Annotated in this window: 56 protein-coding genes and 1 riboswitch (1 of these 57 only partly in view); of the genes, 39 read left to right on the top strand and 17 right to left on the bottom strand. The window is 60.7% G+C overall.

From position 1 onward, the window contains the following. The 3 genes from thiO to thiC form a co-directional block, all read right to left on the bottom strand. On the bottom strand, window positions 1-19 hold the beginning of the coding sequence (gene thiO, locus HMPREF2978_RS07760; RefSeq protein WP_070744875.1) for a glycine oxidase ThiO. 1,127 nt of this gene lie to the left of the window's left edge; 19 of the gene's 1,146 nt are visible here — the first part of the coding sequence; its start codon is at window positions 17-19; the stop codon falls past the left edge of the window. After that, complete coding sequence (locus tag HMPREF2978_RS07755) at window positions 16-666, bottom strand: thiamine phosphate synthase (protein ID WP_070744873.1); 651 nt, start codon at window positions 664-666, stop codon at window positions 16-18. Before HMPREF2978_RS07755 ends, thiO begins: the two co-directional genes overlap by 4 nt. Then, window positions 659-2,461 carry a phosphomethylpyrimidine synthase ThiC gene (gene thiC, locus HMPREF2978_RS07750; protein WP_070744871.1) on the bottom strand — a complete coding sequence of 601 codons (1,803 nt, stop codon included), beginning with the start codon at window positions 2,459-2,461 and terminating at the stop codon, window positions 659-661. Before thiC ends, HMPREF2978_RS07755 begins: the two co-directional genes overlap by 8 nt. Then, a riboswitch (TPP riboswitch) is annotated at window positions 2,457-2,571 on the bottom strand. It overlaps the preceding gene by 5 nt. Before the next feature lie 173 nt (window positions 2,572-2,744). On the opposite strand from thiC, the gene rplS reads away from it, so the two are divergent. From rplS to HMPREF2978_RS07705, 9 genes are all read left to right on the top strand, one after another. Then, entirely contained in the window at window positions 2,745-3,089 is a 345-nt protein-coding gene (gene rplS / locus HMPREF2978_RS07745) for a 50S ribosomal protein L19 (RefSeq protein ID WP_010190405.1), read from the top strand. Between the two features lie 153 nt (window positions 3,090-3,242). Continuing rightward, the gene (lepB, locus tag HMPREF2978_RS07740; protein ID WP_070744869.1) at window positions 3,243-4,031 is read left to right on the top strand and encodes a signal peptidase I; all 789 of its coding nucleotides are present in this window, start codon (window positions 3,243-3,245) and stop codon (window positions 4,029-4,031) included. After that, on the top strand, window positions 4,009-4,710 hold the full coding sequence (gene lepB / locus HMPREF2978_RS07735) for a signal peptidase I (RefSeq protein WP_070744867.1): 702 nt from the start codon (window positions 4,009-4,011) through the stop codon (window positions 4,708-4,710). Before lepB (HMPREF2978_RS07740) ends, lepB (HMPREF2978_RS07735) begins: the two co-directional genes overlap by 23 nt. Window positions 4,711-4,715: 5 nt before the next feature. Continuing rightward, entirely contained in the window at window positions 4,716-5,357 is a 642-nt protein-coding gene (locus HMPREF2978_RS07730; RefSeq protein ID WP_070744865.1) for a ribonuclease HII, read from the top strand. Between the two features lie 87 nt (window positions 5,358-5,444). After that, window positions 5,445-5,750, top strand: coding sequence for a DUF2469 domain-containing protein (locus HMPREF2978_RS07725; RefSeq protein ID WP_005528899.1), 306 nt, complete (start codon window positions 5,445-5,447; stop codon window positions 5,748-5,750). A gap of 208 nt (window positions 5,751-5,958) precedes the next feature. Further along, entirely contained in the window at window positions 5,959-6,396 is a 438-nt protein-coding gene (locus HMPREF2978_RS07720; protein WP_070744863.1) for a YraN family protein, read from the top strand. Beyond that, a complete protein-coding gene (locus HMPREF2978_RS07715) occupies window positions 6,383-7,906 on the top strand; it encodes a YifB family Mg chelatase-like AAA ATPase (RefSeq protein ID WP_070744861.1) in 1,524 nt (507 codons plus the stop codon). The genes HMPREF2978_RS07720 and HMPREF2978_RS07715 overlap by 14 nt, the downstream gene beginning before the upstream one ends. After that, window positions 7,903-9,081 (top strand): DNA-processing protein DprA, encoded by a 1,179-nt coding sequence (gene dprA / locus HMPREF2978_RS07710; protein WP_070744859.1) that lies wholly within the window; start codon window positions 7,903-7,905, stop codon window positions 9,079-9,081. The genes HMPREF2978_RS07715 and dprA overlap by 4 nt, the downstream gene beginning before the upstream one ends. Before the next feature lie 15 nt (window positions 9,082-9,096). Next, the gene (locus tag HMPREF2978_RS07705) at window positions 9,097-10,008 is read left to right on the top strand and encodes a tyrosine recombinase XerC (RefSeq protein ID WP_070744857.1); all 912 of its coding nucleotides are present in this window, start codon (window positions 9,097-9,099) and stop codon (window positions 10,006-10,008) included. Here HMPREF2978_RS07705 and HMPREF2978_RS07700 read toward each other — a convergent pair. Then, the gene (locus HMPREF2978_RS07700) at window positions 9,971-10,477 is read right to left on the bottom strand and encodes a murein hydrolase activator EnvC family protein (RefSeq protein ID WP_070526997.1); all 507 of its coding nucleotides are present in this window, start codon (window positions 10,475-10,477) and stop codon (window positions 9,971-9,973) included. The genes HMPREF2978_RS07705 and HMPREF2978_RS07700 overlap by 38 nt on opposite strands. Before the next feature lie 394 nt (window positions 10,478-10,871). Between HMPREF2978_RS07700 and rpsB the strand changes: the two genes are divergently transcribed. The 5 genes from rpsB to HMPREF2978_RS07675 all read left to right on the top strand — a co-directional run bounded on the left by rpsB (window position 10,872) and on the right by HMPREF2978_RS07675 (window position 15,360). Beyond that, the gene (rpsB, locus tag HMPREF2978_RS07695) at window positions 10,872-11,699 is read left to right on the top strand and encodes a 30S ribosomal protein S2 (protein WP_046648052.1); all 828 of its coding nucleotides are present in this window, start codon (window positions 10,872-10,874) and stop codon (window positions 11,697-11,699) included. A gap of 248 nt (window positions 11,700-11,947) precedes the next feature. Beyond that, window positions 11,948-12,760, top strand: a complete 813-nt coding sequence (gene tsf, locus HMPREF2978_RS07690) for a translation elongation factor Ts (protein WP_070527000.1) — start codon at window positions 11,948-11,950, stop codon at window positions 12,758-12,760. Between the two features lie 248 nt (window positions 12,761-13,008). Then, on the top strand, window positions 13,009-13,746 hold the full coding sequence (gene pyrH / locus HMPREF2978_RS07685) for a UMP kinase (protein ID WP_070527003.1): 738 nt from the start codon (window positions 13,009-13,011) through the stop codon (window positions 13,744-13,746). 70 nt (window positions 13,747-13,816) lie between these two features. Beyond that, a complete protein-coding gene (gene frr / locus HMPREF2978_RS07680) occupies window positions 13,817-14,374 on the top strand; it encodes a ribosome recycling factor (protein ID WP_070527006.1) in 558 nt (185 codons plus the stop codon). 131 nt (window positions 14,375-14,505) lie between these two features. After that, window positions 14,506-15,360: a phosphatidate cytidylyltransferase gene (locus tag HMPREF2978_RS07675; protein WP_210383636.1), complete on the top strand. Its 855-nt coding sequence runs from the start codon at window positions 14,506-14,508 to the stop codon at window positions 15,358-15,360. Between the two features lie 2 nt (window positions 15,361-15,362). Here HMPREF2978_RS07675 and HMPREF2978_RS07670 read toward each other — a convergent pair whose 3' ends face one another. Further along, a complete protein-coding gene (locus tag HMPREF2978_RS07670; protein ID WP_070527012.1) occupies window positions 15,363-15,767 on the bottom strand; it encodes a LapA family protein in 405 nt (134 codons plus the stop codon). Between the two features lie 93 nt (window positions 15,768-15,860). Here HMPREF2978_RS07670 and rlmN point away from each other — a divergent pair, with 93 nt between their 5' ends. The 3 genes from rlmN to HMPREF2978_RS07655 all read left to right on the top strand — a co-directional run bounded on the left by rlmN (window position 15,861) and on the right by HMPREF2978_RS07655 (window position 19,446). Continuing rightward, a complete protein-coding gene (rlmN, locus tag HMPREF2978_RS07665) occupies window positions 15,861-16,967 on the top strand; it encodes a dual-specificity RNA methyltransferase RlmN (protein WP_070527595.1) in 1,107 nt (368 codons plus the stop codon). A gap of 71 nt (window positions 16,968-17,038) precedes the next feature. Further along, window positions 17,039-17,860 (top strand): ABC transporter ATP-binding protein, encoded by an 822-nt coding sequence (locus HMPREF2978_RS07660; RefSeq protein ID WP_070527015.1) that lies wholly within the window; start codon window positions 17,039-17,041, stop codon window positions 17,858-17,860. An 80-nt stretch (window positions 17,861-17,940) separates the two neighbouring features. Continuing rightward, on the top strand, window positions 17,941-19,446 hold the full coding sequence (locus tag HMPREF2978_RS07655) for an ABC transporter permease (protein ID WP_083298994.1): 1,506 nt from the start codon (window positions 17,941-17,943) through the stop codon (window positions 19,444-19,446). Window positions 19,447-19,531: 85 nt separating this feature from the next. Here the strand turns inward: HMPREF2978_RS07655 and HMPREF2978_RS07650 are convergent, their stop codons facing one another. Beyond that, the gene (locus HMPREF2978_RS07650) at window positions 19,532-19,981 is read right to left on the bottom strand and encodes a DUF2631 domain-containing protein (protein ID WP_070527021.1); all 450 of its coding nucleotides are present in this window, start codon (window positions 19,979-19,981) and stop codon (window positions 19,532-19,534) included. A gap of 192 nt (window positions 19,982-20,173) precedes the next feature. Here HMPREF2978_RS07650 and dxr point away from each other — a divergent pair, with 192 nt between their 5' ends. The 5 genes from dxr (at window position 20,174) to map (ending at window position 26,639) form a co-directional block, all read left to right on the top strand. After that, window positions 20,174-21,340 carry a 1-deoxy-D-xylulose-5-phosphate reductoisomerase gene (dxr, locus tag HMPREF2978_RS07645; protein WP_070527024.1) on the top strand — a complete coding sequence of 389 codons (1,167 nt, stop codon included), beginning with the start codon at window positions 20,174-20,176 and terminating at the stop codon, window positions 21,338-21,340. Between the two features lie 15 nt (window positions 21,341-21,355). After that, window positions 21,356-22,564 carry a M50 family metallopeptidase gene (locus HMPREF2978_RS07640; RefSeq protein WP_070744855.1) on the top strand — a complete coding sequence of 403 codons (1,209 nt, stop codon included), beginning with the start codon at window positions 21,356-21,358 and terminating at the stop codon, window positions 22,562-22,564. A gap of 64 nt (window positions 22,565-22,628) precedes the next feature. Continuing rightward, window positions 22,629-23,792: a flavodoxin-dependent (E)-4-hydroxy-3-methylbut-2-enyl-diphosphate synthase gene (gene ispG / locus HMPREF2978_RS07635; RefSeq protein WP_070744853.1), complete on the top strand. Its 1,164-nt coding sequence runs from the start codon at window positions 22,629-22,631 to the stop codon at window positions 23,790-23,792. 57 nt (window positions 23,793-23,849) lie between these two features. Beyond that, window positions 23,850-25,700 carry a penicillin-binding transpeptidase domain-containing protein gene (locus tag HMPREF2978_RS07630; protein WP_070744851.1) on the top strand — a complete coding sequence of 617 codons (1,851 nt, stop codon included), beginning with the start codon at window positions 23,850-23,852 and terminating at the stop codon, window positions 25,698-25,700. Between the two features lie 69 nt (window positions 25,701-25,769). Further along, entirely contained in the window at window positions 25,770-26,639 is an 870-nt protein-coding gene (gene map / locus HMPREF2978_RS07625) for a type I methionyl aminopeptidase (protein ID WP_070527034.1), read from the top strand. Window positions 26,640-26,896: 257 nt separating this feature from the next. Here the strand turns inward: map and HMPREF2978_RS07620 are convergent, their stop codons facing one another. From HMPREF2978_RS07620 to HMPREF2978_RS07605, 4 genes are all read right to left on the bottom strand, one after another. After that, a complete protein-coding gene (locus HMPREF2978_RS07620; protein WP_070744849.1) occupies window positions 26,897-27,295 on the bottom strand; it encodes a hypothetical protein in 399 nt (132 codons plus the stop codon). A gap of 48 nt (window positions 27,296-27,343) precedes the next feature. Then, window positions 27,344-27,736, bottom strand: a complete 393-nt coding sequence (locus HMPREF2978_RS07615; protein ID WP_070744848.1) for a hypothetical protein — start codon at window positions 27,734-27,736, stop codon at window positions 27,344-27,346. Between the two features lie 339 nt (window positions 27,737-28,075). After that, window positions 28,076-29,461 (bottom strand): mycothione reductase, encoded by a 1,386-nt coding sequence (mtr, locus tag HMPREF2978_RS07610; protein ID WP_070527043.1) that lies wholly within the window; start codon window positions 29,459-29,461, stop codon window positions 28,076-28,078. Between the two features lie 56 nt (window positions 29,462-29,517). Beyond that, complete coding sequence (locus HMPREF2978_RS07605; RefSeq protein ID WP_210398342.1) at window positions 29,518-30,519, bottom strand: alpha/beta hydrolase; 1,002 nt, start codon at window positions 30,517-30,519, stop codon at window positions 29,518-29,520. Between the two features lie 300 nt (window positions 30,520-30,819). Here HMPREF2978_RS07605 and mqo point away from each other — a divergent pair, with 300 nt between their 5' ends. Further along, a complete protein-coding gene (mqo, locus tag HMPREF2978_RS07595; protein WP_070527049.1) occupies window positions 30,820-32,322 on the top strand; it encodes a malate dehydrogenase (quinone) in 1,503 nt (500 codons plus the stop codon). A 301-nt stretch (window positions 32,323-32,623) separates the two neighbouring features. Here mqo and HMPREF2978_RS07590 read toward each other — a convergent pair whose 3' ends face one another. Then, on the bottom strand, window positions 32,624-34,012 hold the full coding sequence (locus tag HMPREF2978_RS07590) for a protein adenylyltransferase SelO family protein (RefSeq protein WP_070527053.1): 1,389 nt from the start codon (window positions 34,010-34,012) through the stop codon (window positions 32,624-32,626). Further along, complete coding sequence (locus HMPREF2978_RS07585; RefSeq protein WP_070744839.1) at window positions 34,005-34,820, bottom strand: PhzF family phenazine biosynthesis protein; 816 nt, start codon at window positions 34,818-34,820, stop codon at window positions 34,005-34,007. Before HMPREF2978_RS07585 ends, HMPREF2978_RS07590 begins: the two co-directional genes overlap by 8 nt. 51 nt (window positions 34,821-34,871) lie before the next feature. Between HMPREF2978_RS07585 and HMPREF2978_RS07580 the strand changes: the two genes are divergently transcribed. After that, a complete protein-coding gene (locus tag HMPREF2978_RS07580) occupies window positions 34,872-36,185 on the top strand; it encodes a DUF4921 family protein (RefSeq protein WP_210383631.1) in 1,314 nt (437 codons plus the stop codon). A gap of 79 nt (window positions 36,186-36,264) precedes the next feature. On the opposite strand, the gene yaaA is transcribed toward HMPREF2978_RS07580, so the two are convergent. After that, complete coding sequence (gene yaaA, locus HMPREF2978_RS07575; protein WP_070744837.1) at window positions 36,265-36,987, bottom strand: peroxide stress protein YaaA; 723 nt, start codon at window positions 36,985-36,987, stop codon at window positions 36,265-36,267. A 32-nt stretch (window positions 36,988-37,019) separates the two neighbouring features. Between yaaA and HMPREF2978_RS07570 the strand changes: the two genes are divergently transcribed. Together HMPREF2978_RS07570 and HMPREF2978_RS07565 are read left to right on the top strand one after the other, a co-directional pair. Then, window positions 37,020-38,789 (top strand): proline--tRNA ligase, encoded by a 1,770-nt coding sequence (locus HMPREF2978_RS07570; protein WP_070527062.1) that lies wholly within the window; start codon window positions 37,020-37,022, stop codon window positions 38,787-38,789. 27 nt (window positions 38,790-38,816) lie between these two features. After that, a complete protein-coding gene (locus HMPREF2978_RS07565; protein ID WP_070527065.1) occupies window positions 38,817-39,212 on the top strand; it encodes a DoxX family protein in 396 nt (131 codons plus the stop codon). 30 nt (window positions 39,213-39,242) lie between these two features. Here the strand turns inward: HMPREF2978_RS07565 and HMPREF2978_RS07560 are convergent, their stop codons facing one another. Beyond that, complete coding sequence (locus HMPREF2978_RS07560; RefSeq protein WP_070527069.1) at window positions 39,243-40,097, bottom strand: hypothetical protein; 855 nt, start codon at window positions 40,095-40,097, stop codon at window positions 39,243-39,245. A gap of 37 nt (window positions 40,098-40,134) precedes the next feature. Here HMPREF2978_RS07560 and rimP point away from each other — a divergent pair, with 37 nt between their 5' ends. The 9 genes from rimP to HMPREF2978_RS07515 all read left to right on the top strand — a co-directional run bounded on the left by rimP (window position 40,135) and on the right by HMPREF2978_RS07515 (window position 49,355). Further along, a complete protein-coding gene (rimP, locus tag HMPREF2978_RS07555) occupies window positions 40,135-40,701 on the top strand; it encodes a ribosome maturation factor RimP (protein WP_070527072.1) in 567 nt (188 codons plus the stop codon). A gap of 3 nt (window positions 40,702-40,704) precedes the next feature. Then, window positions 40,705-41,721, top strand: coding sequence for a transcription termination factor NusA (gene nusA, locus HMPREF2978_RS07550; RefSeq protein ID WP_070445649.1), 1,017 nt, complete (start codon window positions 40,705-40,707; stop codon window positions 41,719-41,721). 120 nt (window positions 41,722-41,841) lie between these two features. Next, complete coding sequence (locus HMPREF2978_RS07545; protein ID WP_070527075.1) at window positions 41,842-42,177, top strand: YlxR family protein; 336 nt, start codon at window positions 41,842-41,844, stop codon at window positions 42,175-42,177. Between the two features lie 109 nt (window positions 42,178-42,286). Next, entirely contained in the window at window positions 42,287-44,986 is a 2,700-nt protein-coding gene (gene infB, locus HMPREF2978_RS07540) for a translation initiation factor IF-2 (RefSeq protein ID WP_070527078.1), read from the top strand. A 130-nt stretch (window positions 44,987-45,116) separates the two neighbouring features. Further along, complete coding sequence (gene rbfA / locus HMPREF2978_RS07535) at window positions 45,117-45,560, top strand: 30S ribosome-binding factor RbfA (protein WP_070527081.1); 444 nt, start codon at window positions 45,117-45,119, stop codon at window positions 45,558-45,560. Further along, a complete protein-coding gene (locus HMPREF2978_RS07530) occupies window positions 45,561-46,523 on the top strand; it encodes a DHH family phosphoesterase (protein ID WP_070527084.1) in 963 nt (320 codons plus the stop codon). Beyond that, on the top strand, window positions 46,524-47,822 hold the full coding sequence (locus HMPREF2978_RS07525; protein ID WP_070744836.1) for an MATE family efflux transporter: 1,299 nt from the start codon (window positions 46,524-46,526) through the stop codon (window positions 47,820-47,822). It begins immediately after the preceding gene. A gap of 44 nt (window positions 47,823-47,866) precedes the next feature. Beyond that, the gene (locus HMPREF2978_RS07520) at window positions 47,867-48,688 is read left to right on the top strand and encodes a metallophosphoesterase family protein (protein ID WP_070527091.1); all 822 of its coding nucleotides are present in this window, start codon (window positions 47,867-47,869) and stop codon (window positions 48,686-48,688) included. After that, on the top strand, window positions 48,681-49,355 hold the full coding sequence (locus tag HMPREF2978_RS07515) for a 4'-phosphopantetheinyl transferase family protein (RefSeq protein ID WP_070527094.1): 675 nt from the start codon (window positions 48,681-48,683) through the stop codon (window positions 49,353-49,355). The genes HMPREF2978_RS07520 and HMPREF2978_RS07515 overlap by 8 nt, the downstream gene beginning before the upstream one ends. A gap of 9 nt (window positions 49,356-49,364) precedes the next feature. Here HMPREF2978_RS07515 and truB read toward each other — a convergent pair whose 3' ends face one another. Continuing rightward, window positions 49,365-50,258, bottom strand: a complete 894-nt coding sequence (gene truB / locus HMPREF2978_RS07510) for a tRNA pseudouridine(55) synthase TruB (RefSeq protein WP_070527097.1) — start codon at window positions 50,256-50,258, stop codon at window positions 49,365-49,367. A 37-nt stretch (window positions 50,259-50,295) separates the two neighbouring features. On the opposite strand from truB, the gene HMPREF2978_RS13050 reads away from it, so the two are divergent. The 4 genes from HMPREF2978_RS13050 to HMPREF2978_RS07490 all read left to right on the top strand — a co-directional run bounded on the left by HMPREF2978_RS13050 (window position 50,296) and on the right by HMPREF2978_RS07490 (window position 54,955). Further along, complete coding sequence (locus HMPREF2978_RS13050) at window positions 50,296-51,276, top strand: bifunctional riboflavin kinase/FAD synthetase (protein WP_070744833.1); 981 nt, start codon at window positions 50,296-50,298, stop codon at window positions 51,274-51,276. Next, window positions 51,277-52,194 carry a nucleoside hydrolase gene (locus HMPREF2978_RS13045; protein WP_070527103.1) on the top strand — a complete coding sequence of 306 codons (918 nt, stop codon included), beginning with the start codon at window positions 51,277-51,279 and terminating at the stop codon, window positions 52,192-52,194. Between the two features lie 80 nt (window positions 52,195-52,274). After that, window positions 52,275-52,544: a 30S ribosomal protein S15 gene (rpsO, locus tag HMPREF2978_RS07495; protein WP_010190317.1), complete on the top strand. Its 270-nt coding sequence runs from the start codon at window positions 52,275-52,277 to the stop codon at window positions 52,542-52,544. A 140-nt stretch (window positions 52,545-52,684) separates the two neighbouring features. Continuing rightward, window positions 52,685-54,955, top strand: coding sequence for a polyribonucleotide nucleotidyltransferase (locus HMPREF2978_RS07490; protein WP_070744829.1), 2,271 nt, complete (start codon window positions 52,685-52,687; stop codon window positions 54,953-54,955). Window positions 54,956-55,058: 103 nt separating this feature from the next. On the opposite strand, the gene HMPREF2978_RS07485 is transcribed toward HMPREF2978_RS07490, so the two are convergent. Then, window positions 55,059-55,718, bottom strand: coding sequence for an AMIN-like domain-containing (lipo)protein (locus HMPREF2978_RS07485; protein ID WP_070744827.1), 660 nt, complete (start codon window positions 55,716-55,718; stop codon window positions 55,059-55,061). A gap of 10 nt (window positions 55,719-55,728) precedes the next feature. Next, window positions 55,729-56,118, bottom strand: a complete 390-nt coding sequence (locus tag HMPREF2978_RS07480; protein ID WP_070744825.1) for a VOC family protein — start codon at window positions 56,116-56,118, stop codon at window positions 55,729-55,731. Window positions 56,119-56,350 lie beyond the last annotated feature (232 nt).

Raw genomic sequence — 56,350 nt, 5'->3', positions numbered from 1 at the left:
AATCAGAGCTAGTACTCATCGCGCACCTTCGTCGAAACCGGACAGCAGCTCGCGGCAATAAATTTCCGGGTCATCGGCATGCATGATGCCGCGCACGACGGCTAGGCCGGCCACGCCGGTTGCCGCAAGATCGGCTGCATCGTTGGCGGTGACATCCCCGATGGCCACGAGGGGGACGCGGGAGAGCTTCACCAAATCCGGGTAGGCATCAAGCCCCAACGGGGTGCGCCCGGAGTCTTTCGTCGGTGTGGCGCGGAACGGGCCGCAGCCGATGTAATCAATCAGGTCTGCTACTTCGTTGGCGGCCTCGACTAACTCGCGTGTGCCGGTGGTCAAACCGATAATCGCGTCCGGCCCCAACAGCGTACGGGCAGCGGCCACGGGCAGATCATCCTGGCCGATATGCACGCCGTGCACCGGCTCGCCAGCGTGGCGGAGGGCGGCGGCGACGTCGACGCGGTCGTCGATAAGCACGCGCGTTTTTGGGTTGGCCTGCTCCACCGCGCGGGCCACGTCGCGGCCTAAGTGGTAGAGGTTGCGGGCGGAAATCGGCTTGGAACGAACTTGTACCACCCCGGCGCCGCCCCGGGCCGCAGCGGCAGCGATGCGCACGACGTCCTCATGCGAGCCCGCGCCCGTGACGAAGTAGCAGCGAAGATCAGGCATGTGTGGTCTCTTCTTCCTGGTATAGCTGTGAGCCCTGGGCCTTGAACTCCTCCGACATCTGCTTCTCGCCCGCGCGGGCAGCTGCCACGACCTCCGGATCGATGGCTCCCTTGCCCGGGAAACTTGGCATACCAAGGGAGTCGGAGAAGGTATCCCGAATGTCCTGGCTGATGCGCATGGAACAGAACTTCGGCCCGCACATGGAACAGAAGTGCGCGGTCTTCGCCGGCTCCGCGGGCAGGGTCTCATCGTGGTAGGCCTGCGCGGTGTCTGGGTCGAGGGAGAGCGCGAACTGGTCGTGCCAGCGGAACTCAAAGCGGGCCTTGCTCATCGCATCATCCCAGGCGCGCGCCCCTGGGTGGCCCTTGGCCACGTCGGCCGCATGGGCGGCGAGCTTGTAGGTAATCACGCCGGTCTTCACATCATCGCGGTTGGGCAGACCCAAGTGCTCCTTCGGGGTGACGTAGCACAGCATGGCTGTTCCTCCCATGGCGATGTGCGCCGCACCAATGGCGGAGGTGATGTGGTCATAGCCCGGGGCAATATCGGTGACCAGTGGGCCCAGCGTGTAGAAGGGCGCATCCGAAGCCCAGTCCTGCTCCAGCTCGTTGTTTTCTTGAATCATGTTGAGCGGGACGTGGCCCGGGCCTTCCACCATGACCTGGACGTCATACTCCCAGGCGCGCCGGGTGAGCTCACCGATGGTCTTGAGCTCAGCGAATTGGGCGGTGTCGTTGGCATCCGCCAGCGAGCCGGGGCGCAGGCCATCGCCCAATGAGAAGGCGACGTCGTAGCGCGCGAAGATCTCACACAGCTCATCGAAGTTCTCGTAGAGGAAGGACTCCTTGTGGTGTGCCAGGCACCAGCCCGCCATGATGGAGCCGCCGCGGGAGACGATGCCGGTGACGCGGTCCGTGGTCAACGGCACATAGGGCAGCAGCACGCCGGCGTGAACGGTCATGTAGTCCACGCCCTGCTCGCACTGCTCGATAACGGTATCGCGGAAGATTTCCCACGTCAGGTCCTCAGCTACGCCGTTTACCTTTTCCAACGCCTGGTAGATGGGCACGGTGCCGATGGGCACCGGCGAGTTGCGCAGAATCCACTCGCGCGTGGTGTGGATGTCATCGCCGGTGGAGAGGTCCATGACGGTGTCCGCGCCCCAGCGGGTGGCCCAGCGCAGCTTCGACACCTCTTCCTCAATGGAGGACGTCACCGCGGAGTTGCCGATGTTGGCGTTGATCTTGGTGAGGAACTTCCGCCCGATGATCATCGGCTCCGACTCCGGGTGGTTCACGTTATTGGGCAGGATGGCGCGGCCGCGGGCGATTTCGGAGCGCACAAACTCCGGGTCGCAGTGCTCGCGCAGGGCCACGAACTCCATCTCCTTGGTGATGATGCCCTGGCGCGCGAAGTGCATCTGGGTGACGCGCTTGCCTTCCTTCGCGCGCAGCGGCTGGCGACGCTCACCCTTCCACTCCTGCGAAGCAGCACCGCGGCGCTCGGCGGAGCGGCCGTCATCGGCGAGGTTGCGGGCACGGCCCTCGTACTTCTCGACGTCCCCGCGCTCTGCAATCCACTCCGCGCGCAGCGCCGGCAGGCCTACCTCGGGCTCGCACTCCGGGCCGCGGGTGCGGTAGATGCGGAAAGGTTCATTCGGGCCGGTAGGGGAATCATCCAGCTGGATCTCGGTCTCCGGTACCTCCAGGCCGTGCTCCCGTATGGGGGAGTAGGAGTGCTTGGGGTGGATCTCGCCGGAGTCGGTGGACTGGATGGGGTTATGGGTAGCCGTCATGGCTGCTCCTCTCTTCCTTCGCTGGTGCTAACCAGACAGGTTCAAACGGTGCAGGCGCGGTATCAGCGCCACTCTCAGCCCACTTCCCGTGGGCACCCGTGGGGTATCAGTGCGCCACCCACCTTAGAGCCCGCAGTAAGGAGATGTCAGGCGTTTGGCACAATTTGTTCTGCGGGGGTGGGGTGTGGAAAGATGGCGATGTTCTGTGTAATAGGCACGAACCGGTCAGCTGCCGCGAGGTGGCGCTAGGGTCCTCTGTCTTAAACTGAAAAGGAAAACACCAATGGCAAACCTCATTGACAAGGTTGATGCAGCTTCGCTGCGCGACGATATCCCGTCCTTCCGCCCGGGCGATACCCTTGACGTCAATGTCAAGGTCATCGAGGGCACCACCGAGCGTACCCAGCTCTTCAAGGGTGTCTGCATCCGCCGTCAGGGCGACGGCATCCGCGAGACCTTCACCGTGCGTAAGGTCTCCTTCGGCATCGGCGTTGAGCGTACCTTCCCGGTTCACTCCCCGAACATTGCCTCCATCGAGGTAGTTCGCCGCGGCCGTGTCCGTCGCGCCAAGCTGTACTACCTGCGCGACCTGCGCGGCAAGAAGGCCCGCATCAAGGAGCGCCGCTAATCTACGGCGCGTCACAGCCCTTCGCCTTTCTCTCATCGCGAGGAATGGCGAAGGGCTTTTGTGATCCACGTTTGGCGGCAAAAAGGGATGTCAACACCACGCCGCGGACCCGCAAGGCCCGTGAGCTTAAGGTGCATTGCTAGGATTTAGCCCGTGGAAAAAGAAAACGACATTACTGAAGGTCCCCAGGAAGTTGGGGGAGAGACGTCGGAAAGCACGGCGCCCCCAGCTGAGGAAAAGAAGCAGATGCCCTGGTTGCTGGAGACGGCCCTCGTGGTGGTCTCTGTGCTCGCGGTCGTCGGCATTTTCCAGAACTTTGTGGGCCGGCAGTACGTCATCCCTTCCGGTTCCATGGAGCCGACGTTGCATGGCTGTGAAGGCTGCAATAATGACCGCATTTTTACCGAGAAGGTTTCGTATTACGGCGATAACAGCCCGGAGCCCGGTGATGTCGTGGTGTTCAAAGGCACCCCGGACTGGGACAGCAATTGGGTATCCCCGCGTTCCGATAACCCGGTCATCCACCGCATTCAGGACGCCCTGAGCTATGTGTCGCTTACCCCGCCCGATGAGAACACGCTGGTCAAGCGCGTCATTGCCACCGGTGGTCAGACGGTGTCCTGCCAAGAAGGGGATCCGGCAGTCATGGTGGACGGCAAGCCTATTGAGCAGGACTATGTGCAGGATCCACCGACCTATCGCGTTGATGAAACCACTGGTTCCTATGCCTGCGGCGGCGCGTACTTTGGCCCTGTGACCGTGCCGGAGGGCAATATCTGGGTGATGGGAGATAACCGCACTGCCTCTGCGGACTCGCGCTATCACATGCAGGATGAGTTCCAAGGAACGATCCCGCTGGAGAACGTTCGCGGTAAGGTCATGTTCGTCTTCTTCCCCTTCAACCGCATTGGTGGAGTCGATGACCCGGACATCCAGTCCTAGAGTCCGCGATATTCTGTCGGCGCTAGCAGTCACCTTCGTGGCGCTGGCGCTGATTCAAGCTTTCGTGGGAAGGCTGTACCTTATCCCGTCTTCCTCCATGGAGCCCACCTTGCACGGTTGCCCGGGATGCACGAATGATCGCATCGCCGTGCAGAAGGTGAGCTACTACTTCAGCGATCCACGTCCCGGCGAGGTAGTGGTCTTCGCTGGTCCGGAATCCTGGAACACATCTTTTGAGGTCAAGCGTTCCCGCAATGTGCTTGTGCGCGGTGTCCAAAACATGGCTGCCGTCGTGGGGCTAGCACCCAACGGCGATAACATTCTGGTCAAACGGGTCATCGCGACTGGTGGCCAGACCGTGTCCTGCCAGGAAGGGGATTCGGCCGTCATGGTGGACGGCAAGCCCACCAACCAGGACTTTGTCCTTGACCCGCCGGAGATACCCGTCGATGAGCGCACAGGCTCGCTGGCCTGCGGGGGTGCCTACTTTGGTCCCGTTACGGTTCCCGAGGGGCATGTGTGGGTGATGGGGGATAACCGCACAAACTCCTTGGATTCACGCGCCCATCTGGGTGATAAGTTTCAAGGCACCGTCCCCGTAGAAAACGTGCGTGGGAAGGTCGCTGCCGTGGTGGTACCGATTAGCCGTGCACAGACTATCGAGGACATTCCGCTCTAACCACCATGCGCCGTCTGAAACAGAAGAGAACCTATGAGGTCGCGCTCTCCAAAGCAGGGCTCGGGCCTGTTGCAGGGGTGGATGAAGCCGGGCGCGGGGCATGCTGCGGGCCAGTGACCATCGCCGCGTGCATCCTTCCGGACTGCATCCTGCCCGGCTTGGAACGGCTTGATGATTCGAAGAAGCTCACGCCGGCGGCCCGGGAAAAGCTGGAGCCGCTGATCAAACGCCGCGCGCTGGCCTGGTCGGTGGTGCACATAGGTGCGAGGGACATCGATGCCTTTGGCATTCAGCACGCCAACTTGTCAGGGATGCGCCGTGCGGTGGCACAACTGGAGGTTCATCCGGGCTACGTGCTAAGCGACGCCCTCTTCGTCCCCGGCCTACCTGCCCCGCAGCTGCCGATCATCGGTGGTGATACCGCCGCGCGATGCATCGCCGCGGCCAGTGTTTTGGCCAAAGTTTCCCGGGACCGCCTCATGGTGGATGCGGCGAAGCAATACCCGGGCTATGCTCTGGAAACCCATAAGGGCTATGGCACAGCTGTGCATCAGGAGGCCATCGCCCAGCTGGGGGCGACGCCTGAGCACCGCATGAGTTATCGCAATGTTGCTGAAGCTCATGCGCGATTCCTCGCGCGCGCCTGAAGGCTTAGGCGGCAAGTGCGAACTAAGCTGGTGCTCAATCTGTGACACCGTGATCCCGGGTAATTGTGAGCGAAGGAGAAGCACACCGTGAGCGCTGAGGAACTCGATAACTACGAGGCTGAAGTCGAGCTGTCGCTGTACCGCGAATACCGTGATGTGGTCAGCCAATTCTCCTATGTGGTGGAAACAGAACGCAGGTTTTACCTGGCCAACGCGGTGGAGCTCATCCCACACACCTCAGGCCCGGATGTCTACTACGAGGTCCGCATGTCGGATGCCTGGGTGTGGGACATGTACCGCTCGGCGCGTTTTGTGCGCTATGTCCGTGTGATCACCTACAAGGACGTCAATATTGAAGAGCTGGACAAGCCGGACTTTGTTCTCCCTGAATAGAATTCTAGGTAGGAGAGTGCGGGGAAACGCTATCAAGGTGACCCCGGACTAGTTATCCACAGATTTGCCGTGGCGAGGGATGAAGCCCTCGCCATATTGCAGTTAATGGGGTGTTCTGGAAGTGCCGTAAGGGGTGTGCGGCACGGGGATTTTCTTGTGTCGTGCTTACGGCGTGTTGTGTACACGTTCAATTCCAAGGAGCACCATAGTGACAAGAAATCTAGCAACCACTTTGCATTCACCGACAGTGGGCCAGACCATCCGCCCGGCGGATGCACTGGGAAAAGCGGGGGAAAAATTCGCCGCTGACTTTTATCGTGCGCGCGGGGCGCAGGTCATCGCTGCGAACGTCCACTACCGCGTGGGCGAGCTCGATCTCGTCGTGCGTGAACCCGATGGGACCATCGTCTTTTGCGAAGTAAAGACCCGGGCTACACGCAATTTTGGCGTCGCGGAAGCGGTAACCCCGCGCAAGCTTTCACGTTTGCGCAAAGCGGCCGCGCAGTGGCTGAGCTCTGCCCGGAGTGAGGCCAAGGCATTAAACAAGATTCGCTTTGACGTGCTCGGGCTTGTGGCCACCGGGGCGAAGTCGGGGGAGGCGTTTGAAGTGGAATACTTCCAGGGAGTCGATCATGGCTCTCGGTAGATGCGACACGATTGCGCTGGATGGAGTCCTTGCCCGGGTAGTCACAGTGGAGGCCAACGTTGGCCCCGGGCTGCCCGGAGTCCACGTGGTGGGGCTGGGTGATGCCGCGATCTCTGAGTCACGAGACCGCATTCGCACCGCGGTGAGCAATTCGCATTTGCCATGGCCCAAGACGAAGGTCGTGGTGTCCATGTCACCGGCGTCGCTGCCTAAAGCCGGGGCACATTTTGATCTCCCGATGGCTCTGTCCATCCTGGCGGCAGGGCAGAGCGACAAGAACCGGCTCAGCGGGGCGCTCGTGCTCGGTGAGCTAGGACTGGATGGGCAGGTGCGCCCCGTTTCCGGCATCATTCCGGCCATCCTGGCGGCACGCTCGCAAGGCTATGACACCCTCATCATTCCTGTAGGCAACGCGGCGGAAGCGGCATTGGTCCCCGGCATGACAGTGCTCGTAGCCGAGACCCTGTGGGATGCTTTCGCCTGGGCATGCGGGAGTGATTGTTTGCCGGATGCACGTCTCATCGCCCATACGGAAGTCCCAGCCCGCGAACAGGTGGCGGACTTCAGTGAGGTGGCTGGCCAGAGGGAGGCCAAGTGGGCAGCGGAAGTCGCTGCCGCCGGCGGTCACCACGTGATGATGGTGGGACCGCCCGGTTCTGGAAAGTCGATGATTGCCTCGCGCTTGCCGAGTATTTTGCCGCGCCTGAGCACGGAACAGGCCGTCGAAGCTACAGCCATTCACTCTGTGGCCGGCGCTGTCGGCACTGCGATTTCCCGGGCCCCCTTCATTGCACCGCACGCTTCGGTTACCAGGGCCGCGCTGATTGGTGGCGGTTCGGGGCGTCCGCGGCCAGGTGCGGTGAGCTTAGCCCACCATGGTGTGCTCTTCCTCGATGAAGTCAGTGAGGTTCCCGCGCAGGTTCTCGATAGCTTGCGCGCCCCTTTAGAAGAAGGTCAGGTGCGCCTGACGCGAGCGAGCAGAGAAGTCATCTTCCCTGCACAATTCCAACTGGTACTAGCCGCGAACCCTTGCCGGTGTGGTGCCGAAGAACCAGCGCGCTGCGAGTGCCGTGCGGCTGACAGAATGAATTATCTGTCGAACCTGTCAGGGCCGCTGCGGGACCGCCTCGACATCATCGTGTCGCTATCGGGGCAATCCGCGGTGCTTCATGCTGAAGGGGAGGAGAGCTCCGCGGAGATAGCGCAGCGCGTGGCCGCCGCCCGTGAACGCATGAAGGCGCGCTGGGAGGGCGACGGGCTGGGAGCCGTGGTCAATGGTGCCGTGTCCGCCTCCTACCTGCGGCGCCACCGTCCGGCGGCGGAGTCAGCGATGATCATGCTCTCGGCCTATCTGGCGGAAGGAGAACTGAGTCAACGCGGGGTCGACCGCGTGCTGCGCCTGGCGTGGACGTTGGCAGACCTCGATGGGTCCGCACGCCCTGAGCTCGAGCACGTCAGCCGGGCGCTGGATCTTCGCGGGGCAGGGACGATTGAAAGGCTGGCGGCATGAGCGAGCTTAACCTTTCGACTAGTCGGCACACGTGGGCCTATCTCAATCGCGTGGTGGAGGGTCCTTCACCAACTCTTCACGCGCTGTTGACCCAATACTCGGCTGAGGAGATTGCTCGGGGAATCTACAAAGGAGAGGATTGGATTGGGCCCCTGAGGCAAGCCACGGCTTCGCGGCGTGAGTGGCTGCGGCAAGACGAAGACCTGGCTGTAGCAGATGCGGAAGGCGCTCGGCTTATTACGCCCGCGGATGCTGAGTGGCCCGGGGAAGAGTTCTCCCGTGCCTTCGGTTTCTATCATCAAGGGGTGGTTGATGCCCCGGCAACGTTTGATGACCAAGCAGTTCCACCGCACAGTCTGTGGGTACGCGGTGGAAACCTGCGCGAAGCGGTATCCCAATCTGTGGCCCTCGTGGGCACGCGCGCGGTGAGTCGCTATGGCTGGGAAGCTGGCACCCTTTTAGCTAGCGGTCTCGCCGCTCATCACTGGACAGTAGTCTCCGGCGGGGCGGTGGGCGTTGATACAGCAGTCCACGAAGCTGCTCTGGATGCAGGAGGTTTAACGGTGGCGGTAGCGGCGTGCGGCATCGATATTTCCTATCCAGCGCGCAATGCCGCACTCTTTGACAGGATCGCGGGGAAAGGGTGCATCGCGTCTGAATTCGCGCCGGGCACGCGGCCGCAGCGTCATCGTTTTCTATCCCGTAACCGTCTTGTGGCGGCGATGACGAGCGGCACCGTGGTGGTTGAGGCAGGATTCCGTTCTGGCGCGCTCAACACCTTGAATTGGGCGGAAGCATTGGGCAGGGTTGCCATGGCAGTACCAGGCCCTATAACGACGTCTGGATCGCTGGGCTGTCATCAACGCATCCAGGATGGGCGGGCCCAACTGGTGGCTTCGGCAGACGAGGTTCGGGGGCTGGTTGGCAAAGCAGGCGAGGTGGACGTGGCGGGTCAGTATGAACTGGAATTTCAGCCGACTGCGGGGCAGCGTCTGTCTCGCAATGAACTTCGGGTGTATGACTCCACACCGCCGGAAACCGCGGAGGAAGGCGCGAGCGCAGAGGATATCGCGGCGGCTGCAGGAATGCGGGTGGCGCTGACTATTCACCTGCTCGTGGCGATGCAGAAGATGGGGGTGATCACCCGCTCAGGCGCGATGTGGCAGCGCACCTGAGTACACTCATGAGACATGAGTGGTGAAAGTGGCAGTAGTGAGCGGAACGTGGGCAGCCAGCTCGAAGAGGCGATCGAGGACTTCGCTGAATTCCAGCGCATCGTTCGCGGCCGCTCTGAAGCGACCGTCCGCGGCTATTACTCTGACCTGCGCCTGCTGGCAGCGGAAGTCCCCGAATTCGCAGCATTTACGCTGAATTCTCTGCGCGAATGGTTAGCCCACGCCGTTGCTGAAGGTAAGTCCCGCTCCACCTTGGCGCGTCGGACCGCCGCGGTGCGCGCTTTTTCCACGTGGGCTGCGCGTGAAGGCTTCCTAAAAACTGATGTGGCGCAGCGTCTTGCCACGCCCAAGGTGGGCAAGCATCTGCCCACCGTGATGTCACCCACCGCGGCGGGGGAGCTGATGGGCAATGCGGTCTCTACCGACGAGATTCACTTTCTGCGCGATAGTGCCATGCTCGAATTCCTCTACGCCACCGGTGTGCGCGTGGCGGAACTCGTCGGCCTCGACGTCGGCGATATCGACCTTGCCCGCCGCACAGCTCGCGTGACCGGCAAGGGCAATAAGCAGCGTGTCGTCCCCTTTGGGGATGCTGCTCATGATGCGCTCTGCGCTTGGCTGAAGACAGGCCGCCCCGAGCTCGCCGGCGAGACTGAAGCGGTGTTTGTGGGCACACGCGGCCGGCGCATCGACGCACGTCAGGTCCGTCGCGTCGTCGAGCGCGCCGCACAGGTCACGGGTGCGCCGGGCCTCACCCCGCACGGGCTACGCCACTCCGCAGCTACGCATCTGCTCGAGGGCGGAGCGGATCTACGCATCGTGCAAGAATTGCTCGGCCATTCCTCTCTGCAAACCACGCAGGTCTACACACACGTTTCTGCTCAGCGGCTTAAGGACGTCTACGCCCGTTCTCACCCACGGGCTTGAGCCGAATGACAGGTTCCCCGAGCAGGTCTAGTGGGTTAACGTAGTTCTCTCGGCCCTCAATCGCGCCCCAATGCAGCCCCGGATAGCCGTCCACGGACGGGGCGAGCGTTCCGATTACGTCCCCTTCTTTCACACTCTCGCCCTTCTTGACCCGCGCAAACACAGGTTGATAAGTGGTGCGTAGGCCGTTGCCATGAGCAATCGAAAGGGCCGGTTTGCCCGCTATGGAGCCGGCGAAATATACGACACCATCGCCGGCGGCGCGAACCTTCCCGCCGACAGGTAGGTCCAGATCGACACCGCGGTGGCCAGCCATCCACCGCTTCTCAGGAGGCTCGAAGCCACGCAAGACTCGAGAAGCAACCGGTTCTCCGGTGGTGGGGTCGACGAAGGCGGCGGCTAAGGGGACGTCGACAAGCACAGCCCACGTGAACAGGAGACCCAATAGATAAAGAAGACGGTGACGCATGACCTCAAGCCTGCGCGTGGGCGCGGTTCAAAGAAAGAGTCGGTGATAGATCTGTGGATAACGTGTTAAAGAAGAAACCCATGGTGCTTCAGGGGAAAGATTCGCGCATCCATCAACAATCCTGTGGCGATGTTTTGGTCGCGTCGTTTGGAATCACCGCCTGCGCAGTACTAAGCTTGCCCACAGCAGTCTGTGCTCAAACCCAATAGGGTTCCGTATGGATTGACTACGCGCGGCGAAGTAGTCGCTTCCTGGGTTAAGGAAGAGACAGTCTGTGGTTGACGCGGTCCCCACAAAGTTGGGGTGTTGACCAGGGCCTTCGTTGCTAGGGTGCGGAATAAAACACCGCACAATTTTTGCAAAACCGAAACAACGTATAGAAAGCGAGCGAATCATGGCAGTTGTAACCATGCGCGAGCTCCTCGACGCTGGTGTCCACTTCGGTCACCAGACCCGTCGCTGGAACCCGAAGATGAAGCGCTTCATCTTCACCGACCGTAACGGCATCTACATCATCGACCTGCAGCAGACGCTGACCTACATCGATGAGGCCTTCGAGTTTGTTAAGGAAACCGTCGCACACGGCGGCACCATCCTCTTCGTTGGTACCAAGAAGCAGGCTCAGGAAGCCGTTGCTGAAGAGGCAACCCGCGTTGGTATGCCGTACGTGAACCACCGCTGGCTCGGTGGCATGCTCACCAACTTCCAGACTGTCTCCAAGCGCCTGAAGCGCATGAAGGAGCTGCAGGCTATGGATGCGGCTGAGGACGGCTACAAGGGCCGCACCAAGAAGGAAGTTCTGATGCTGACCCGCGAGCGCACCAAGCTGGAGCGCGTCCTGGGCGGTATCTCCGATATGACCAAGGCTCCGTCCGCACTGTGGATTGTTGACACCAACAAGGAGCACATCGCGGTCAAGGAAGCTCAGAAGCTCAACATCCCGGTTGTTGCCATCCTGGACACCAACTGTGATCCGGATGAGGTCGACTTCCCGATTCCGGGCAATGACGACGCAATCCGCGCTACCAAGCTGCTCTCCGGCATCATCGCCACCGCTGTGGACGAGGGCAAGAAGGCTCGCGAGGAGCGCCAGCTTGCTCAGGCCAAGGAGGCTGCCGGCGACACCGCTGAGAAGGACGCCCGCGACGCTGCTGAGGCTGCCGCTGCGTCTGATCCGGCTTCCGCTGAGAAGTCCGAGGACGCCGAGAAGTCCGCAGAGTAATCTGCATACCTTAAGCCCCCGTACCGCACGGCCCACAGTGTCCGCGGCGATGGGGGCTTTTTCTCACGTGTTTTTCTTGGCTCGCTAAGGCACGTGACACACTAGAAGGTTGAAACGCCACGCAGAGGTTTCCCTCCGCTGGGGGAGTGGGCGAAAAACTACCACCCCCTCAACGCGACGTGGTGGTAGTGATTCGGCTACGCTGTTTCAACGAATACCGTTTAATTCCAAGGAGGATCGCTCCAACTATGGCGAACTACACTGCTGCAGACGTAAAGGCATTGCGTGAGGCCACCGGCGCCGGCATGCTCGATTGCAAGAAGGCTCTCGACGAGTCCCAGGGTGACTACGACAAGGCCGTTGAGTACCTGCGCATCAAGGGCGCAAAGAACGTGTCCAAGCGCGCTGAGCGTGAGGCTACCGAGGGCCTGATCGCCGTTTCCGGCAACACGATGGTTGAGATCAACTGCGAGACCGACTTCGTGGCCAAGAACGAGGCTTTCAAGTCCTTCGCTTCCAAGATCGCTGAGGCTGCCGGTGAGGCCAAGGTCAACTCCGGTGAAGAGCTCAACAACCTGGAGATCGACGGCAAGAAGGTTTCCGAGGTCGTCGACGAAGAGTCCGCAAAGACCGGCGAGAAGCTGCAGGCCCGCCGCGCAGTCACCATCGAGGGCGACAACGTTGCTGTCTACCTGCACCAGCGTTCCGCTGACCTGCCGCCGGCAGTAGGTGTTCTGGTTTCCTACGAGGGCAACGCAGAAGGCGCTCACGCAGTCGCTCTCCAGATTGCAGCCATGAACGCTGAGTACCTGACCCGCGAGGACGTTCCGGCTGAGATCGTTGAGAAGGAGCGCGAGATCGCTGAGGCCACCACCCGCGAGGAGGGCAAGCCGGAGGCAGCCCTGCCGAAGATCGTGGAAGGCCGCCTCAACGGCTTCTACAAGTCCGTGGTTCTGCTGGAGCAGGCAGCTCTGTCTGACTCCAAGAAGACCGTCAAGCAGGTTGCAGACGAGGCCGGCACCACCATCACCGGCTTCATCCGCTACGAGGTTGGCGCTTAAGCCTTCCTGAGACTCGTGCAGTCCGGGTTTAGAGCCTAGTGACTGCGAGTGCTCCCTCCTCCTCTTTCTTCCCCAAGGGCTGAGTGCCCGGTGGGGAGAAACTGGGGGAGGGAGTTCGCCGTTTTGCCCCCGCCCCTGAGGGTGGGGGGTCGCACGCAGCTGAATATATGACAGCGCCTTCCTATGGTTAAGATGGAACAGAATTATTCAAGCGCTTAACTGAAGCGTCGCCATGCGTGAAGGAGACGATGAAGACCGTGACTACCCCTGAACCGAAGCGAACCGGATACAAGCGAGTCATGCTCAAACTGGGTGGTGAGATGTTCGGCGGTGGCAAGGTCGGCATCGATCCTGACGTTGTAGAAAATGTTGCCCGCCAAATCGCCGAGGTGGCGAAGCAGGGGACTGAGATCGCCGTGGTGATCGGTGGCGGTAACTTCTTCCGCGGTGCCGAGCTTTCCCAGCGCGGTATGGACCGCGCTCGCTCGGACTACATGGGCATGCTAGGCACCGTCATGAACTCCTTGGCTCTGCAGGACTTCCTCAAGCAGCAGGGCATCGACTGCCGCGTGCAGACTTCCATCAACATGGCCCAGATTGCGGAGCCCTACCTGCCGCTGCGCGCCGACCGCCACCTAGAGAAGGGCCGTGTGGTCATCTTCGGTGCTGGTATGGGTATGCCGTATTTCTCCACCGATACCACCGCGGCGCAGCGCGCGCTGGAGATCGGTGCGGAGGTCCTCTTCTTGGCCAAGGCCGTCGACGGCGTCTATTCCGCCGACCCGCGCACGAATCCCGATGCGGAGCTGTACTCCGAAATCACCCCGCGCGAGGTTATCGAAAAGAACCTTAAGGTGGCCGATGCCACGGCGTTTAGCCTGTGCATGGACAACAATATGCCGATTCTGGTCTTCAACCTCCTCACGGAAGGCAATATCAAGCGCGCCGTGAACGGCGAGAAGATCGGCACGCTGGTTCAGTCCTAGTACAAACCGGCCGCGACCTGCTAGATTCTTTCCCAGTACTTTTGACTATTTCAAGGGAGTTGTAACCCTCATGATCGACGAGATCCAGCTCGAAGCTGAAGAGCACATGACCGCTTCGGTGGAGCACACCCGCGAGCAGCTGATTACCATCCGTACCGGCCGCGCCAACCCGGCCATGTTTAACGGCTTGGTTGCTGAGTATTACGGAGTGCCGACTCCGATTACCCAGATGGCCACCATCTCGGTCCCTGAGCCGCGCATGCTGCTTATCAAGCCTTATGAGCAGTCCGTAATGAATGAGATTGAGAACGCCATCCGCAACTCAGATCTGGGCGTGAACCCGACTAATGACGGCCAGGTGCTACGCGTGACCATTCCGCAGCTGACTGAGGAACGCCGCCGCGACATGGTCAAGTTGGCTAAGAGCAAGGGTGAAGACGGCAAGATTGCTATCCGCAACATCCGCCGCCGTGCCATGGAGCAGCTCAAGAAGCTCCAGAAGGATGGCGACGCCGGCGAGGATGAGGTTATCGCCGCCGAGAAGGAGATGGAAAAGATCACTTCCGGTTACATCGAGCAGGTGGACAAGCTCGTTGCCAATAAGGAAGAGGAGCTCATGGAGGTTTAACCTCCACTCTTCTAAGAGCGTTGATTTGCCGCCGCGCCAGGCACCGGCCAGCACGGCGGTCTTTTCTGTGTAGAGCCAGACCACCCACGATTACCTGAGGAGCATGCGTGAGCACTGAGCACTCGAGCCGGATGCCCAAACCCAAGAATTCTGCGGGGCGAGACATGCCCGCGGCAATTGCCGTCGGCGTCGGCTTGGGCGCGCTCGTCGTCTTTGCGGTGTGGGCTGGGCCTCTCGTGTGGTACCTCGTCGTCGCAGCCGCAGTGGGGTTGGGCATGTGGGAGGTGCTTACCCGTTTGCGGGAGCACTCTTACTATGTTCCGCGCACCCTACTGATCGTTCTTGGCCAAGCAATGCTCTGGGTCTCGTGGTTCCTTAACGCCCCAGGCCTTGTCGCTGTGTATGTGGTAGCGGTCCTTGCCCTCATGTTTGGGCGCCTCTTCCATAATGGCAGGCACCGCCCGCCGATTAACTATCTTCGCGATATGTCGATGGGCATCTTCGTGCTGACCTGGATTCCCCTGTTTGGCACGTTTGCCGCAATGCTCTCACGAGTGGAAACGCCGTTTGCTTCGGGGGCGGCGTCGATTGTCGTGTTTATGCTCTGTGTCGTCGCCTCAGACACCGGTGGCTTCATCGCTGGCGTTATGTTCGGGTCGCACCCCATGGCCCCAGCCGTTAGCCCCAAAAAATCGTGGGAAGGCTTTACCGGTTCGGTTGTTTTCGGCACCCTTACCGGCGCGCTTTCTTTCGCATTCCTGCTTCACCACAAGCCATGGGTGGGCGCGCTGATGGGACTCGGTCTTGTCTTCTGTGCAACCCTCGGTGATTTGGTGGAATCCCAGTTCAAGCGCGAGCTGGGAATCAAGGATATGTCTGCCTTGTTACCGGGACACGGCGGCATCATGGACCGCTTGGACGGCATGCTGCCGTCCGCGATGGTGACGTGGGTGGCGATGAGCTTCCTCACCACCCTTGCACCTTAGGTTTAGCGGCGAGCTTGCTTGCGCACCTGGCGGCGCAGCTCGAACATGCGCCAGCCGCCGACGAGGGCCATGATGAGGGCACCGGCGATGGCGCAGATCAGGTAGGTGACGCCCGCCGGGAACTGGACGGACCAGTTAAGGAAGTTCAGCGGTACCTGGTGTTGGTTCTGCAGGATGAAGATGATGAGGACGATGAGCAGCAGGAAGCCCACGATAAGGGCAATCCACGTGCTGGCAGCGAAAGAGCCCTTCACCTTGCCATCACTCTTATTCTCATAAGCCGTCGTGGTTGGAACTGGCTCGACCGAGCCTTCGGTGGCGGGGGATTCCGTGGTGTAATCAGTCAGCGGCTCCTCGGCCGGGGTGGTGGTGCGGAATTCCTCAGGGGAGTTTTCTGGATTCGTCATGCATCTATTAAATAGGTTGAGATGTCACTTTCGCCACTCCAGCAGAGCTTAGATTGGATAATGTGGCCGAAAACGTGGAAAATGGGCTCTACCATGGCTGAACCACTGAAACTGAATTTCTCCGCTCCGCGCCGCGGGCTACCCCCGAAGCATTTCGCGGACCTGACCGAGGCCGAGCGCATTGAGGCGCTCGCGGAACTTGGCCTGCCCAAATTCCGCGCAAAGCAGCTGGCCAAGCACTACTACGTCCACCACACCGCCGATGCTTCCGAGATGACGGATATCCCGGCCGCCGCCCGCGAGGCGGTCCAAGAGCGTTTGTTCCCCACGCTCATGGAGCCCATTCGGCAGACCTCCACCGATGATGGGGAAACCACCAAGTCCCTGTGGCGCTTGCACGATGGCACCCTGTTGGAGTCCGTGCTCATGCGCTACCCAGGGCGCGCCACCCTGTGTATCTCCTCCCAGGCTGGCTGCGGCATGGCCTGCCCATTCTGTGCCACCGGCCAGGGCGGGTTGGACCGCAACCTGTCCACCGCGGAAATCGTGGAGCAGTTTAGGCACGCTGCCCGCCTCATGGAAGAGGAGGGCGGACGTCTTAGCAACGTTGTCTTCATGGGTATGGGCGAGCCGCTGGCCAACTACAAGCGCGTGGTCCATGCGGTGCGCCAGATTACCGGATCTGACCTCACAGGTTTCGGCCTTTCCCAGCGCAATGTCACGGTGTCCACGGTCGGCTTGGCTCCGGCCATCCGCAAGCTCGCGGATGAGGACCTGTCCTGCACCCTCGCAGTCTCCCTGCACACCCCGGATGATGAACTGCGCGATACCCTCGTGCCGGTTAACAACCGCTGGCCGGTTGAGGAGGTCCTCGATGCCGCTAAGTACTACGCCGATAAGTCGGGCCGCCGCGTGTCCATCGAATATGCGCTGATCCGCGATAAGAACGATCAGGATTTCCGCGCCGACATGCTGGGCCGGAAGCTGCATGCGGCACTGGGATCCAAGGTCCACGTCAACGTCATTCCGCTCAACCCCACACCGGGTTCGGAGTGGGACGCCGCCCCGAAGGCGCGCCAGGACGAGTTCGTTCGCCGCGTCATCGCGCAGGGCGTGCCGTGCACCGTGCGCGATACCAAGGGCGATGAAATCGCTGCGGCCTGTGGCCAGCTCGCTGCCGACGAGCGCGAGACCGCTTAAGCATCCAGCTCACAGTTTCCTAACAATAGTTTTGCTGGAGAACAAGGCATTAATGGTTCTTGATACCGTTAATGCTTATGACTCATCCTTATCGCGAGGACTTAGCCACAGATCCACGCACCCAAGCTTTAGCGGTGCGCGATCTGCGCAAGTCTTTTGGTTCTCAGATCGCTGTCAACAGCCTCAACCTTGATGTCCCGCGCGGATCCATCTACGGCATAGTGGGGCCGAATGGCGCGGGCAAGACCACGATGCTGACCATGGCGTGTGGCCTCCAGCGCCCTGATGCCGGCCACAGCTTCATCGCCGGCCACAACGTGTGGGAAGAGCCCATCCCCGCCAAACAGGCCATGGGGCTGCTCATGGATGGGGCGCCGGTCTTTGACCGTCTCACTGGCGCTGAATACCTTCACTACCTCGGCGCCCTTCACAAGTTGGAGCGCTCCGAGTCGCTGCGCCGTGCGCAGGAGCTTCTCGACGCCCTCTCCCTCTCCGATGCCGCCGATAAGCGCATCGCGGATTATTCTGCCGGCATGACCAAGAAGATTCTCTTGGCGGGGGCCGTCCTGCACAACCCAGAGGTGCTTATCCTTGACGAGCCTCTGGAAGCCGTGGATCCGGTCTCCGGGCGCCTCATCCAGCAGATGCTGCGCGCCTATGCCTCCCGTGGCGGCACGGTTATTTTGTCTTCACACGTCATGGAGCTCGTCGAGGGGCTGTGTGACCACGTTGCCATCATCAACGGCGGCCAAGTCATCACTGCGGGTCACGTCGACGATGTCCGCCAGGGCCAAAGCCTGAGCGATCTCTTTATCGCGGCCGTCGGCGGGCGGGACCTGGATGCCTCGAAGTTTGGGTGGCTGCGCTCGCCAGCGGCAGGTGACGCTGAATGACATCCACTCTGTTCAGCCTTCATCGCACTCTGTGGTGGCGAAGCGTTTCTTCCAATCCGGCGACGCTCATGATGGGGCTCATGATGCTGATTTACGGAGCAATCGGCCTCTTTTCCATCGCAGCCATGGTGTATGCAGATATCACCACGCCCGGACACGGCTACCAAGCACTGACCGTCGGCGTGGCGGGCGGCATGCTCATTTACATACTCCTCGCTCTCTTTATGCCGGCGGGGGAGAATCAATTGAGCCCGACAACTCTGGGAGCCCTTCCTCTGACTCCCCGTGAGGTCCTTCCGGGCTTGTTCTTCTCCGGTCTGCTGACCACCCGCGCCATCATGTCGGTCGTCTTTTCCCTGGTGTATGCGATCATCGGCAGCATTTTCCTCATCCTGACAGGAACCGGGTGGGCTGCGGTGCCCTTCGTCGTGGGCATGGTGCTGTCGTGCGCGACGACCATCATTGTTGGCGAATGCCTTGTCCAAGTGGCTTCCGCTATCGCGGATTCCCAAAAGTCGCGCACCCAAATTGCGGCGATGGTGGTTATGGGCCTGCTGGTCTTTGGCATGCTGCAGGCACAGAGCGTCCTCGAGTCCTTGCCTCCGCTCGATTCCGTGGGCACCATCATGGCCTGGACCCCGTTGGGTGCCGGGGTGGGGTGGGCGCTCGCGCTTGCCGACGGCCACCTCATCACCGCCCTATCCCAACTCTTGATCGCGGTGGCCAGCCTTGTCCTGCTGGTATGGGCGTGGTCCCGTCAGATAGGCGGCCTCATGCGCAACCCCGGAACAGGCGGTGACGCAGCCAGCGAAGTGACGGGCAAGGGTGTGTCCAAGTTGGAGTTGGGCGCCTGGTCTTATTCCAGCCCGGCGGCGATGGAATATACCCGGGCTTTGCGTTATCTCACCCGCGATAAGCGGCAAACAGGCATGCTCTACACGATGCCACTGTTCGGCGTGCTGACGCTTTACCAGTTGTGGAGGGGCGATGATTTCACCGCCTATTTCATGCTGTGCTTCAGCGCGATCGTGCTCTCTTCGCTCTTGGCTAATGATTATGGCTTCGATGGGCCATCGAATTGGGTCCACATGGTGGCTCCGGTTGCTCCGCGCACCATCCTTCATGCGCGCCACCTCGCACACGTCACTATTCCCTTGATCGGGTTTGTGCTGCTTGCCGTAGTGGTACTTGTCTTTAGCGACAACTTCACCTTGGGCATGTTGTGCACAGCTGTGGCTCTAGGCGTGTTCATTTCCACGGCGGCGGTGGGCTTGGGACTGACCGTGCTTAACCCTTATCCCTTGTCAGCCCCGGGACAGAACCGGTGGAATGACAAATCCGGCTATTCCGCTGGCGCTTTCTTCACGGCGTTCGTCGGCATGATGCTGGTCTGGGTGCCCGCGCTTCCCGGCATCGTGGTTTCTGCCCTGAGCTATGAGCGCGGCGGCTGGCTGCTGTACGCCGCTGTGATAGTTTCTCTGCTGGTTCCGTCACTTGTCTACGCTGCTGTCTGGCGCTTCGCCGGAAAGAGGGCGCAGGAGCGAACCCCGGAGATTTACGCCACGGTAAACCGTTACGTGAGCTAGGGGGAAACAGATAGAACAAAAGCTCCCTTCCCGCAGTTCATTCATGAACAGCGGGAAGGGAGCTTTTGTTTACAGCGAAGAAGCTTTAGTTAGCCACCGGCTTGGCAGCGTGGCGGCCGTCGGACACGCCGCGGATGTGAGCAACGCGGGAGGGCTCAATGTTGAGGGCACGCAGCTCGTCATCGGTCAGGGAAGCGTAGACGTTGTGAACGGTCTTCTGCTCATATGCCCAATCCGGTTCCTCGTGGCCCACCGGCTTGTTACGGGCGGTCAGGGTGCGCACCTGGGAGAGCTTTGGCTGCAGGGCGTAAATCACCAGACCAAGGGCAATCAGGATTGCCAGGGCGAAGAGCCAGATCGTCTCCACGTGGCCCTTGTGGTTACCAAAGTTATAAGCAAGCAGGAACACGACGGACGTCCAACCAGCGATCTGTACGCCCGAGCGGCTGATGCGGGACCAACCGAAACCTGCGGACGGGACGTCATCGGTGGATACGCCGTCGAAAACCTGCGATGCCGGCTTGTGGGAAGACACTTGCTCTCCTTTGCGTGTACATGCAGCTCGCCCTGCTTAGAACTAATTGATTCGAGCGAGTGCACGAAAAATGCCAGTTATTCTGTGTAGTAGTTTAAATGATCCTGCCGATAACCGCGATTAAACACCCCCGACTATCGTTAGCGCAGCGCTCGCGACTCTTGCTTGGGTTGACCGGCTAGGGTTGAGAGGGTGAGTACCCAACGCATTCTTATTCTCGGCTCTACTGGCTCGATTGGCACCCAGGCTCTGGACGTTATCGCGGATAACCCGGATAAGTTCACAGTCGTGGGTATCGCCGCCGGCGGTTCCAACCCGCAGCTCGTCATTGAGCAGGCACGTGCCCTCAACCTTTCGTTTGACCACGTGGCCGTCGCCAAGCCCGATGCGGCACGCACCGTTTCCGAGGCCCTCGGTGGCACCGTGCTCTCGGGCCCAGACTCCGCCGAGAAGCTGGTCAAGGCGGTGGACGCCGATAAGGTCCTCAACGCGCTTGTAGGCTCCATGGGCTTGGCCTCCACCATCGCCACCTTGGAGAAGGGCGAGCTGTTGGCGTTGGCAAACAAAGAATCCCTCGTCGCCGGCGGCTCCATCGTCACCCGCTTGGCGGGGGAGGGCCAGATCATCCCGGTGGATTCCGAGCATTCCGCCATGGCGCAGTGCCTGCGCGCAGGCAGCGGCGTGGAGCTCGAGCGCCTCGTTCTCACCGCCTCCGGTGGTCCTTTCCGCGGTTGGACTCGCGAGGAGATGTGGGATGTCACCCCGCAGCAGGCTGCGCAACACCCGACGTGGTCGATGGGGCAGATGAATACCCTGAATTCGGCGACTTTGGTGAATAAGGGCCTTGAGCTCATCGAGGCGACGCTGCTTTTCGACATCTCCCCGGACCTCATTGACGTCACCGTTCACCCCCAGTCCATTGTCCACTCTATGGCTACCTTCACCGATGGCTGCACGATTGCGCAGTGCTCGCCGCCATCGATGAAACTGCCGATCTCCCTGGCACTTGACTGGCCGCGCCGCGTGCCGGGTGCCCAGCCGGCCCTGGACTTTTCCACCGCACATGATTGGCGCTTCGAGCCGCTCGATGACGAAGCCTTCCCGGCCGTTCGCCTTGCCCGTGAGGCGGCCGCTGCCGGAGGCACCCACGCTGCCGTGTATAACGCTGCGAACGAGGAGGCAGCGGCTGCTTTCTTGGCGGGCCGTATTCATTTCCCGGAAATTGTTGACGTGGTTAGCCACGTCGTGGAGCAGGCCTCAGAGTTCGCTGGTGTACCCTCTAGCGTCGATGATGTCCTCACCGTGGAAGGTGAGGCCCGCCGTCGCGCTAATGCGTTGGTGGATTCGCTCGCTCGTTAGAAAGCCCCCTAAATTATGGCCAATGTGCTCGGTATAATCCTCTTCGCCGTGGGGATCGGCATCACTGTTGCCTTACACGAGGCGGGCCACATGTTTACCGCCCGTGCCTTTGGGATGCGAGTGCGGCGCTACTTCATCGGCTTTGGGCCGCGCGTCGCATCCTTTACACGTGGCCACACCGAATACGGCCTTGCAGCTTTTCCGGTGGGCGGCTTCTGCGATATCGCGGGCATGACGGCACAGGATGAGTTCCTTACGGAGGAGGAAGAGCCCTATGCCATGTACAAGAAGCCGGCGTGGCAGCGGATCATCGTTCTGGCCGGCGGTATTACGGTCAACCTGCTGTTGGGATTCATTATCCTGCTGATCATTGCTATGACCACGGGCTTGCCCAACCCAGACGCGGATGTTCGTCCACGTGTAGGGGAGGTCTCCTGTGCCGTGAACCAGAATGCTGAGGGCGAATTGGAACCCTGCCAGGGGCTGGGCCCAGCTGGCGAAGCGGGCGTGGAGCCGGGGGATATTGTTGTCGCGCTGAACGGCGAGACCATGGACTCCTTTGCGCAGCTTCGCGATACCGTCATGAACTACCCCGGTGACACCGTCACCCTTACCGTCGAACGCGATAGCGAGCCGCGTGATTTCGATATCACTCTTGCAACAGTGACCCGGCTCAACGCGGAGGGACAGCTGGTGAAGGTCGGCGCCATTGGCATGACCAACCAGATTATCGATATCAGGGAGACCTACTCCTTCGTCGATGCCTTCCCGGCCACCGCGCGTTACTCGGGATATGCCTTGAACGCTACTGTCCAGGGCATCGCCCAATTCCCGGCAAAGATTCCGGGTGTGGTGGCTTCTATCTTCGGGCAGGAACGTGATGTCAACGGGCCGATGTCCGTGGTGGGTGCCTCCCGCGTGGGCGGCGAGCTGGTGGAGCGCAGTCTGTGGTCCACCTTCTTTATGATGCTGGCCACCCTCAATTTCTTCCTCGCGTTGTTCAACCTCATCCCACTCCCGCCGTTCGATGGCGGCCATATCGCCGTCATCATTTATGAGAAGATCCGCGACGCCCTGCGTCGCCTCATGGGTAAGGAACCGAAGGGGCCCGCGGATTACACCAAGCTCATGCCGGTGACCTATGTGTTGGCTTTCGTTCTGATGGCGGTGGGTGCGCTCATCATGATTGCGGACGTGGTCAACCCAATTCGGCTGTTTGGCTAGTGCTCCAGCTGCCGTATGCGGTGCTAGAGTAGGGGCGTTAAAACCCAATTAGCAAGGAGCACACATGTCGACCCCTATCGGTCTTGGTATCCCCGACGGCCCACCTCCTACCTTGGCGCCGCGCCGCAAGACGCGTCAGCTCATGGTTGGCCAGGTGGGCGTGGGCTCTGACCACCCCATCTCCGTGCAGTCGATGACCACGACGAAGACGCATGACGTCAATGCCACCCTTCAGCAGATTGCACAGCTGACCGCGAGCGGCTGCGACATCGTTCGCGTGGCTTGCCCGAAGACGGTGGACGCGGAGGCTTTGCCGGCGATTGCGCAGAAGTCCCCGATCCCGGTGATCGCCGATATTCACTTCCAGCCCAAGTACATCTTCGCCGCCATCGATGCCGGCTGTGCCGCTGTCCGCGTTAACCCGGGCAACATCAAGGAATTTGATGGCCGCGTCAAGGAGGTCGCGAAGGCGGCTGGTGATGCCGGCATCCCGATTCGCATCGGCGTCAACGCCGGCTCCCTGGACAAGCGCATCATGGAGAAGTACGGCAAGGCCACCCCAGAGGCTCTCGTTGAGTCCGCACTGTGGGAGGCTAGCCTCTTCGAGGAGCACGGATACGGCGATATTGCTATTTCCGTCAAGCACAACGACCCGGTCGTCATGGTGGAGGCCTACCGCCAGCTCGCCGCTCAGTGCGACTACCCGCTGCACCTCGGCGTTACCGAGGCCGGCCCCGCATTCCAGGGCACCATCAAGTCTTCGGTCGCTTTCGGTGCCCTGCTTGCCGAAGGTATCGGTGACACCATCCGCGTGTCTTTGTCCGCGGACCCGGTCGAAGAGATCAAGGTTGGTGACCAGATTCTGCAGTCGCTTAACTTGCGCCCGCGCAAGCTGGAGATTGTCTCCTGCCCGTCCTGTGGTCGCGCGCAGGTGGACGTGTACAAGCTGGCCAACGAGGTCACCGAGGGCCTTGACGGTATGGAATTCCCGCTGCGCGTGGCCGTCATGGGCTGCGTGGTGAACGGTCCGGGCGAAGCCCGCGATGCTGACCTTGGCGTAGCTTCCGGTAACGGTAAGGGCCAGATCTTCGTCAAGGGTGAGGTCATCAAGACCGTTCCAGAATCCAAGATTGTGGAAACGCTCATCGAAGAGGCAATGCGTCTGGCAGAAGAGCAGGGCCTGGAAGCCGTCGAAGGCGCCAAGGCTGAGGTCCGCGTTACCAAGTAGCCCATCTGCGGTGTGGGGCGGCCGTCGGGCCGCCCTCGGCTGCTACGCTGCCCAACCATGAAGAAGTTCGTGGCGCTGCTCGGTGCGGCAAGCATCGCGGCGTCGTCTTTGGTGGGATGCACCCCCAAGCCGGTGTCCGCACGCCCAGTTGCCGAGCAATTCCTAGAAGACATGGAAACCCGCAACAATGAGGACCTAACACAGCTCGTTGATGACAGCACCACGGCCACGAACACCCTCGACGCAACCTTCGCGGGCCTGCAAGCAGAGGGTCTCGACGTTGAATTGACCGACGTTGAGCAAGAGGAAGCCAAGGCGACCGCGCACTATTCAGTGACGTGGACTCTGCCGCGCAACCGTTCCTTGCGCTATGACACGTCTATGGCCTTGACACGCAAGGATAAGGACTGGACCGTGCGCTGGCAGCCCAGCATCATCCACCCTGACCTCGGTGCGCACCAGCACCTTGAGCTGCGATCGATCGCACCGAAACGCGCTGGCGTGGTCTCCTCTGATGGCGTGGAGCTGATGTCTCCGGGTTTGCAATACCGGCTCGTCGTCGACACCGACGTGGTGGATGATCCCCGCCCCGTTGCCGCAAAAGTATCCGGCGCGCTGAGCCAGGCGCACCGGGAGGATGATTCCTTCCCCGAAATTGATTCTGGGGAGCTCGCCAAAAACCTCGAAGAGGTCGATGGTGCTTACTCGGTCACCATGCTCAATGAGTCTCAAGCAGCGCGGCTGCGCCCGGTACTGGAGAACCAGAAGGGGATTCGCTTCAACGAGGAATCCGCGCTTATCACGCGCGATACTGGTTTGGCCCCGGATATCCTCGCCCGCGTGCGGGCGATGGTCTCTGAGGAAGTCGACGGGACTAATGGCTGGTCTGTCTCGGTAGTCAACGAGCACGGCGCCGCGCTTTCCGACGTCGAGTATCACGAACCCGAGGCAGCCCCTTCCGTCAAAGTATCGCTGGACTATGACGTCCAGCGTGCTGCGCAAGAAGCGGTCAATCTGCGCCCCGAGTATGAAGCCATGATCGTGGCCATGCGCCCTTCGACGGGCGAGATTCTTGCCGTGGCCCAAACCCCGGAGGCAGATAAGAAGGGTGATATTGCCCTCCAAGGCCAGTTCCCTCCCGGTTCGGTGTTTAAGATCATTACGGCTTCGGCGGGCGTCGACAAGCAAGGCCTTTCGCCAGACTCCATCGTGCCGTGCCCCGGAACCATGGACCTGTATGGGCGAACCGTGACCAACTACAACGGCTTTTCCCTGGGCTCGGTGCCGCTGCGCCAAGCCTTCGCGCAATCCTGTAACACCACTTTCGCGCAGATTTCGACGGACCTTCCGAAGGGAGAGCTGCGCGACGTGGGCAAGCAATATGGCCTGGGCATCGACTATGAGGTACCGGGACTGTCGACGCTCACCGGCTCCGTCCCCGAGGGTGAGACTCCTCTGGAGCGCACGGAAGCTGGCTATGGTCAGGGCCTGGACCTTGTGTCTCCCTTTGGCATGGCGCTTGTCTCTTCGACAGTTGCGGCAGGCAAGACCCCGACGCCGACGCTCATTGAGTCACGCGAAACCAAGGTTTCGGAGGAGGTCCCCGCGCCTAGCGAGGAAACCTTGGCTCAAGTGCGTGACATGATGCGCCAGGTAGTGGCGAGCGGTACCGCCGCAGGAATGCAGGCCCAGGGGACTGTCTACGGCAAGACTGGTGAGGCGGAAATCAACGGCGGCTCGCACGCCTGGTTCACCGGATTCCGGGATGATGACATTGCTTTCGCAACGCTTGTCGTTCTGGGCGGTGGCTCGACGATTTCGGTCAACATCACTGATAATTTCTTGCAGCGTCTGGACGCCCTACGCGCGGAAGGCCACGGCGAGGTTCCTCCCGCACAAGAACAGTAAGGCGCGCTCGTTAGGGCGTCGTTGGTGCTCTTTGTCGGGTGCTGGGCAAGAGGGCTACCATGAGTAGTTATGACTAAGCGCGCGATGCTGAAACAAGAAAAAGATACCCCAATCCGCAAGGTACCGAAGGATATTGAGCGCCCCGAGTACGTGTGGAAGGACACGGTTCAGGAAGCTCAGGGCGAGCCATTCGTGCAGACCCCGGAGGTTATTGAAGCCATGCGTGAGGCCTCCCGGATTGCTGCCAACGCCCTTCAGGAGGCGGGAAAGGCTGTGGCGCCCGGTGTCACCACGGATGAGATTGACCGCGTTGCGCACGAGTACATGTGTGACCACGGCGCATACCCGTCGACGCTGGGATACCTGGGTTTTCCGAAATCCTGCTGCGTCTCCCTCAACGAGATTGTCTGCCACGGCATTCCGGATACCACGGTGATTGAGGACGGTGACATCGTCAATATTGACGTCACAGCGTTCAAGAATGGTGTCCACGGCGATACGAACGCTACATTCCTCGCGGGTAACGTCACCGAGGAACACAAGCTGCTGGTGGAGCGCACCAAGGAAGCGATGATGCGCGGCATTAAGGCAGCAAAGCCCGGCCGTGAGATTAACGTCATCGGACGCGTCATTGAGTCTTATGCTCACCGTTTTGGCTACAACGTGGTCACTGACTTCACGGGCCACGGCGTAGGCCCCACCTTCCACAACGGGCTGGTTGTGCTGCACTACGATTCCATGACCTACCGTGACATCCTCGAGCCTGGAATGACCTTGACCATCGAGCCGATGATTAACCTGGGCTCGCTGGACTATGAGATTTGGGATAACGGTTGGACCGTCCAGAACACCGATGGAAAGTTCACAGCCCAGTTCGAGCACACCATCGTCATCACCGATGATGGCAACGAGATCCTCACCTTGCCAGATGAGGCCTAGCGTTTAAGCGCCGACGTTTAAGCGCCGAGCGCTTAAACACTTCCAAAGAAGAAAACAACGCCCTCCGCTTCCCGTGTAGTCACGGTGAGGCGGAGGGCTTAGTTCTTCCGAAGGGGAGCGCGCGAAGCGAAAAACGTAGGCGGCACGAAGTCTCCCGCTGTCGCGATGGTGGCATGGCATGCAAAAGCGCCCATCCCCTTAAAGAGAAATGGGCGCTGATTAAGCGTGCTGAGTAAGTCAGCACGCCCGCAACTTAATTAGCGGCGGAAGATCGGGTCCAGCACGTGTGCCGGGATGATGCCGTTGTAAACAGCGTAGTTGTAGGCGCCAATGACAGCGCCGATAACGGAGGAGATGCCCAGGGCGATGGTGCCCTGCTTCCAGTAGGAAGCCCACTTCGGCATGTTCGGGTCGACCTCTTTGCCGAACATATCCTCGCCGGTGACCTGGTTGCCAGGGTTAACGACAGGCTTGCCGTCCTCGCCCTCTTCCCATGCGCCCCACTCCTTGCCCTTCTGAGTCAGGGAGCTGGAGGAGGAGAAGGAGGAGGTGCCCTCGTTGTTGTTTGCGGTCTCTGCGGAGGCAACGGCGGTGCCGCCGAAAGCTACGGTGACAGCGGTAGCAGCAGCAACGGCTGCGGTGCGGAAGTTACGCATTGTGAAAATTACCTTTCGGAAGTTTTGGTGGAGCCGTGTGGCTGTTGCTTACAGGGACGGGCCGTGTACGAAGAAGTTGTATACGGGGCCGATGATGCTGCCAAGCAGAGTGCCGAGGCCAGCAAAAATGGTTGCGCCGTAGAAGATCTTTGCCCATGCCGGCTGGCCGGAGAAGTCCTTGGAGGAGCCGAAGATGGCAACGCCGTTAGCTGCCTTGTCGCCCTCAAGCTGCTGGCCGATCTTGGAGGACAGGGAAGGCTTGTAATCCTCTGGGGTCGTGTCGGCTTCGCCGTCCGGAGCGGTCTTGGACGGGCCGTGATCCTTAACGGGAACGGTGTGGTTGCCCTGCTCAACGTTGTCAGCGGCGGAAGCGACGGTGGTGCCGCCGAAGGCAACGGCGAGAGCGGTTACGCCGGCGATAGCTGCATTGCGGATACGCATATCAAAAGTCCTTAGTGTCGTACGTGCAAGACCCCGAGACGGAAGGTCTTGATTTACAGGGATAGGGATTAGTTTGGTATCCCCAAAACACACCGAGTCGGTAGAAGCTACCGACTCTTTCCGGTGTCCGTAACTAAAGTAGCCAACGGTCAGGCAAAATGCACGTCAGTTTGAGCCTTCTTTTAAGTCCCGGGGTCTACCACCCCCGAAATAGGTGAAATTCTGAAAGGTTGCTGGCAGATGTTAGTGACGTAAAGTGTTGTCTGTAGTGGCATCCAGCGGTTTAAAGAATTTAATGTGATGGAAATGTGAAAAACATCACACTTTGAAATGTAACTTTTACTCCTGCCACTCTAGTCCCAAAACTGCGTTTTCCACTACTTCTGGCAGCGCCGGGTGGATCCAATATTGAGAGCGGGCAAACTCGCGCATATCAAGCTCATAGGTCATCGCAGTGATCAACTGCTGGATAAGAGTGGACGCTTGTGGGCCCATTAGGTGGGCGCCGAGGAGCTTGCCGGTGGCCCGATCAGCGACGAGCTTGCAGATGCCCGTTGTGTCTTCCATAGCCCAGCCATAGGCAACGTCGCCAAAGTTCTGCACCTTCACCGTGACGTCATAGCCCTTCTCGCGGGCTTGTGCCTCAGTAAGTCCCACCGTTGCAATTTGTGGGTGGGTGAAGACGGCCGCGGGGACGTGCTCATGCGGCATTGGCTGGAGATCGTCTGTGTGCAACAGGTTGTGCTGTACCGCCCGTTGCTCCGCATTGGCTACGTGCTTGAGCATGTAGGGGGAGGAGACATCGCCGAGAGCCCACACACCCTCGCAGGTGGTGCGACCAAACTCGTCGACCTTGATGCGCCCGTCCTCGTGCATTTCAATGCCGCTGTTAGAAAGATCCATCTGATCGCCATTGGGTTGGCGGCCGGTGGCCACGAGGATGGCTTCTGCCTCCACGACATCACCGCTATCCAAGGTTAGGCGTACACCGTCTGCGGTTTCCTCTAGTGCTGTGGCGGTGCCAATGCGGACGTCGAAACGCTTGCGTGCGATGTCGTTGAAACGGGAGCTTAAGTCTTCGTCGAGGAAACGGAGGAGCTTCTCCGAGCGGTTGACCACGGTTACTTCGGTGCCCAGGCCGTCGAAGACGTGGGCAAATTCCATGGCGATGTAGCCGCCACCGACCACGATGAGGCTGCGCGGCTGCTTCTCAAGCCGCATGATGTCCTCGTTGGTGTGGATTGGCACGGAAGAGCTGGCATAAGGTTCGGGCAGTACAGGGCGTGATCCGGTAGCAATAACTATATTGTCGCCGGTGATGATGTCGTCGCCGGCCTGCAGGGTTTTCGGTCCGATGAACCGAGCGTGCTGATCAAAGACTGTAATATTGGGCGTTTCCTCGCCACGGCGGTACTCTTCGCCGCCGCGGGCTATCTGATCAATGCGGTTGTGGAATACGCGCTCGACAATGCCCTCCCAATCCACAGCATCCACGTGCGCGCTGAGCCCAAGACGGGTTGCCTCGCGCGCGGCGAGTGCAACGTCGGCGGCGTAGACGTACATCTTCGTCGGAATGCAGCCCACGTTGAGACAGGTTCCGCCGAAGGTTCCCTTTTCGATGATGGCGATGGATTTATCGTCGAACTCAGGAGAGGGGATTGAATTTCCCGACCCGGTGCCGATGATGACGAGGTCAAAGTGCTGTGCGGAAGTCATGCCGACCATTCTAGAGGCTGCCTAGCCGCAACTCCTGCAGGTTGAAAAGCGCGAGGTGAGCGAGTCTAAACCGTCTCAACTGGGACCACGGTGCGCAGCCATTCCGCGGTGGTGGAGAGGGCTTCCTGCAGCGGTTCGGGGCGGGAAAGAAAGAGATCGTGGCGCCCATTATTTACAATGTGGAGCGTATAGCGAGCGCTGAGCTCCTTGGCCCATCGCTGGCTTTGGCGTACGTCCACGACAACATCGGCGGTGTTAGTGGATTCGCTATAGGGCTGATTGAGCTCGGAACGCCCTGAAGTCATGGTCAGCAGCGGGAGTCCCATGTCGATGCGGCCGGAATGGATCGCGTCGAAGCCATGGAAGACCGCTGCTACCCAGCCCAAGTATTTCGGATGCCCGCCCAGTGGCTTGAAGCGACGGTCGAAATCCCAGTCACCCTGCTCTTTGGAATGGATAGATTCCCCGTAGGCAGTGAGATCGCCTCCGGGAATCGGGAACCTTGGGGCGATAGCAGCGCCGGCGTAGATTACGTTCTTGAGCAGCTCATAAGTTTTATCCGCCATTCCCATCATGGCCAACCAGGGGCTGTTGAAGACGACGCCGGAGATACGGTTGAAGCGGTCGCGGTCCTGGCGGCGGAGGCGATCCAGCCAGAGTGCGATGATGGTGCCGGCGGTGGAGTGGCCCATGATGACGACACGCTGGTTGGGGAGGGCGTCGAGAGCCGCGTTGAGGTCGGCGTCGTAATACTTCATATCGCTGATGTAATGCCAGGTTTGGCCGCTCCTTCGGGAGCGCCCGCACTTGCGCAAGTCGAGAGCATAAAAGGCATAGCCGAGCTCGTAGAAATAGCGCGCTACGTGTTCGTGGAAGAAGTAGTCCGTCATGCCATGGACCCACACCAAGGCGGGGCGGTCATCGTGGGCATCCGTGTCGGGACAGTAGCGCACGAGCGTCGCGCACACATCGCCCTCGCCATCAGGGTCGGCGCCGAGTTCAAGGGTGGTGGTTTGGAAATCGGGCCCGAGGAAATCTTCTGTCCATTCGAGTTCGTCATATGTCATGGAGCTCATAATAGGCCGTGCAGCCAGGTACGTCGGGCGGGGCGGAGCGCTAGCGGCAGATGTCCTGCACCACGAATGGGGTAATGGGCTCGGATTCGGGCATTTATTCTCCCAGGAATGCCTATTTTGCGGCGAGGGGCGTAAGGTGGAGTCAATGCTTGACGGACCTCTCGCAGGGGAGGTCTGTATGCCGGTTTGCTTCCTAGCATCGTCGAGCGCTTCTCACCGCGCCCTGTGCACCCACATGCGCCGGGCACTTGACCACAACGAATATATCGACTCAAAGAGGTAATAAGTACAGTGTCCTCCGATAAGAAGACAGCACAAGTAGTAGACGAGGTTGAGGTCGCACTCATTGGTGCAGGTATTATGAGCGCCACCCTCGGCGCCATGCTGCGTGAGCTCGAGCCTAGCTGGACCCAAATGGTCTTCGAGCGCCTAGATGGACCTGCCCTTGAGTCCTCTTCGCCGTGGAACAACGCCGGTACTGGCCACTCCGCGCTGTGCGAGCTGAACTACACCCCGGAGAAAAATGGCCGCATTGATATCTCCAAGGCTTTGAACATCAATGAGAAGTTTCAGGTTTCTCGCCAGTTCTGGTCCCACCAGCTCGACAACGGCATCCTGACGGACCCGAAGGCCTTCATCAACCCGGTTCCGCATGTGTCCTTTGCGCAGGGCTCCATCCAGGTGGACTATCTGAAGCGCCGCTTCGACGCGCTGAAGGATAACCACATGTTCCCGAACATGCAGTTCAGCGACGATGACGCCACCTTCCAGGAGAAGCTGCCCCTGATGTCCCAGGGCCGTGACTTCAACTCGCAGAAGGTTGCTATCTCTTGGACCGAGGCGGGCACCGACGTCAACTTTGGTGCCCTGGCTAAGCAGTTCTTCACTGCCGCTAAGGCTGCCGGTACCGAGATCCGTTATGGCCACGAGGTCGTTGATATCAAGCGTGAGGGATCCAAGTGGCGCGTGGTGGCAAAGAACCTCCACACCGGTGACTACCAGGCTGTCCACGCCAAGTTTGTCTTCGTAGGCGCCGGCGGTTACGCACTCGACCTGCTGCGTAAGGCTGGTGTCCGTGAGGTTTCTGGTTTCGCCGGTTTCCCGGTTTCGGGCCTGTGGCTGCGTTCCAAAAACCCGGAACTTGTCAAGCAGCACCACGCCAAGGTGTATGGCAAGGCTGCTGTGGGCGCTCCGCCGATGTCCGTGCCGCACCTGGATACCCGTGTCATCGACGGTGAAGAAGGCCTGTTGTTTGGCCCCTACGGTGGCTGGTCCCCGAAGTTCCTGAAGAAGGGCTCCTACCTGGACCTGTTTAAGTCCATCCGTCCGGACAACATCACCTCTTACCTGGGCGTGGCAGCACAGGAGTTTGGTCTGACCAAGTACCTGGTGACCGAGGTCCTCAAGGACTTCGACAAGCGCGTTGAAACCCTGAAGGAATATGTCCCGAGCGCTGACCCGGCTGATTGGGAGACTGTCATCGCCGGCCAGCGTGTCCAGGTGATTAAGCCGGCGGGTGCACCGCAGTTCGGCTCCTTGGAGTTCGGTACCACCCTCATCAATAACCCTGAGGGCAACATCGCCGGCCTGCTCGGCGCTTCCCCGGGTGCTTCCATCACCCCGGCCATCATGGTGGAGCTGCTGGAGCGCTGCTTCGGTGAGCACATGATCCAGTGGGGCGATAAGATTCAGGAAATGATTCCGTCCTACGGCACCAAGCTCTCCAAGGACAAGAAGCTCTACAACGAGATGTGGGAGTACACGCAGAAGACGCTGCAGCTTGAGTCCAAGTAGTTTCTCCTTTCGGCTCGTAGGTGCTTGCCTCGCAGGTTATTCTCAGTAATTGGCAGGAAGTGTTCAGTGCACCGGAACGCTTCACCAAGGACAACGCCCCATAATGATGTTGTGCGTTTGAGAGAGCGCATGCGAGAGAGATAGAGAGAACCCCAGCCGCGCGGGGCGGTCGGCCTGAGAAACCGACCGGGAGCGTGGCAGTGAAAGATAGAGACGCACCGCCGCCCCGAGACTCCGTTTCCTTTCCTACGGAGACCTCGGGGCGGTGGTGTGTTTCCTTCTGTTTCTGCGCTTTAGGCTCCTAGGTTCCGCAGAAGGTGAGATAGCCTTCCGTACCGCCGGGCTGCTCATACTCCGGCGCAGCATTAAAAGGATGCGTGGTGGCGTGCAGGAGACGGGCGAACTCTTCGGCATCGCCCAGAGCGCTTTCGACCAGCCGCGGCCGGGGAATCACGCGCGGTACGGTCTGGTCTAGGAGCTTGATGTCAGGGCCACTTGTGCAGTAGGCATCAACGAAACTCCTATCCTCGAACTTCTCATAGGCTGCCGCAGGTTCGCCTGCCACGGCGTTGACGAGGCTGCGGTTGGCCTGTGTCAGGTCCGGGGCGGCCTCTGCGAGGGCAGCGCTGTACTCCTGGAAAAGCTCGTCGGGCATCTGCAGGCGACGCTGTGCCTCTCGGCGGCGGGCCCTCTCATAACGTTCGCCAAAGGTATCGATAGCCTCTTGAGCCCAGGTGAGGGCGATGTCAGGGGAGTCGTCGAAAAGCGGCAGCAGTGACTCCGCCAACCGCGCAAGGTTCCATCCCAGCATGTCGGGCTGGCGCCCAAAACGGTAGCGGCCCTGCGTATCGATGGAGCTAAACCAGGTGTTGGGGTCATAGCTTTCCATGAACGCGCAGGGGCCGTAGTCAATGGTTTCGCCCGATAACGTGGTGTTATCGGTGTTCATCACGCCGTGAATAAAACCCAGCTGCATCCACCCGGCGACCGTCGCGGCTTGTGCCTCCATGACGTGCGTGAATAGCTCCTGGCAGTCGGCGCCGGGGTAGTGGCGTTCACTGGTGTAGGCGGCGAGCTGTTCGAGTAGCCCGGGCACCTGCGAGTGCGCGGCAAAGTGGAAGGATCCGACACGGATGTGGCTTGCGGCCACCCGCACGAGGACCCCTGCCTCTTCCACCATTTGGCGCTGGATGGGGCGCCCAGTGGCGAGGACCGCCAGCGAGCGCGTGGTGGGCACACCTAGGGCGTGTATCGACTCGGAAAAGAGATACTCACGCAACATTGAGCGCAGCGTGCCGCGTCCATCAGAGCCATAACGCGAGTAGGGAGTCAGCCCCGTGCCCTTGGCATGCAGATCCCACAGGCCCGAGGGGTTGTGAGAGGCGGTGGGGCCGGTGACTTCGCCCAAGAGCAGGGCGCGGCCGTCACCCATTGCCGGGTTATATTGTCCGAATTGAAAGCCCGCATAGGCCATCGCGTGGGGAGTGACTGCTCCGCGGCCGAGGAGGAACTCTATTCCGTCCTCGCTGCGCAGCCAGTCTGGGTCGAGGCCGAGCTTAGCGGCTAGGTGCTCATTGAGCGCCACGATTCGTGGTGCTGGCTGTTCTTCCCCGCGGGTTGCCCTGACCATCTGTGGCAAGCGTTGGGCAAAGTCATTGTGCAGCTCAAAAGGCAGGGACTGCTCAGTCATCGCGGGACCCCAGGGTTCCGCGCACGCGAACGTGGACGTTGCCGCCTACCCAGAGCTCGTCCCCGTCATCGTCGATAAAGACGCGGCCATCGCGGCCTACCTGACTGCCCTGTGCAGCGGTATAGCGGGCAGGTACAACGCCCTTGGCGCGGAGGAACTGGGCCGCTCCGCCGTTGAAAGAACCTGTGACGGGGTCCTCGAATTGCCCGGTGATGGCGCGAACCTCGTAGGCCGGTTCCACATCCCCGGTGAGGCCGACCACGCCGACCTTGACGCCCGGGGTGGGTGTGGGGCGAAGCTTCCGCACGGCTTCAGCAGACTCGAGCTGGACCAAGCGCCAGCCAGGCCCGTTGTCCACCCAGCCGGAGTCAACGATGTTCTCTTCGTCGATTCCGAGTACGGCGGCTGCTTCGGAGCGCTCAGCCTCACTGAGCTCCCCGTGGCGCAGCAAGGGCGGGGTAGCGAAGGCGAAACGGCCTTCGTCTTGGCGCACGGTGACTAACCCGACACCGCATTCCTGAATCAGGGGCCCGCTCTTTCCTAATAGCTCCGCCGCGACGCGCGCACTGCCCAGCGTGGGGTGACCTGCGAAGGGGAACTCTTCGTACGGGGTGAAGATTCGCACGCGGTAGTCCGCGCCTGGATCTGTAGGCGAGCACAGGAACGTCGTCTCAGAGAAATTGGTCCAGTGCGCGATACGCTGCATCTCTTCGGTGCTTAAACCATCGGCATCCGCAACCACGGCGAGGGGATTACCGGTAAACGGCCCAGTGGCGAAGACATCTACTTCAAAGAATCGGTGCTGCATGGGGCCTAAGTCTAGTCGCACTGGCGGGCGGGGAGGTCTACGCTGGGCTGCATGAGCGAAGCACTTTTTAGCCGCGTTGAACCTATCCAGACCATGGCGGATGGGACCGTCAAACAGGTCAACCCTTTCTCCGGGACAGAGGTGTGGACCGTGCCAGGACGCGGCAACCGTCCGCTTGCGCATGCAGCAAAGGATCCGCATCCGCTGGGCCCTGATGCCTTGACGCACAGCTGTGCCTTTTGCTCAGGCCGCATGTTGGATACTCCGCCGGAAAAGTCTCGCATCTTGGCCTCGGGGGAGATTCAGCGCGGCCTTCTTCCGCACGAGCTGGATAACTCCCAGCCGCTGTTTCGCCGCGTTCCTAACCTTTTTGAAATCGTGTCTTATGACTACTGGCACGAGAACTATGGCTTCACCATGGACCCAGACCTGGCTTGTCACAAGGAAAGCTACGAGGCTGACGAGGCCGGACGCCTGCACGTACTCAATGTGGTGCGCACCAAGCTCAAGGCGGCGGGCAAGGATGTCGCGCTGGACGACGATTCTCTGCTCGCCCTCGCTGATGGCTTCTTCGGCGGCGGACACGATGTCATTATCTCCTCGCGGCACTTCGTGGACGGGGCGGTCGATGATAGCCAACTAGCCTCCTCCGGCACGCTGAGCCCCGATGAGCACTTCTTGCTGACAACGTTCACTGCGGAATCGACGCGCGAGCTCTACCAACGTAACCGCTACGCCTCTTATGTCGCCGTATTTCAGAACTGGCTGGCACCGGCGGGTGCGTCCTTCGACCACCTGCACAAGCAGCTCGTTGCGATTGATGCCCTGGGCATGGCGGCTCACCAGGAAAATGCGATTCTGCGGGCGCACCCCAACATGTACAACGATTGGGCTGTGGGCTATGCGGCAAAGCGCAACCTCGTCATAGCAGAAAATGACTATGCGGTGCTCTTCGCAGGATTCGGTCACCGCTATCCCACGCTCGAAATTTTCTCCAAGTCACCGCGCTGTGAACCGTGGGAACAAAGCCCTGAGGAAGTGCGCGGAATGTCGGATCTTATCCATGCAGCGCACGCCGCGGTGGGGCCGGAGGTGGCCTGCAATGAAGAATGGCACCACCGACCACCCAGCGTGGATCTGCCGCAGCCGTGGCGCGTCATGATCAAGCTGCGCGTGTCCACGCTGGCCGGTTTTGAGGGCGGCACCAAGGTCTATATCAACACCATCGATCCGTGGGGCTTGCGAGATCGCATCGTGGACGCCATGTTCCGCCTCCGCGAGCACGGAAAGATTGCCTCCGGCATCTCTATCGCCACTGAGTGCGAGCTCAAGCGCAATAGTTTGCGCTATAGCCCATTGGTTTGAATGGCCCCGCTTCGATTGAGCCAGATAAACTGATAAATAGATAAATCGGCGGGCGTAGATAAATTGATAAATAGATAAATCAGACCACGAGCACCAGCTCGGTGCCGCGCAGTTCGGTGCTCATGCCTGCCTCTTGGGCTACGCGGGCGGCATCCTCGAGGGAGGAGACATTATCGCCCTGGAGGGCGAGTACGCGAGCGAGTTCCCCCTTGTAGTGCTTGTTGAAGTGAGAGACCACCTTGCGGGAGCCATCCTCTTGTACTGACTCCACGCGCACGGTAGCGGCGTCCTTGAGCTTGCCCAGTTGCTGGTAGGTGCCCGAGCGCATATCGATGAGGAACTCGTCAGCGTCGACAAGCGCACGCAGCTCATCGGTGATGGCCGTACCCCATCGCGACTTCAGCGTGCGCCCGCCCAGCTTGGTGCCGCCGGAAAGCCGGTAGTGCGGGATGAGGTCATCAGCGCGCACCAGACCAAATAATGCATCGCCCACGGCGAGGAAGCGCCGCGCTTCCGGGGGGAGGGTGGGGGCGTTGAGGGCGTCGTACAGCACGCCGGTGAAACGCTCCAGCGCGGGCATGGTGGGGGAGGATACCAACTCGCGGTTGGACTCGGCTTCCCCACGTAGTTTCTCAGAGAGCTTGAGCACCTCCACCGCTTCATCGACGTCGAGGGAAGACAATTCTGCAGCGATTTCTTGGCGGATCGGGTTCAGTGCGGGGAAAGAGAGCTCGTCCCAGTTGAGGGGCGCGCCGCTGCCGCCGTGTGCTTTGGTCTCAGAAGGAGGGAGGATGATCAGCATGGCTACATGCTAGCGATGTAGACTGAGCAACCATGATTACACGTCTTTCTGAGCTTTTCCTCCGCACTCTTCGTGAGGATCCGGCTGATGCCGAAGTCCCCAGCCACAAGCTTCTCGTCCGCGCAGGTTATGTGCGCCGCGTTGCGCCGGGTGTGTACACCTGGCTGCCACTGGGGCTGCGTGCCATGCGCAAGATTGAAGACGTTATCCGTCAGGAGATGAACGCCATCGGCGGCCAGGAGATGCTCTTTCCGGCGCTGCTGCCGCGCGAGCCTTATGAGGAGTCGAACCGCTGGACGGAATACGGCGATAACCTGTTCCGTCTTAAGGACCGCAAGGGTGCGGACATGCTGCTGGGCCCGACCCACGAGGAGATGTTCACCACCGCGGTGAAGGATATGTACTCCTCCTACAAGGATTTCCCGGTTACGCTGTACCAGATCCAGACGAAGTACCGCGATGAGGAGCGCCCGCGCGCCGGCGTGCTGCGCGGCCGCGAGTTCACCATGAAGGATTCCTATTCCTTCGACATGACGGATGAGGGGCTCGATGAGTCCTATGCCCGCCACCGCAAGGCTTACCAGAACATTTTTGACCGCCTGGAGATCGATTACGCGATTTGCAAGGCCACCTCTGGTGCGATGGGTGGCTCGGCCTCCGAGGAATTCCTCGCTGTGTCTGAGGTGGGTGAGGATACCTTCGTTCGCGCCACGGAGGGAGACTACGCTGCCAACGTGGAAGCAGTAGTGACCCAGGCGCCGGAGGAGATTCCCTTCGACGGTCTGCCGGAGGCACAGGAGCACGAAACCCCGGACGCCGAGACCATTGAGTCCCTGGTGGAGTGGGCTAAGGACGCCGGCATTACTGTCGACGGCCACGAGGTCACCGCAGCGGACACCCTCAAGTGCATGATGATCAAGGTGGCCGCCCCCGCAGCCACGGAGGAAGAGAAGGAATGGGAGCTCGCCGCCGTCCTCATTCCGGGTGACCGCGAGCTGGATGAAAAGCGCCTGGAGGCTTCGCTTGAACCGGCAGAGTTCGAGCTTGCCAGCGATGAGGACTTCAAGAAGACCGACTTCCTGGTCAAGGGCTATGTCGGTCCACGTGCGCTTAACGCTCACGACGTGAAGGTATATGCCGACCCGCGCGTAGTTTCCGGTTCGTCGTGGATTACTGGCGCGGATGCCCCGAACCGCCACGTGGTGGGCTGCGTTGCCGGCCGTGACTTCACCGTTGATGAATTTATTGAGGCCGCGGAGGTCAAGGAGGGTGACCCGGCGCCGAATGGTCAGGGCACTCTGACCCTGGAGCGCGGCATTGAACTTGGTCATATCTTCCAGTTGGGCCGCAAGTACACCGAGGCTTTCGACGTGCAGATTCTGGACGAAAACGGCAAGCGCGCCGTGCCGACCATGGGCTCCTACGGCATTGGCGTTACGCGCATGCTCGCCGTGTTGGCGGAGCAGCGCCATGACGAGAAGGGCCTCAACTGGCCGGTGGCTGTGGCCCCGTACCAGGTGCACGTGGCCGTGGCCAACAAGGATGCCGCTGCCTTGGAGGCGGGCCAGAAGCTGGTGGAGGACCTGGACCGCGCGGGCGTCGAGGTGCTTTTCGACGACCGCCCCAAGGTCTCCCCGGGCGTGAAGTTCAAGGATGCCGAGCTCCTGGGCATGCCGTTCATTGCCATCTTGGGCCGCGCATTTGCCGATGGCATCATTGAGCTGCGCATCCGCGGCGGCGAGACCCGTGAGGTCCCCGCAGATTCCATCGTGGACACCTTAACGGAGCTCATCCGCGGCTAGGTGCGTTAAGCGCGTAGGCTCGCGGGTATGAGTTCTCACAACCCCGCACTGACATATTCAATGGCTGCAGCACTCTCTGCCATGGGAGTGCTGCATTTTGCTAAGCCGAAGCCCTTCGAGTCCATCATCCCGCCACAACTTCCAGGGTCGGCTCGCTTCTACAACTTAACCTCTGGCGCCTGGGAAGTGGTGACCGGTGCACTCCTGGCGAACCCATCGACGCGGCCTGCAGGCGGCCTTTCAGCCCTAGCTTTGCTCGCCGCCGTGTGGCCGGCGAACTTCTACCAGGCCTACAGGGACTTAGAAAGCGGCAAGGCATCAACCGGCAAGAAGATCTACCACGCGGTGCGTCTGCCGTTGCAGATTCCGGTCATGCGCTATGCCTGGTCGCTGTACGCCGAAAAGAACGCCAAACGTCGGTAGCTCAGGAAAATCGAGCCCGCGAGGGAGGAATTAAGCTGCACTGATGCGGTGAGATTGGGCGGCTACAGAAATAAGCCAGCTTCGCCATTCAGCATTGGGTGCCGCTTGGTCAGGCACCTCCTGTGAGGCGGCGGAGGTCCATGTCACCGTGTCACTATGCGCGACGTAGTCAAGGAACGCGCGCGCTGAGTCGGCGTCTACGGGCAGCTCACCGGAGGACGAGGTGTAGGCCGCTGCGGGCTGTGGCACTGGTCCGATTTTGGCTACTGCTTCTTGGAGCGCGAGGACGCGGTTCTCGTGCAGAGCGAGGCGCTCATCAACCAGCTCTTCGACGTCAGGTGTGACATAGGAACGAGCAAAGTCCAACGCATACACCTGCTGGTATTCCCAGTCCAAGAGTTTGGTGGCGAGGTCAGCGTCATCCTCCGTCAGGTCCGGCACAGCGCCCGGTTCATCGGTGGAGCGGGCCTCCATTGCGATGGCTTGGGCGACGAGCAGGGGCCGAGATTCCGGGGAGACCGCGTCAAGCTGCTCTTCAGTCGATGAAGAAGCTGCGGCAAGCACGGCAGCCGCATCAGTGGCCTCGTGTGCTTCACCCTCACGATTCACTTCGCAGGAGCGCGGAACGTGTCCTTCCTCGTCGCGGCCGCAGAGGCGCTCAATTTCGGAGTAAAGCTCGTCTGCGTGCTGCGCGCGCAGGGCAGCGGCATCCGCATCAATCTCTTCCAAGGCGAGAGCATCCGCGCTGGCGGATTGAGCAAGCGACGTGAGGGAGGGGTCTGCGTGGGGGCCAAAATAATCCACGATCGCGTCGGTGGCTTGGCAGCCGCCCAGCCAGGGGGCAACGCAAGCAAGCAGGGTGGGGATAACTACTCGGCGGTTCACGCGATAGACCCTACCCGTGTGACCTAGTCTAGAGCGCATGGCATTCCCAACACCCGCGCAACTAACCGAAATTCTGCAGCCTGTCGCCGCCGCACGCGGCCTCGACATCGAAGATGTGAAGACCACGCGAGCTGGTAAGAAGTCTCAGGTCATCATCCGCATCGATGGCGATGAGCGCCCGAGCTCCGATCTTATCGAGGAGCTCTCGCAGGAGATCTCTGCGCTCTTTGACGCTCAGGAAGAAGCGGGCACCCTCAACTTCGGTGCCGGCTACACCCTAGAGGTATCCACGCCAGGAGTGGACTTTCCGCTCAGCGCCCCGCGCCATTGGCGCCGCAACCAAGGAAGGCTCGTTGGCTATGCGCTGGCCGAGGAGCCTGGCACCACCCGCGTCGCCCGTATCGGTGCCCTGTCCGAGGATGAAGAATCCGTGGCGCTTATCACGACGGTGAAGAAGGAGGTGCGCTATCAGATCGAACGATTGGAAAACCTAAGCCGTGCAGTGGTAGAAATTGAATTTGCTCAACCTTCAGCAATGGAGCTGGAGGCGGCTATGCAGACGTTCGACTTCGCCGAGCAGAACTCGGCAACCCGAGAGGACTAACAAGTGAATATTGACCTAGAGGCACTCCGTACGATTCAGCGCGAGCGCGGCGTCCCCGTGAAGGACTTGCTCGAAGCTATCGCGGGTGCCCTTTTGTATTCCTACCTGGACCACCGTGCGGAATCCGCTGAGACAAAGGCGGAAGGCACGAAGTCGCGCGTAGACATTGACGCCGACAGCGGCGCCGTCACTGTCATCGTGACCGAAAGTGATCCGGAGACCGGAGAGGTTATCAGCGAGTACGATGACACCCCGGACAACTTTGGGCGCATCGGCGCGCAGGCGGTCCGCGATGCCATCCTGCGCAAGTTGCGCGAGAACGAGGCTGAGCGAACCTATGATTCCTATTCTGAGCTGACCGGAACGGTGGTGTCGGGCGTCGTCCAGCGCGATATCCACGCCAACAAGCGCGGCGTCGTTGTGGTGCAATTGGGCACCGAACACGATTCCCAGGATGCTTTCCTGTTGCCTGCTGAGCAGCTGCCGGGGGAGAAGCTGGAGCACGGTGACCGCGTCAAGGCCTATGTCGTGGGTGTGAACCGTAACGGTGCCAAGGTGCAGATCACGTTGTCGCGCACTCACCCGGAGTTGGTTCGCGGACTCTTTGAGCTGGAGGTTCCGGAGGTCGCCGACGGTGCGGTCGAGATTATCGCCATCGCTCGCGAGGCTGGCCACCGCTCCAAGATCTCCGTTCGCGGCCACGCCAAGGGCCTCAACGCCAAGGGTGCGTGTATCGGCCCGAAGGGCTCCCGCGTCAGCAACGTGATGCGTGAACTCGGTGGTGAGAAGATTGACATCATTGATTTCAACGAAGACCCAGCCGTGTACGTGGGCAATGCTCTCGCCCCGTCGAAGGTCGTGCGCGTAGAAATCCTCGACGAGGAAGCGCAGGTGGCCAAGGTCACCGTGCCGGATTACCAGCTCTCGCTCGCTATCGGCAAGGAAGGCCAGAACGCTCGCCTCGCAGCTCGCCTGACCGGATGGAAGATTGATATTCACTCCGATGCCGCTCGGGACTAGCTTTCCGAGCAGCCTACGGTGGAATTAAAGGTTTGGCCTATTTTCGCGTAGACTAGACAACGGCCCACATGCAGGAATGCTGTGGCGTAGCAGCAGTAGCGATATGACCTAAGGAGTTGGATGTCTCAAGGACAGCGTCTCCGCACTTGTATCGCTACGCGCCAAAAGCATCCCGACACGGAACTGCTGAGGGTTGTCGCCGATAAGGGCGATCCCTCAGGGCGCCGTGTCGTTCCGGATCCCGGCCGCCGCCTTCCTGGAAGGGGAGCGTGGATAAGGCCTGATCTGGAAGCAGTAGAGCTGGCGGAGCGAACCCGTGCCTTCAGGCGCGCGCTCCGATTGTCCACAGACGTGGACACAGGTCACGTACGTGAGTACCTCGCTGCCAGGCAGCAGGTGCAGTCGGCGGGCAACAGCCCGTGCGACCCAGAGTTAAAAAGGAAGACCGAACACTGATGAGCGCACAACCATGAAGCAGCATCAGCGATGAAAGTCCATAGCCATTAACTAGGGGTCAGGCCGTATTCCGCGGCCTTGGCTCCTAGAAAGATTAAAGAGGAGACAAGTGCCCGGAAAGCTACGTGTACACGAGTTGGCAAAGCAGCTCGGCGTAACCAGCAAGGAACTACTCGCCACGCTGAAGGAACAAGGCGAGTTCGTCAAGACCGCATCCTCGACCATCGAACCCCCGGTGATCAAGAAGATGCGTGCACACTACGAAGCTAAGGGTGGCGAGGACAAGGCAGCGGAGAAGAACGCGCCGGCAGCCACCCCAGCTTCTGCTGCCAAGAAGCCGGCAGAGAAGAAGCCTGCCGCTGCAGCAAAGCCAGGCCCGAAGCCAAGCGCCGCCCCTAAGCCCGGTGCTGCCCCGAAGCCGGGTGGCGCCCCGAAGCCGGGTGCCACGCCAAAGCCCAGTGGCGCACCGAAGCCTGGGGCACAGCGCAAGAACAACGAGAAGGGCGGCGAGCGCGCTGTCACTCCGCGCAGCATGCCGAAGCCTGGCGGCACCCGCCGCGTGGCCAACAACCCGTTCTCCACGGGTAGCTCCAGCGATCGTCCGAGCCCCGGACCTCGCCCAGGCGGTACCAAGGGACAGCGCTCCGCTGGCAAGCCCGGTGATAACCGTGGCGGCAAGGGCGGCGCACGCCCGCAGGGCGATGGCAACCGCAGCGGAGGACGTCGTCCTTCGCCGGCAATGATGCCTTCGCACCCGAACCCGGCCAGCATGCCGTCGAAGGCCGCTGGTAGCGGCGGCGGTGGTCGTGGTCGCGGCGGCCGCGGTGGCGGGCCCGGCCACGGCGGTCCTGGCCACGGTGGTTTCCGTGGACGCGGCGGTCGTCGCGGTGGCACCGCCGGTGCATTCGGCCGTCCGGGTGGCGCACCGCGTCGCGGAAAGAAGTCGAAGCGTCAGAAGCGCCATGAGTTTGAAGAGCAGCAGAAGCATGAGGTAGGCGGCGTACGTCTGCCTGACGGCGGCGGTAAGGTCGTACGCCTGCGTCGCGGTGCTTCCCTGGCTGACTTCGCTGAGAAGATTGGTGCAGATCCTGCAGCATTGGTGCAGGCACTGTTCAACCTCGGTGAGATGGTGACTGCTACGGCTTCTGTCTCCGAAGACACCCTGCAGCTGCTGGGTTCGGAGATTAACTACGAGGTCCAGGTCGTCTCCCCTGAGGATGAGGACCGCGAGCTGCTCGAGTCCTTCGACCTGCAGTTCGGCGAGGACGAGGGTGGCGAAGAGGCACTTGAGAAGCGCCCGCCAGTTGTGACCGTGATGGGTCACGTTGACCACGGTAAGACTCGCCTTCTTGACACCATTCGTAAGACCAACGAGGGTGCCGGCGAGGCCGGTGGCATTACCCAGGGAATCGGCGCCTACCAAACCACGGTGGACCTCGAGGATGGTCCTCGCACCATCACCTTCCTGGATACCCCGGGTCACGAGGCCTTCACCGCCATGCGTGCTCGCGGTGCTAAGTCCACCGACTTGGCCATCCTGGTGGTTGCCGCCGATGACGGCGTGATGCCGCAGACCATCGAGGCAATCAACCACGCGAAGGCAGCAGACATCCCTGTGGTTGTCGCGGTCAACAAGATTGATAAGCCGGAGGCTTCCCCGGACAAGATCCGTGGTCAGCTCACTGAGTACGGACTGGTTCCGGAAGAGTACGGTGGCGACACGATGTTCGTGGATATCTCCGCGAAGAACAACATCAACATTGATGATCTGCTCGAAGCCGTCATCCTGACGGCGGACGCTGCCTTGGAGCTCACCGCTAACCCGGACATGGATGCGCAGGGTTCTGCCATCGAGGCCCACCTCGACCGCGGCCGCGGTCCGGTGGCTACGGTCATCATCCAGCGCGGTACGCTGCGTATTGGTGATTCCATCGTGGTTGGTGACGCACACGGACGTGTGCGCCGCATGCTCGATGAGTTCGGCAACGACGTGGAAGAGGCAGGCCCGTCCCGCCCGGTCCAGGTGCAGGGTCTTAATGGTGTTCCTGGCGCCGGCGACAACCTCCTGGTTGTTGAGGATGACCGCGTGGCACGCCAGATTGCCGCACAGCGCGATGCTCGCAAGCGTTCTGCTCTGCAGGCAAAGGCTCGCAAGCGCGTCTCCCTCGAGGATCTGGATGCAGTGCTCAAGGAAACCTCGACGCTCAACCTCATCCTCAAGGGCGACAACGCAGGTTCCGTGGAAGCGCTCGAAGATGCCCTGTTGGACATCGAGGTCGACGACGAGGTACAGCTCAACATCATCGACCGTGGTGTGGGTGCGGTGACGCAGACCAACGTCTCCCTGGCTGCCGCTTCGGACGCCATCATCATCGCCTTCAACGTTCGCGCTGAAGGCAAGGCCACCGAGGAAGCCAACGCTGAGGGCGTCGATATCCGCTACTACACGGTGATTTACCGCGCCATCGAAGAGGTTGAGGCAGCGCTGAAGGGCATGCTCAAGCCTATCTACGAGGAGCGCGACACCGGTGCGGCAGAGATCCGCGCGCTGTTCAAGTCCTCCGCCGTCGGCACCATCGCCGGTTGTATGGTCACGGAGGGCAAGGTCAAGCGCAATGGCAAGGTGCGCCTGGTCCGCGACGGAAACGTCATTACCTCCGATGCCAAGATCGAGTCCCTGCGCCACGAGAAGGATGACGCAAACGAGATCAACGCCGGCTACGAGTGCGGTATGGTTCTGTCCTATCCGGATATTCAGGTAGGCGATATCATCCAGGCCTACGAAGAGGTCGAGGTCCCGCGCGACTAAGCGCAAGAAACCTCAGGCAGTGAAGCCCAGCCAGGAAAGATTCTGGCTGGGCTTTCCTCATTTCGGCCGAAAGGTGCAGAATCGGTATCCTAGACTAGTTGCCAGTAACCGTACGTAAAGGAGCTTCACCATGGTTGATCACGCCCGCGCCGCACGCATGGCAAAGCGCATTCAGACAATCGTCGCCAGTGCAATTGAGCGCCAAATTAAGGATCGCCGCCTTGAGCTGGTGACAATCACGGATGCCCGGGTCACGGGTGATCTCCACGACGCCACCGTGTTCTATACGGTGCGTGGTACGGATATCGAGACCGAGCCTGATTATGACCAGGCAGCCGAAGCCCTCACCAGGGCTAAGGGGCAATTGCGCAAGATTGTGGGTGATGAGCTCTCCGTTCGTTTTACGCCGACGCTGTCCTTCGAGCTCGATACTGTCCCCGAGGCCTCCGCGCACATGGAGGAGCTGCTCGCCCGCGCCCGTGCCCGCGATGCGGAGCTAGCCAAGCTGAAGGAAGGTGCACAGCCCGCAGGCGACGCGAACCCGTACAAGACCTCGGACGAGGAAGAGGACTAAGTGTCGCGAACCAACTACGAAGCCGCAGTGGATGCGCTGGTGCAAGCCAGCAGCATTTGCATCATCACGCATTTGCGCCCAGACGCCGACGCCGTCGGCTCGGCAGCCGCCCTTACCCTGGCACTTCGCCAGCGCGGGAAGCAGACCCGCACCGTGATTGGCCAACGCCGTGATATTTCAGCCAACCTGTTTTCCATCCCCACGGTGGATGAGATTGAGTTGGTGGATGAGCTTCCACAAGGTTATGACCTCTATGTCACTGTGGACTGCGGCTCGATAGATAGGACGGGTTCGGTGGCCCAGGAAATCGAAGAAATGGCCGCCGTGGGCCGCGTCCTGTGCATCGACCACCACGCCTCCAACGATGGCTTCGGAGCCATCAATGTCGTGGATCCGGTATGCGAGTCCACCACGGTGGTGCTCCTGGACATCCTGGATAGGCTGTCCATCCAGATCGATCGCGTCATCGCGCACTGCCTGTACGCGGGCCTAGTCACCGATACCGGTAACTTCCGGTGGGGCCGCCCAGCGATGCATGATATCGCTGCGCGCCTGATGCTCTATGGTCTCGATACCAAGCAGATAGCGTTGGAACTCATGGATTCCAGCACGGCCGATGACCTGCAGATGATTGGACGCGTGCTCTCAGGCCTCAGGATTGAGGAAGCAGGGGAGCACCGCCTCGCTGTTCTCTTCGTCCCGCATGAGGAGGTCAGCTCCCACGCCGATTCCGCGATTGAATCTTTCGTCGATTATGTCCGAGCCTTGAAGGGCACTGACATCGGCGTGGTCTTCAAGGAGCAAGCGCCTGATGTGTGGGCGGTGTCCCTGCGTTCCTCCGCCGTCAACTGTGCGGAAGTGGCCCTCACCTTCGGCGGCGGCGGGCATATTCCGGCTGCAGGTTATACCGCGCATGGAAACCCCGAGGAGGTTATCGCGCAGCTGGTAGGTGCGTTGTCCTAGATGGTTTCCGAGCAACCAGTGAAGGTTTCTGCCGCTGAGGTCTTCCGCCTCGCCCTTCCTGCTCTGGGCGTTCTGGCGGCCATGCCGCTGTATTTATTGCTGGATACTGCGGTCGTCGGCCGTTTGGGGGCGGAGGATTTGGCCTCGCTTGGCGCAGCGGCCACGCTCCATTCGGTGGTTACCACCCAATTAACCTTTCTGTCTTATGGCACGACCGCGCGTGCGTCACGGCTGTTCGGCGCGGGGAAGCGCGAGGAGGCCGTCGCCGAGGGGGTGCAGGCAACGTGGGTTGCCGTGGGCGTTGGGATGGTGCTCGCCGTCATCATGTGGCTCTTCGCCGGGGTCTTTGCCACCTGGTTGACGGGTAACCCGGATACAGCGCGGGGGACCGCACAGTGGTTGCGGATTGCGGCCGTCGCCATTCCTTTTACCCTCATCAACATGGCCGGCAACGGCTGGATGCGAGGTGTTCAAAACACCCGCAAGCCCCTCTACTTCACCCTGGCAGGTATGGTTCCCGGCGCCATCGCGGTGCCTATTTTCGTGCATGTGTGGGGGCTTGCAGGTTCCGCCCTGGCCACGGTGCTGGGGATGGGGATTATCGCGGCGTTCTTCGTAGCGGAGCTGCGTCGCGAGCATACCGGCTCGTGGGAGATTCGGTGGAGCGTGGTTCGTCGGCAGCTAGTGCTGGGACGTGACCTCATTGTGCGTTCGCTGAGCTTCCAAGTGGCGTTTCTGTCAGCGGCGGCCGTGGCCTCGCGTATCGGCACGGCGCAGCTCGCCGCGCATCAAATCATGATGCAGATGTGGAATTTCCTGTCCCTCGTTCTGGATTCCCTCGCGATCGCTGCCCAAGCCTTGACCGGCGCGGCATTGGGAGCGGGATCAGCGCGCTATGCCCGCACGGTGGGAACCAAGGTAACGCTCTACTCGACGTCCTTCTCCCTCGCGCTGGCAGCGGTACTGGGCCTTGGCTCCGCTTTTATCCCACGGATTTTTACCACGAGCCCGGAGGTCCTAGAGGTCATCTCCGGCCCCTGGTGGGTTATGACCTTCCTCGTCATTATTGGCGGCGTCGTCTTCGCCTTGGACGGCGTCCTCCTGGGGGCTGGGGACGCGGCCTTCCTCCGCACGCTCACCCTCGCTTCGGTGCTTCTAGGCTTCCTTCCCGGCGTCTGGTTGGCCTTTGTTTTCGACACCGGCTTGACCGGGGTGTGGGGCGGTATTGCCGCGTTCATCCTCATCCGCATGGTGGGCGTGGTCTGGCGCTTCTACTCCATGCGGTGGGCGCGGGTCTAAGCCTGTGGTAGAAGTAGAGGGACTGTTCGTATGAAGGAGGCGCTATGACCACTTTGTGGGCCGTCTCCGATCTCCACGCGGCGGTGCGTGTGAACGGGGAACGTATCGATGAACTTGTCCCGCCGAACCCCAACGATTGGCTGATTGTTGCCGGCGACGTGGCCGAGCGCATTGACCTTGTTATCAACACCTTGGCGCGGCTAAAGAACCGCTACGCCACCGTCATTTGGGTGCCCGGCAACCACGAGCTCTTCTCCCGCGGCCAGGACGCCTACCAGGGGCGCTCGAAATACGATCGCCTCGTTGAAGGCTGCCGGGAAATTGGCGTGATCACCCCGGAGGATCCGTTTCCGGTATTTGGAGGGGTCACGGTGGTCCCGCTGTTTACGCTCTACGATTACAGCTTCCGTCCACCAGGCACCACGGTGGAACAGGCGCTGGCGAGTGCGAAGGAGAAGCAGATCGTCATGACTGATGAATTTGCTATCGCCCCCTTCGTCGATGTGCGCGCGTGGTGCTGGGACCGCCTGGCCTATTCGATCAAGCGGCTGTCACGCGTCGAGGGTGAAACCGTCCTCATTAACCATTGGCCGCTGGTGCAGGAGCCGACGCTCTATTTGCGCTGGCCCGAAGTGGCCTTGTGGTGCGGCACCCGCCATACGCGTTCTTGGCCGCGGCGCTATAACGCTAAGGCAGTGATTTATGGTCACCTCCACATGCCTAATCGCGCCAACGTTGACGGGGTAGACCACATTGAGGTGTCCCTGGGCTATCCGCGTGAGTGGCAGGCGCATGGCGGTCTTCAGTCCTGGCCGTACCCGGTGCTTACCATCGATGAGAAGACGGGGAGGGCCGAGCATGCTTGAGCCTTCTCTCTTCCCCGAGTCAGCGCGCTTTTGTTATGTGCGTACAGATGAGTCGATGACCAACCTTCTCAACTACCACCACCTATCCCCGGAAGAACGTTCTGTGGTCTCCCAGGCCGTGGACGTCCGCAAATCCGAGTTTGGGGATGCCCGCTGGTGTGCTCACCAGGCCTTGAAGGAACTCAACTACACAGGTGATGAACCTATTCTGCGCGGTGAGCGGGGCATGCCATTGTGGCCGGAGGGCTATACCGGATCGATGACGCACACCGAAGGTCTGCGCGCAGCTGTGGCAGCTCCCGCCACGCACGTGCGCTCTATGGGGCTTGACGCCGAGCCGGCGGAGCCTCTTCCGGAGCACGTGTTGACGATGATCGCGCGGCCAGGGGAGATGCCGCAGTTGGCGCAGTTGCACGCAGCCGGAATTTCCTGCCCGGACCGCCTCTTGTTCTGTGCGAAGGAAGCGACCTACAAGACGTGGTTCCCCATGACTCGCCGCTGGCTCGATTTTGACCAGGCCGAGATCGATCTGCGCCTCGACGGCACTTTAGTTTCCTACCTTTTGGCGCGGCCGACCCCGGTGCCCTTCATTACTGGGCACTGGATAATCAGGGATGGCTATGTCATCGTTGCCACCGCTGTCCCCGCGCTTAACTTTGACCGTTAAAGCAGGCAACTACAGCGTCGAGGGGCGCGCAACAAAAACTGTGGCCAGGCGCTTTCCCTTTTCCTTAATCAGAGCGATGGAACGGCCCTGCGGATCTACGGCCGCGTAAGTACCTTTCAGCCCGCGCGGCTCCAACCATTTGCCCATGGCCAAGGCCTGGGCCTCATCGTCGGTGACCTCCAAGACCGGATAGCTGCGGGCGAGTGCCTCATCAAGGCTTAAGGACAGCTGCGGGGAGTCTTCGAGCGCAGAGAGGGGGAGGGCGTCGTTAAGCGTAAAAGGCCCTACCTCCGTGCGGCGCAGCGCGGTGAGATGCCCGCCGACGCCGAGCGCTTCTCCCAAATCCCGAGCCAGCGAGCGGATGTAGGTGCCCGAAGAACAGGCCACCGACACGTCCAGATCGATGAACTCTCCGGTGCGCCGCGTATCGAGGATATCGAAGCGGCTGACCGTTACCGGGCGAGCTGGAATCTCAATTTCTTCGCCCGCACGCACCCGTTCGTGGGCACGTTTGCCATCCACCTTGATGGCGGACACCGCTGCCGGACGCTGCATAATATCGCCGGTCAAGGCAGCAATTTCGTGCGCAATGTCTGAGTCTTCCACAGCGGTTGCCGGTTTGCCCCACGTTGTTTCCCCCTCCGCGTCGTCGGTGTGGGTTGCCATGCCCAGGCGAATCGTGGCGTCATAAGCTTTGGTGGAGGCCACCATGTGGGCAAGAAATTTGGTGCCGCGCTCGATGCCTACGACGAGCACTCCAGTAGCCATCGGATCAAGCGTGCCCGCGTGCCCCACCTTGCGGGTGTGGAAGAAGCGGCGGAGTTTTCCCACGACGTCGTGCGAGGTCATGCCGGCGGGTTTATCGACGACCACGAGGCCGGAACGTTCGAGCGGATCAGTCATGCCCTGCAGTCTAGGGCACCGGCCGCAGTGGGATAGCATGGTGCCCGTGGATATTTGGTACGGAATCGATAGCATCCCTGCTGACCTTGGCTCGACCTCGGTGACGATTGGCGTCTTCGACGGCCTGCACCGCGGACACCAACAGCTCGTGACGAAGGCCGTCGAGCACGCGCGAAGCAATGGCCAGCGCGCCGTCATGGTGACCTTCGATCCGCACCCAGTCTCCGTGTTCTTGCCGGAGCGTGCTCCTCTCTCCGTGATTACGTTTGAGCGCCGTATGCAGCTGGCGGAAGAGATGGGCATCGAGGCCGTTCTCGTCATCGACTTCACCGAAGAACTACGAGGTGTTGGGCCGCGCGAGTACGTGGCAGACCTCCTTGTGGGGCGCTTGCACGCAGAACACGTCGTGGTGGGGGAGAACTTCACGTTCGGCGCGGGTGCGGCCGGCACCGCGGAGGCGCTGGCGGAATTCGGAACCGAGTTCGGTTTCGGCGTTGACATCGTGCCCTTGCTTGACGACGACGGCGAGCGCATCTGCTCCACCAACATCCGCGCCGCTCTTGCCAAGGGCGATATTGCACGCGCGAATTGGGCGCTGGGGCGCCATTTCACAGTGACTGGGCCCGTTGTGCGCGGTGCAGGACGCGGCGGAAAGGAGCTTGGTTTCCCAACCGCCAACCAGTATTTCCCGGAATCCGTCGCCATCCCGGCCGATGGCGTGTACGCGGGCTGGTTCGTAGTCGAGCCCACCGGCGCCCCTCTGGAAGGTGACATGGAGCCCGGCGTTCCTTATCCAGCCGCTATCTCGGTGGGCACGAACCCCACCTTTGGTGACGAGGAGCGTTCGGTGGAGTCCTTTGTGCTGGACCGCGACGCTGATCTCTACGGCCACGAAGCCACCGTGCACTTTGTTGACCACGTGCGCGACATGGAGAAATTCAATTCCGTGGAGGAACTCCTGGTAGCTATGGAGCGTGACGTTGCCCGAGTTCGTGAGATTCTTGCCCGCGAGGCTTAAATGAAGATCATCCTCGACCTCGACACCGGAATCGACGATGCCCTAGCGCTCGCCTATGCCGTGGCGCACCCCGACCTCGAGCTGATCGGGGTAACGGGTACCTACGGCAACGTGCCGGTGGCTTTGGGAGTGCGCAACTCGCTGGCGTTGCTCGAGCTTCTCGACGCCGAGGAGGTCCCCGTCTTCACCGGCCCGACGCGGCCGGGCTTTCGCGTTGCTCCCATTTCAGCATTCATCCATGGCCGCAACGGCCTTGGGGAAGTACTTCTGCCTCCGCCGCGGCGCAAAGCCTACGACGATGCGGTCGGCTTCCTCATCCGTTCGGTCCGCGAGCATGGCGAGGACCTGGTTATTGTGCCAACGGGGCCGTCGACAAGCATTGCAGCCGCCATGCGCGAGGACCCGGACTTTGCCCGCAACGCCCGCATCGTCATGATGGGCGGCGCGCTAACCGTGCCCGGAAACGTCACTCCTTATGCCGAGGCCAACGTCTTCCAAGATCCCCAAGCCACGGACTATGTCTTTCGCCATGCACAGAACCTCACGATGGTGGGGCTCGATGTCACGTTGCGCACGTTGCTCACCACGGAGCATACGAAGCAGTGGAGGGCCACGCGGACGGGCCGGATCTACGCGGACATCGTGGACTACTACATCCGCGCCTATAAAACGACGTCTCCGCACCTTGGTGGTTGCGGGCTCCACGACCCTTTAGCGGTAGCAGTGGCAGCCGATCCTTCGCTGGTCACCTGCCTCGACCTGAATCTGCGGTGTGAGGAGAACGGGCGCACGATCGGTGACCCGGAACGCCTTAACGACCCCACCACTCGCGTGGCCGTTGCTGTCGATGACGCGCGCTTCGTCGATGATTTGATGTCGAAGCTGGGCAGCCTCTATACTTCTACTTCGGCTTGCTGACTGCGGTCCACAGTAGTCACGGGCAGCGCCACCAAGGCGCAACATTTCATGTGGACTGAAATACAATAGGAGATTTTTCCATGGCTTTGAGCACCGAGAAGAAGGCTGAAATCCTCAAGGAGTATGGCCTGCACGAGACCGACACTGGTTCCCCGGAGGCACAGGTTGCGCTGCTGACTTCCCGCATCAACAACCTGACCGAGCACCTCAAGGACCACAAGCACGATCACCACTCCCGTCGTGGTCTGCTGCTCATGGTTGGTCGCCGTCGTGGCCTGCTGAAGTACCTGGCTGCTAACGACGTTGACCGTTACCGCGACCTGATTTCTCGCCTGGGTCTGCGCCGCTAAGCGCTGAACTTTTCAACCCCCGCACCTTGTGTGCGGGGGTTTTCTTGTCCCATCTGCTAAAATCCTTGGGCGTTGTCAAAAACATCGAAGAAGAGGCGGCACCGAAGATCGCCATGACAGCTCCAAGGAGAGTTTCATACATGAGCGCTAAGAACGCTAAGAAGCAACCAAACAATTCCGTCGAGTTTCTTATCGACGACGATTACGGAATCACCGAGGCCATCGCCACCCTGGATAACGGCGATTTCGGCACTCGCACCATCCGTTTTGAGACGGGCCAGCTGGCTCGCCAGGCCGGTGGCTCCGTGACCACTTATCTGGACGAGGACACCATGCTGCTGTCCACGACCACCGCTTCTAACCAGCCGCGCGAAGGTTTCGACTTCTTCCCGCTAACCGTGGACGTCGAGGAGCGCATGTACGCCGCGGGTAAGATCCCGGGCTCTTTCTTCCGCCGCGAGGGCCGTCCCTCTACTGAGGCTATTTTGGCCTGCCGCCTCATCGACCGCCCGCTGCGCCCGACCTTCGTGAAGGGCTTGCGCAACGAGGTTCAGGTCGTTGTCACGGTCCTCTCCATGGACCCGGAGGAGTACTACGACGTCGTTGCCATCAACGGCGCTTCCGCTTCCACCCAGCTCTCCGGCCTGCCGGTATCCGGCCCGGTGGGCGGCGTGCGCATGGCACTGATTGCTGATGATAAGCACCCGAAGGGCCAGTGGGTGGCCTTCCCGAACAACGAGCAGCACGAGCGTGCTCTTTTCGAGATGGTCGTGGCCGGCCGCATCGTGAAGAAGGGCCGCAAGGACGACGTAGCCATCATGATGGTCGAGGCCGGCGCTGGTGTGAACGTAGCCGAGCGCATCAAGGAAGGCGCACCGGCTCCGCAGGAGTCCACCGTGGCTGAGGGCCTGGAGGCGGCGAAGCCTTTCATCAAGTCTTTGTGCGAGGCGCAGGCCGGTCTGGCTGAGCGTGCTGCCAAGGAGACGCAGGAGTTCCCGCTCTTCCCGCCCTACGGTGATGATGTCTACGTGGCTGTTGAGAAGGCTGCAACCAAGAAGCTGGAGAAGCTGCTTACCATCCCGGGCAAGCAAGACCGCGACGATGCCACCAACGACTACATGGAGCAGGTCGAGGCTAAGCTCATCGAAGACTTTGATGACCTCGATGAGGCCGATGCATCCAAGCAGATCCGCAACGCTTTCAACGCCGTGATGAAGGACATCGTGCGCACCAAGATCCTCACTGAGGGCTTCCGCATCGATGGCCGTGGTGTGACCGATATCCGTGACCTCGGCGTGGAGGTTGACCTCATCCCGCGTGCTCACGGTTCTTCCCTGTTTGAACGTGGCGAGACCCAGATCCTGGGTGTGACCACTTTGGACATGCTGAAGATGGAGCAGCAGATCGACTCCCTGACCCCAGTGGAGTCCAAGCGTTACATGCACCACTACAACTTCCCGCCGTATTCTACCGGCGAGACCGGTCGCGTAGGCTCCCCGAAGCGCCGCGAGATTGGTCACGGTGCGCTGGCTGAGCGCGCGCTGCTGCCGGTGATCCCCTCCCGTGAGGACTTTCCGTACGCCATCCGCCAGGTGTCTGAGGCCCTCGGCTCGAATGGTTCTACCTCCATGGGCTCCGTCTGCGCATCCACCTTGTCCCTCTACAACGCGGGCGTTCCGCTGAAGGCTCCGGTGGCAGGCATCGCCATGGGCTTGGTTTCTGGTGAAGTTAACGGCAAGGAAAAGTTCGTGGCACTCACGGATATTCTCGGTGCTGAGGATGCCTTCGGCGATATGGACTTCAAGGTTGCCGGTACGTCCGAGTTCATCACCGCCCTGCAGCTGGACACCAAGCTGGATGGCATTCCTTCGCACGTGCTTGCCGACGCCCTCGAACAAGCCCGCGACGCCCGTGCCGCCATCCTCGACACTATGTCTGAGGTCATCGAGGGCCCAGACGAGATGTCTGGCCTGGCACCGCGCATTACCTCGGTGACTATCCCGGTGAACAAGATTGGTGAGCTCATTGGCCCGAAGGGCAAGACCATCAACGCCATCACCGAGGAAACCGGCGCCGATGTCTCCATCGAAGAAGACGGAACTGTGTATATCTCTGCCGCTACCGGTGAAGCAGCTGACGCTGCGATCGACCGCGTGAATAGCATTGCTAACCCGCAGCTGCCGAAGGTGGGCGAGCGCTTCCTCGGCACCGTGGTGAAGACCGTGGCTTTCGGCGCCTTCGTTTCCCTGACCCCGGGTCGTGATGGTCTTGTACACATCTCGAAGCTGGGCGGCGACGAGCGCATTGAGAAGGTCGAGGACGTCGTCAACGTTGGCGATAAGATTCAGGTCGAAATTGCCGACATTGATAATCGCGGCAAAATCTCCCTGGTTCCGGTTGAGGAGGACTAATCCTCAAGCCGCCTAGGAGCTCTACTAGGAAGCTCTATTAGATCGAGGGCCCTGCCCCCAGCAGACATAGCTTGGGGCAGGGTCCCTATCGTTCCACTCCGGGTTAGTCTTGGAAATCGAGTACGAGGCGTTTAGGGTCTTCCAGGAAAGTCACCGAGTACGGCGTCTTCTTGTGCAGACCAATGATTAATTGGGTTTGTGCCTCGAATGAGGTCGTGTATACGACTTCGCTCACCACACCAGTACCGGGTGTAACTCCCGGTTTCATATATCTTTCTTCGAGCTCGGGCGTGGAGGGCCACGGGGTTCCTTCGATCCCCAGATTGAGAAATGTGTTTCCTTCTACCTCAACTGGGTAGCCTGATGCCTGTTGCCGCGGATCGTCGGTATAAGCCGTGAACCACCCCGGCTCACCTTCTCCTTCGAGGTCAACTACCACCCGCGTAAAACCATCGTGAGCACCTACGCGCACGCCCGTCGGGGTGAGGCTACCCAACCGCTCCGGCATGCGGTGTTGGTCTTCGAACGCCGGCATACCCATCCCTGCAAAGGCAGCAACATTGGCGTCCTGCTGTGAGGGAGCAGCTTGCGTTTCACTGGGCGGCGGCTCCGGCGCATCGGTGGCGGTAAAGCTAGAAGGAATTGCACTGAACTGCGGCGCCGGAGTCGTGTCCGCTCCGCGCTCCGCGCATGCGGTTAGCGGCATCACGCATACGGCGCTAACGGCTGCGATGATGGCGACGGAAGAAGATGAGTGCGTCATTCTTTGTTCTCTATTTCTTGAGCTGTACCAGTTGGATGAGGTTTCCTACGGTGTCATCGAAGACGGCGATGATGGAGGGGCCGACGTCGGTAGGCGCCATAGTGAAATGCACTCCCTTTTCAGTGAGCTCGCTATACTCCCTTTCCACGTCTGCGGATAGGAACTGGGTGACAGGGATACCGTCAGTCTTGAGTGCTGCTGCGTAGTCCTTGGCCGCGGGGTGGGCCTTGGGCTCGAGCAGGAGCTTTATATTCCCTTGGTCTTCTGCATTGGTGACTGTGAGCCACCGAAAGTCTCCGTGGGTTACATCGTCCTTGACTCGAAAGCCGAGCGTATCGACATAAAAGTCGTGCGCACGGGAAACATCATCGACGGGTACTGAAGCAATGTAGATCTGCATTCACTCCATCCTAACCGGCATGACTAAGAACAACCGGTCCCAATGCCAGCAGTTGGGGCGAGCCTGGCCGGGCCTCGTCAGATCAGTCGTCGTCTTGTTCGACGACGGTGTTTAGAAGGGGATGTCGTCGGTGTCGGCATCTGTGTCGGTCTTGCTTTTGTTCTCGGCTTCGGCTTTGGCTTTGGTTTGTTGTTGTGTGTAGTCGTCGAGTTCTTGTTTGAGGTGTTGGGCT

This window comes from Corynebacterium sp. HMSC074C01, assembly GCF_001814605.1.
Classification (GTDB): Bacteria; Actinomycetota; Actinomycetes; order Mycobacteriales; family Mycobacteriaceae; genus Corynebacterium.
The sequence above is the reverse complement of the archived record's forward strand: the minus strand, read 5'-3'. Positions and strand labels throughout refer to the sequence as shown.

Coding starts and splice junctions, on each gene's coding strand:
- HMPREF2978_RS07755 (WP_070744873.1), bottom strand. CDS start 666: ATGCCTGATCTTCGCTGCTACTTCGTCACGGGCGCGGGCTCGCATGAG.
- thiC (WP_070744871.1), bottom strand. CDS start 2,461: ATGACGGCTACCCATAACCCCATCCAGTCCACCGACTCCGGCGAGATC.
- rplS (WP_010190405.1), top strand. CDS start 2,745: ATGGCAAACCTCATTGACAAGGTTGATGCAGCTTCGCTGCGCGACGAT.
- lepB (WP_070744867.1), top strand. CDS start 4,009: ATGACCCGGACATCCAGTCCTAGAGTCCGCGATATTCTGTCGGCGCTA.
- HMPREF2978_RS07730 (WP_070744865.1), top strand. CDS start 4,716: ATGCGCCGTCTGAAACAGAAGAGAACCTATGAGGTCGCGCTCTCCAAA.
- HMPREF2978_RS07715 (WP_070744861.1), top strand. CDS start 6,383: ATGGCTCTCGGTAGATGCGACACGATTGCGCTGGATGGAGTCCTTGCC.
- dprA (WP_070744859.1), top strand. CDS start 7,903: ATGAGCGAGCTTAACCTTTCGACTAGTCGGCACACGTGGGCCTATCTC.
- HMPREF2978_RS07705 (WP_070744857.1), top strand. CDS start 9,097: ATGAGTGGTGAAAGTGGCAGTAGTGAGCGGAACGTGGGCAGCCAGCTC.
- HMPREF2978_RS07700 (WP_070526997.1), bottom strand. CDS start 10,477: ATGCGTCACCGTCTTCTTTATCTATTGGGTCTCCTGTTCACGTGGGCT.
- rpsB (WP_046648052.1), top strand. CDS start 10,872: ATGGCAGTTGTAACCATGCGCGAGCTCCTCGACGCTGGTGTCCACTTC.
- tsf (WP_070527000.1), top strand. CDS start 11,948: ATGGCGAACTACACTGCTGCAGACGTAAAGGCATTGCGTGAGGCCACC.
- pyrH (WP_070527003.1), top strand. CDS start 13,009: ATGAAGACCGTGACTACCCCTGAACCGAAGCGAACCGGATACAAGCGA.
- frr (WP_070527006.1), top strand. CDS start 13,817: ATGATCGACGAGATCCAGCTCGAAGCTGAAGAGCACATGACCGCTTCG.
- HMPREF2978_RS07675 (WP_210383636.1), top strand. CDS start 14,506: ATGCCCAAACCCAAGAATTCTGCGGGGCGAGACATGCCCGCGGCAATT.
- HMPREF2978_RS07670 (WP_070527012.1), bottom strand. CDS start 15,767: ATGACGAATCCAGAAAACTCCCCTGAGGAATTCCGCACCACCACCCCG.
- rlmN (WP_070527595.1), top strand. CDS start 15,861: ATGGCTGAACCACTGAAACTGAATTTCTCCGCTCCGCGCCGCGGGCTA.
- HMPREF2978_RS07660 (WP_070527015.1), top strand. CDS start 17,039: ATGCTTATGACTCATCCTTATCGCGAGGACTTAGCCACAGATCCACGC.
- HMPREF2978_RS07655 (WP_083298994.1), top strand. CDS start 17,941: ATGATGCTGATTTACGGAGCAATCGGCCTCTTTTCCATCGCAGCCATG.
- HMPREF2978_RS07640 (WP_070744855.1), top strand. CDS start 21,356: ATGGCCAATGTGCTCGGTATAATCCTCTTCGCCGTGGGGATCGGCATC.
- ispG (WP_070744853.1), top strand. CDS start 22,629: ATGTCGACCCCTATCGGTCTTGGTATCCCCGACGGCCCACCTCCTACC.
- HMPREF2978_RS07630 (WP_070744851.1), top strand. CDS start 23,850: ATGAAGAAGTTCGTGGCGCTGCTCGGTGCGGCAAGCATCGCGGCGTCG.
- map (WP_070527034.1), top strand. CDS start 25,770: ATGACTAAGCGCGCGATGCTGAAACAAGAAAAAGATACCCCAATCCGC.
- HMPREF2978_RS07620 (WP_070744849.1), bottom strand. CDS start 27,295: ATGCGTAACTTCCGCACCGCAGCCGTTGCTGCTGCTACCGCTGTCACC.
- HMPREF2978_RS07615 (WP_070744848.1), bottom strand. CDS start 27,736: ATGCGTATCCGCAATGCAGCTATCGCCGGCGTAACCGCTCTCGCCGTT.
- mtr (WP_070527043.1), bottom strand. CDS start 29,461: ATGGTCGGCATGACTTCCGCACAGCACTTTGACCTCGTCATCATCGGC.
- HMPREF2978_RS07605 (WP_210398342.1), bottom strand. CDS start 30,519: ATGACATATGACGAACTCGAATGGACAGAAGATTTCCTCGGGCCCGAT.
- HMPREF2978_RS07590 (WP_070527053.1), bottom strand. CDS start 34,012: ATGACTGAGCAGTCCCTGCCTTTTGAGCTGCACAATGACTTTGCCCAA.
- HMPREF2978_RS07585 (WP_070744839.1), bottom strand. CDS start 34,820: ATGCAGCACCGATTCTTTGAAGTAGATGTCTTCGCCACTGGGCCGTTT.
- HMPREF2978_RS07580 (WP_210383631.1), top strand. CDS start 34,872: ATGAGCGAAGCACTTTTTAGCCGCGTTGAACCTATCCAGACCATGGCG.
- yaaA (WP_070744837.1), bottom strand. CDS start 36,987: ATGCTGATCATCCTCCCTCCTTCTGAGACCAAAGCACACGGCGGCAGC.
- HMPREF2978_RS07570 (WP_070527062.1), top strand. CDS start 37,020: ATGATTACACGTCTTTCTGAGCTTTTCCTCCGCACTCTTCGTGAGGAT.
- HMPREF2978_RS07565 (WP_070527065.1), top strand. CDS start 38,817: ATGAGTTCTCACAACCCCGCACTGACATATTCAATGGCTGCAGCACTC.
- rimP (WP_070527072.1), top strand. CDS start 40,135: ATGGCATTCCCAACACCCGCGCAACTAACCGAAATTCTGCAGCCTGTC.
- HMPREF2978_RS07545 (WP_070527075.1), top strand. CDS start 41,842: ATGTCTCAAGGACAGCGTCTCCGCACTTGTATCGCTACGCGCCAAAAG.
- rbfA (WP_070527081.1), top strand. CDS start 45,117: ATGGTTGATCACGCCCGCGCCGCACGCATGGCAAAGCGCATTCAGACA.
- HMPREF2978_RS07525 (WP_070744836.1), top strand. CDS start 46,524: ATGGTTTCCGAGCAACCAGTGAAGGTTTCTGCCGCTGAGGTCTTCCGC.
- HMPREF2978_RS07520 (WP_070527091.1), top strand. CDS start 47,867: ATGACCACTTTGTGGGCCGTCTCCGATCTCCACGCGGCGGTGCGTGTG.
- HMPREF2978_RS07515 (WP_070527094.1), top strand. CDS start 48,681: ATGCTTGAGCCTTCTCTCTTCCCCGAGTCAGCGCGCTTTTGTTATGTG.
- truB (WP_070527097.1), bottom strand. CDS start 50,258: ATGACTGATCCGCTCGAACGTTCCGGCCTCGTGGTCGTCGATAAACCC.
- HMPREF2978_RS13050 (WP_070744833.1), top strand. CDS start 50,296: ATGGTGCCCGTGGATATTTGGTACGGAATCGATAGCATCCCTGCTGAC.
- HMPREF2978_RS13045 (WP_070527103.1), top strand. CDS start 51,277: ATGAAGATCATCCTCGACCTCGACACCGGAATCGACGATGCCCTAGCG.
- rpsO (WP_010190317.1), top strand. CDS start 52,275: ATGGCTTTGAGCACCGAGAAGAAGGCTGAAATCCTCAAGGAGTATGGC.
- HMPREF2978_RS07490 (WP_070744829.1), top strand. CDS start 52,685: ATGAGCGCTAAGAACGCTAAGAAGCAACCAAACAATTCCGTCGAGTTT.
- HMPREF2978_RS07485 (WP_070744827.1), bottom strand. CDS start 55,718: ATGACGCACTCATCTTCTTCCGTCGCCATCATCGCAGCCGTTAGCGCC.
- HMPREF2978_RS07480 (WP_070744825.1), bottom strand. CDS start 56,118: ATGCAGATCTACATTGCTTCAGTACCCGTCGATGATGTTTCCCGTGCG.